Origin of the sequence: Stutzerimonas stutzeri (genome assembly GCF_024448955.1) — a bacterium.
GTDB classification, from domain to species: Bacteria; Pseudomonadota; Gammaproteobacteria; order Pseudomonadales; family Pseudomonadaceae; genus Stutzerimonas; species Stutzerimonas stutzeri_AQ.
This window is the reverse complement of the sequence record NZ_JAMOIH010000003.1, coordinates 223890-280649: the sequence shown is the minus strand read 5'-3', so window position 1 is coordinate 280649 and position 56760 is coordinate 223890. Positions and strand designations below refer to the sequence as shown.

Annotated in this window: 52 protein-coding genes and 2 pseudogenes (1 of these 54 cut by a window edge); 23 read left to right on the top strand and 31 right to left on the bottom strand. The window is 62.0% G+C overall.

What is annotated here, in order from left to right:
- Nucleotides 1-112 precede the first annotated feature (112 nt).
- The gene (gene argS / locus NA645_RS04835) at nucleotides 113-1852 is read left to right on the top strand and encodes an arginine--tRNA ligase (RefSeq protein ID WP_256047784.1); all 1740 of its coding nucleotides are present in this window, start codon (nucleotides 113-115) and stop codon (nucleotides 1850-1852) included.
- Nucleotides 1853-2512: an SPOR domain-containing protein gene (locus tag NA645_RS04830; protein ID WP_256047783.1), complete on the top strand. Its 660-nt coding sequence runs from the start codon at nucleotides 1853-1855 to the stop codon at nucleotides 2510-2512.
- A gap of 45 nt (nucleotides 2513-2557) precedes the next feature.
- On the opposite strand, the gene NA645_RS04825 is transcribed toward NA645_RS04830, so the two are convergent.
- The 4 genes from NA645_RS04825 to trxA all read right to left on the bottom strand — a co-directional run bounded on the left by NA645_RS04825 (nucleotide 2558) and on the right by trxA (nucleotide 6973).
- Nucleotides 2558-3529 carry a CDP-6-deoxy-delta-3,4-glucoseen reductase gene (locus tag NA645_RS04825; protein ID WP_256047782.1) on the bottom strand — a complete coding sequence of 324 codons (972 nt, stop codon included), beginning with the start codon at nucleotides 3527-3529 and terminating at the stop codon, nucleotides 2558-2560.
- A 34-nt stretch (nucleotides 3530-3563) separates the two neighbouring features.
- Nucleotides 3564-5030 carry a 4-hydroxy-3-polyprenylbenzoate decarboxylase gene (ubiD, locus tag NA645_RS04820; protein WP_256047781.1) on the bottom strand — a complete coding sequence of 489 codons (1467 nt, stop codon included), beginning with the start codon at nucleotides 5028-5030 and terminating at the stop codon, nucleotides 3564-3566.
- Nucleotides 5031-5153: 123 nt separating this feature from the next.
- Nucleotides 5154-6413, bottom strand: coding sequence for a transcription termination factor Rho (gene rho, locus NA645_RS04815; protein WP_256047780.1), 1260 nt, complete (start codon nucleotides 6411-6413; stop codon nucleotides 5154-5156).
- A gap of 233 nt (nucleotides 6414-6646) precedes the next feature.
- Nucleotides 6647-6973: a thioredoxin TrxA gene (gene trxA / locus NA645_RS04810; protein WP_021207111.1), complete on the bottom strand. Its 327-nt coding sequence runs from the start codon at nucleotides 6971-6973 to the stop codon at nucleotides 6647-6649.
- A 210-nt stretch (nucleotides 6974-7183) separates the two neighbouring features.
- On the opposite strand from trxA, the gene ppx reads away from it, so the two are divergent.
- The gene (gene ppx / locus NA645_RS04805) at nucleotides 7184-8686 is read left to right on the top strand and encodes an exopolyphosphatase (RefSeq protein ID WP_256047779.1); all 1503 of its coding nucleotides are present in this window, start codon (nucleotides 7184-7186) and stop codon (nucleotides 8684-8686) included.
- Nucleotides 8687-8746: 60 nt separating this feature from the next.
- Here ppx and ppk1 read toward each other — a convergent pair whose 3' ends face one another.
- Nucleotides 8747-10954, bottom strand: a complete 2208-nt coding sequence (gene ppk1 / locus NA645_RS04800) for a polyphosphate kinase 1 (protein ID WP_256047778.1) — start codon at nucleotides 10952-10954, stop codon at nucleotides 8747-8749.
- Between the two features lie 19 nt (nucleotides 10955-10973).
- Nucleotides 10974-11987 (bottom strand): porphobilinogen synthase, encoded by a 1014-nt coding sequence (gene hemB, locus NA645_RS04795; RefSeq protein WP_256047777.1) that lies wholly within the window; start codon nucleotides 11985-11987, stop codon nucleotides 10974-10976.
- A gap of 412 nt (nucleotides 11988-12399) precedes the next feature.
- Between hemB and elbB the strand changes: the two genes are divergently transcribed.
- Both elbB and NA645_RS04785 read left to right on the top strand, forming a co-directional pair.
- Nucleotides 12400-13062: an isoprenoid biosynthesis glyoxalase ElbB gene (elbB, locus tag NA645_RS04790; RefSeq protein ID WP_256047776.1), complete on the top strand. Its 663-nt coding sequence runs from the start codon at nucleotides 12400-12402 to the stop codon at nucleotides 13060-13062.
- 152 nt (nucleotides 13063-13214) lie between these two features.
- The gene (locus NA645_RS04785) at nucleotides 13215-13685 is read left to right on the top strand and encodes a thioesterase family protein (protein WP_256047774.1); all 471 of its coding nucleotides are present in this window, start codon (nucleotides 13215-13217) and stop codon (nucleotides 13683-13685) included.
- Nucleotides 13686-13780: 95 nt separating this feature from the next.
- Here the strand turns inward: NA645_RS04785 and NA645_RS04780 are convergent, their stop codons facing one another.
- The 5 genes from NA645_RS04780 to NA645_RS04760 are packed head-to-tail and all read right to left on the bottom strand — an operon-like array spanning nucleotide 13781 to nucleotide 18190.
- Nucleotides 13781-14236, bottom strand: a complete 456-nt coding sequence (locus tag NA645_RS04780) for a YaiI/YqxD family protein (RefSeq protein WP_256047828.1) — start codon at nucleotides 14234-14236, stop codon at nucleotides 13781-13783.
- A gap of 14 nt (nucleotides 14237-14250) precedes the next feature.
- A complete protein-coding gene (locus NA645_RS04775; protein ID WP_256047773.1) occupies nucleotides 14251-14883 on the bottom strand; it encodes a LysE family transporter in 633 nt (210 codons plus the stop codon).
- A 51-nt stretch (nucleotides 14884-14934) separates the two neighbouring features.
- Complete coding sequence (locus NA645_RS04770) at nucleotides 14935-15696, bottom strand: TerC family protein (protein ID WP_256047772.1); 762 nt, start codon at nucleotides 15694-15696, stop codon at nucleotides 14935-14937.
- Between the two features lie 5 nt (nucleotides 15697-15701).
- Complete coding sequence (locus NA645_RS04765) at nucleotides 15702-16283, bottom strand: mechanosensitive ion channel family protein (RefSeq protein WP_256047771.1); 582 nt, start codon at nucleotides 16281-16283, stop codon at nucleotides 15702-15704.
- Nucleotides 16280-18190 (bottom strand): ATP-binding cassette domain-containing protein, encoded by a 1911-nt coding sequence (locus NA645_RS04760; protein WP_256047770.1) that lies wholly within the window; start codon nucleotides 18188-18190, stop codon nucleotides 16280-16282. The genes NA645_RS04765 and NA645_RS04760 overlap by 4 nt, the downstream gene beginning before the upstream one ends.
- Before the next feature lie 67 nt (nucleotides 18191-18257).
- Here NA645_RS04760 and NA645_RS04755 point away from each other — a divergent pair, with 67 nt between their 5' ends.
- Nucleotides 18258-18737 (top strand): TIGR02444 family protein, encoded by a 480-nt coding sequence (locus NA645_RS04755; protein ID WP_256047769.1) that lies wholly within the window; start codon nucleotides 18258-18260, stop codon nucleotides 18735-18737.
- Here NA645_RS04755 and NA645_RS04750 read toward each other — a convergent pair.
- The 9 genes from NA645_RS04750 to NA645_RS04710 form a co-directional block, all read right to left on the bottom strand.
- Nucleotides 18713-19483 (bottom strand): AlgP family protein, encoded by a 771-nt coding sequence (locus tag NA645_RS04750; RefSeq protein ID WP_256047768.1) that lies wholly within the window; start codon nucleotides 19481-19483, stop codon nucleotides 18713-18715. The genes NA645_RS04755 and NA645_RS04750 overlap by 25 nt on opposite strands.
- A 99-nt stretch (nucleotides 19484-19582) precedes the next feature.
- On the bottom strand, nucleotides 19583-20047 hold the full coding sequence (gene rsd / locus NA645_RS04745; RefSeq protein WP_256047767.1) for a sigma D regulator: 465 nt from the start codon (nucleotides 20045-20047) through the stop codon (nucleotides 19583-19585).
- A gap of 254 nt (nucleotides 20048-20301) precedes the next feature.
- Nucleotides 20302-20793 carry a disulfide bond formation protein B gene (locus NA645_RS04740; protein WP_256047766.1) on the bottom strand — a complete coding sequence of 164 codons (492 nt, stop codon included), beginning with the start codon at nucleotides 20791-20793 and terminating at the stop codon, nucleotides 20302-20304.
- A gap of 82 nt (nucleotides 20794-20875) precedes the next feature.
- Entirely contained in the window at nucleotides 20876-22114 is a 1239-nt protein-coding gene (locus tag NA645_RS04735; RefSeq protein ID WP_256047765.1) for a heme biosynthesis HemY N-terminal domain-containing protein, read from the bottom strand.
- Nucleotides 22111-23316 carry a uroporphyrinogen-III C-methyltransferase gene (locus NA645_RS04730; RefSeq protein WP_256047764.1) on the bottom strand — a complete coding sequence of 402 codons (1206 nt, stop codon included), beginning with the start codon at nucleotides 23314-23316 and terminating at the stop codon, nucleotides 22111-22113. Before NA645_RS04730 ends, NA645_RS04735 begins: the two co-directional genes overlap by 4 nt.
- A gap of 16 nt (nucleotides 23317-23332) precedes the next feature.
- Nucleotides 23333-24103 (bottom strand): uroporphyrinogen-III synthase, encoded by a 771-nt coding sequence (locus NA645_RS04725; RefSeq protein WP_256047763.1) that lies wholly within the window; start codon nucleotides 24101-24103, stop codon nucleotides 23333-23335.
- A complete protein-coding gene (hemC, locus tag NA645_RS04720; RefSeq protein WP_256047762.1) occupies nucleotides 24100-25038 on the bottom strand; it encodes a hydroxymethylbilane synthase in 939 nt (312 codons plus the stop codon). The genes NA645_RS04725 and hemC overlap by 4 nt, the downstream gene beginning before the upstream one ends.
- A gap of 154 nt (nucleotides 25039-25192) precedes the next feature.
- A complete protein-coding gene (locus NA645_RS04715; RefSeq protein ID WP_256047761.1) occupies nucleotides 25193-25939 on the bottom strand; it encodes a LytR/AlgR family response regulator transcription factor in 747 nt (248 codons plus the stop codon).
- Entirely contained in the window at nucleotides 25936-27018 is a 1083-nt protein-coding gene (locus NA645_RS04710) for a sensor histidine kinase (RefSeq protein ID WP_256047760.1), read from the bottom strand. Before NA645_RS04710 ends, NA645_RS04715 begins: the two co-directional genes overlap by 4 nt.
- Nucleotides 27019-27276: 258 nt before the next feature.
- Here NA645_RS04710 and NA645_RS04705 point away from each other — a divergent pair, with 258 nt between their 5' ends.
- The 4 genes from NA645_RS04705 to NA645_RS04690 all read left to right on the top strand — a co-directional run bounded on the left by NA645_RS04705 (nucleotide 27277) and on the right by NA645_RS04690 (nucleotide 31953).
- Nucleotides 27277-29208: a methyl-accepting chemotaxis protein gene (locus NA645_RS04705; protein WP_256047759.1), complete on the top strand. Its 1932-nt coding sequence runs from the start codon at nucleotides 27277-27279 to the stop codon at nucleotides 29206-29208.
- A gap of 150 nt (nucleotides 29209-29358) precedes the next feature.
- Nucleotides 29359-30753, top strand: a complete 1395-nt coding sequence (gene argH, locus NA645_RS04700) for an argininosuccinate lyase (protein WP_256047758.1) — start codon at nucleotides 29359-29361, stop codon at nucleotides 30751-30753.
- Between the two features lie 107 nt (nucleotides 30754-30860).
- A complete protein-coding gene (locus NA645_RS04695) occupies nucleotides 30861-31343 on the top strand; it encodes a GNAT family N-acetyltransferase (protein WP_256047757.1) in 483 nt (160 codons plus the stop codon).
- Nucleotides 31344-31425: 82 nt separating this feature from the next.
- Nucleotides 31426-31953: a hypothetical protein gene (locus NA645_RS04690; RefSeq protein ID WP_256047756.1), complete on the top strand. Its 528-nt coding sequence runs from the start codon at nucleotides 31426-31428 to the stop codon at nucleotides 31951-31953.
- Here the strand turns inward: NA645_RS04690 and NA645_RS04685 are convergent, their stop codons facing one another.
- Nucleotides 31954-32916 (bottom strand): magnesium transporter CorA family protein, encoded by a 963-nt coding sequence (locus tag NA645_RS04685; protein ID WP_256047755.1) that lies wholly within the window; start codon nucleotides 32914-32916, stop codon nucleotides 31954-31956.
- A 150-nt stretch (nucleotides 32917-33066) separates the two neighbouring features.
- On the opposite strand from NA645_RS04685, the pseudogene NA645_RS04680 reads away from it, so the two are divergent.
- The 3 genes and pseudogenes from NA645_RS04680 to NA645_RS04670 form a co-directional block, all read left to right on the top strand.
- Nucleotides 33067-33327, top strand: a pseudogene (locus NA645_RS04680) (hypothetical protein); the annotation flags it as partial.
- Nucleotides 33328-33405: 78 nt separating this feature from the next.
- Nucleotides 33406-33651 carry a TIGR02647 family protein gene (locus NA645_RS04675; protein ID WP_131651749.1) on the top strand — a complete coding sequence of 82 codons (246 nt, stop codon included), beginning with the start codon at nucleotides 33406-33408 and terminating at the stop codon, nucleotides 33649-33651.
- A gap of 179 nt (nucleotides 33652-33830) precedes the next feature.
- The gene (locus NA645_RS04670) at nucleotides 33831-36656 is read left to right on the top strand and encodes a class I adenylate cyclase (RefSeq protein WP_256047753.1); all 2826 of its coding nucleotides are present in this window, start codon (nucleotides 33831-33833) and stop codon (nucleotides 36654-36656) included.
- Nucleotides 36657-36672: 16 nt separating this feature from the next.
- Here NA645_RS04670 and rnk read toward each other — a convergent pair whose 3' ends face one another.
- A complete protein-coding gene (gene rnk / locus NA645_RS04665; protein ID WP_256047752.1) occupies nucleotides 36673-37080 on the bottom strand; it encodes a nucleoside diphosphate kinase regulator in 408 nt (135 codons plus the stop codon).
- Between the two features lie 163 nt (nucleotides 37081-37243).
- A complete protein-coding gene (cyaY, locus tag NA645_RS04660) occupies nucleotides 37244-37576 on the bottom strand; it encodes an iron donor protein CyaY (protein WP_131651746.1) in 333 nt (110 codons plus the stop codon).
- Nucleotides 37577-37766: 190 nt separating this feature from the next.
- On the opposite strand from cyaY, the gene lptM reads away from it, so the two are divergent.
- The 6 genes from lptM (at nucleotide 37767) to NA645_RS04630 (ending at nucleotide 42397) form a co-directional block, all read left to right on the top strand.
- Complete coding sequence (gene lptM, locus NA645_RS04655; protein WP_131651745.1) at nucleotides 37767-37907, top strand: LPS translocon maturation chaperone LptM; 141 nt, start codon at nucleotides 37767-37769, stop codon at nucleotides 37905-37907.
- Between the two features lie 12 nt (nucleotides 37908-37919).
- A complete protein-coding gene (lysA, locus tag NA645_RS04650) occupies nucleotides 37920-39167 on the top strand; it encodes a diaminopimelate decarboxylase (protein WP_256047751.1) in 1248 nt (415 codons plus the stop codon).
- A 10-nt stretch (nucleotides 39168-39177) separates the two neighbouring features.
- Nucleotides 39178-40008 (top strand): diaminopimelate epimerase, encoded by an 831-nt coding sequence (gene dapF, locus NA645_RS04645; protein ID WP_256047750.1) that lies wholly within the window; start codon nucleotides 39178-39180, stop codon nucleotides 40006-40008.
- The gene (locus tag NA645_RS04640; protein WP_256047749.1) at nucleotides 40005-40700 is read left to right on the top strand and encodes a DUF484 family protein; all 696 of its coding nucleotides are present in this window, start codon (nucleotides 40005-40007) and stop codon (nucleotides 40698-40700) included. The genes dapF and NA645_RS04640 overlap by 4 nt, the downstream gene beginning before the upstream one ends.
- Nucleotides 40701-40805: 105 nt before the next feature.
- Nucleotides 40806-41705, top strand: a complete 900-nt coding sequence (xerC, locus tag NA645_RS04635) for a tyrosine recombinase XerC (RefSeq protein WP_256047748.1) — start codon at nucleotides 40806-40808, stop codon at nucleotides 41703-41705.
- Entirely contained in the window at nucleotides 41702-42397 is a 696-nt protein-coding gene (locus NA645_RS04630) for an HAD family hydrolase (RefSeq protein ID WP_256047747.1), read from the top strand. The genes xerC and NA645_RS04630 overlap by 4 nt, the downstream gene beginning before the upstream one ends.
- 145 nt (nucleotides 42398-42542) lie before the next feature.
- On the opposite strand, the gene sutA is transcribed toward NA645_RS04630, so the two are convergent.
- The 5 genes from sutA to glnK form a co-directional block, all read right to left on the bottom strand.
- Nucleotides 42543-42875, bottom strand: coding sequence for a transcriptional regulator SutA (sutA, locus tag NA645_RS04625; protein WP_131651739.1), 333 nt, complete (start codon nucleotides 42873-42875; stop codon nucleotides 42543-42545).
- A gap of 390 nt (nucleotides 42876-43265) precedes the next feature.
- Nucleotides 43266-43691, bottom strand: coding sequence for a secondary thiamine-phosphate synthase enzyme YjbQ (locus tag NA645_RS04620; RefSeq protein ID WP_256047746.1), 426 nt, complete (start codon nucleotides 43689-43691; stop codon nucleotides 43266-43268).
- Nucleotides 43692-43787: 96 nt separating this feature from the next.
- On the bottom strand, nucleotides 43788-45041 hold the full coding sequence (locus tag NA645_RS04615; RefSeq protein WP_256047745.1) for an ammonium transporter: 1254 nt from the start codon (nucleotides 45039-45041) through the stop codon (nucleotides 43788-43790).
- A gap of 117 nt (nucleotides 45042-45158) precedes the next feature.
- Nucleotides 45159-46475, bottom strand: a complete 1317-nt coding sequence (locus NA645_RS04610) for an ammonium transporter (protein WP_256047744.1) — start codon at nucleotides 46473-46475, stop codon at nucleotides 45159-45161.
- Between the two features lie 154 nt (nucleotides 46476-46629).
- Nucleotides 46630-46968 carry a P-II family nitrogen regulator gene (glnK, locus tag NA645_RS04605; protein WP_003096476.1) on the bottom strand — a complete coding sequence of 113 codons (339 nt, stop codon included), beginning with the start codon at nucleotides 46966-46968 and terminating at the stop codon, nucleotides 46630-46632.
- A gap of 393 nt (nucleotides 46969-47361) precedes the next feature.
- Between glnK and NA645_RS04600 the strand changes: the two genes are divergently transcribed.
- The 4 genes and pseudogenes from NA645_RS04600 to rep all read left to right on the top strand — a co-directional run bounded on the left by NA645_RS04600 (nucleotide 47362) and on the right by rep (nucleotide 53525).
- Nucleotides 47362-47625 carry an accessory factor UbiK family protein gene (locus NA645_RS04600; RefSeq protein WP_256047743.1) on the top strand — a complete coding sequence of 88 codons (264 nt, stop codon included), beginning with the start codon at nucleotides 47362-47364 and terminating at the stop codon, nucleotides 47623-47625.
- A 27-nt stretch (nucleotides 47626-47652) separates the two neighbouring features.
- Nucleotides 47653-49158: pseudogene (locus NA645_RS04595) on the top strand (YifB family Mg chelatase-like AAA ATPase); the annotation flags it as partial.
- Nucleotides 49159-49371: 213 nt separating this feature from the next.
- Nucleotides 49372-51345, top strand: coding sequence for a BCCT family transporter (locus NA645_RS04590; RefSeq protein WP_256047741.1), 1974 nt, complete (start codon nucleotides 49372-49374; stop codon nucleotides 51343-51345).
- 170 nt (nucleotides 51346-51515) lie between these two features.
- On the top strand, nucleotides 51516-53525 hold the full coding sequence (gene rep, locus NA645_RS04585; protein ID WP_256047740.1) for a DNA helicase Rep: 2010 nt from the start codon (nucleotides 51516-51518) through the stop codon (nucleotides 53523-53525).
- A gap of 153 nt (nucleotides 53526-53678) precedes the next feature.
- Here rep and NA645_RS04580 read toward each other — a convergent pair whose 3' ends face one another.
- The 3 genes from NA645_RS04580 to NA645_RS04570 form a co-directional block, all read right to left on the bottom strand.
- A complete protein-coding gene (locus NA645_RS04580) occupies nucleotides 53679-54443 on the bottom strand; it encodes an IclR family transcriptional regulator (RefSeq protein ID WP_256047739.1) in 765 nt (254 codons plus the stop codon).
- Nucleotides 54444-54788: 345 nt separating this feature from the next.
- A complete protein-coding gene (locus NA645_RS04575) occupies nucleotides 54789-56291 on the bottom strand; it encodes a CoA-acylating methylmalonate-semialdehyde dehydrogenase (RefSeq protein WP_256047738.1) in 1503 nt (500 codons plus the stop codon).
- Between the two features lie 5 nt (nucleotides 56292-56296).
- On the bottom strand, nucleotides 56297-56760 hold the 3' end of the coding sequence (locus NA645_RS04570; RefSeq protein ID WP_256047737.1) for an iron-containing alcohol dehydrogenase. Its footprint extends 703 nt past the window's final position; the window shows 464 of its 1167 coding nt (coding positions 704-1167); its start codon lies beyond the right edge, outside the window; the stop codon is at nucleotides 56297-56299.

The window sequence follows — 56760 nt, the reverse complement described above, 5'->3', positions numbered from 1 at the left end:
CAAGCGCTTTATCGGCTTTTTGGCTTCCGCTTGCCGCTGGTGGCTTGTCGCTTGCCGCTGCTCTTATAATGCGCAGTTTTCGACCAAAGCCTCCGGGCCGACCGAGCAAACGATGAAAGACAGCATTCGCCACCTGATCCAGCAAGCCCTTGTTCGCCTCACCGCTGAAGGGGTGCTGCCTGAAGGATTGAGTCCGACCATCCAGGTGGAGAACACCCGCGACAAGACTCATGGCGACTTCGCCAGCAACATCGCCATGATGCTGGCGAAACCTGCCGGGATGAAACCCCGCGACCTCGCCCAGAAGCTCATCGAGGCACTGCCAGCGGACCCTAGCGTCAGCAAAATAGAAATCGCCGGCCCGGGCTTTCTCAACTTCTTCCAGAACAGCGCTGCGCTCGCCCAGCGTCTTGACGCGGCGCTTGGCGACCCGCATCTCTGCGTTAGCAAGGCAGGCCCAACGCAGCGAGTCGTCATCGATCTGTCCTCGCCGAACCTGGCCAAGGAAATGCACGTCGGCCACCTGCGCTCGACCATCATCGGCGATGCGGTGGCGCGCGTACTGGAGTTTCTCGGTGACGAGGTGATCCGGCAGAACCACGTCGGTGATTGGGGTACGCAGTTCGGCATGTTGCTCGCTTATCTGGAAGAAAACCCCGCCGCCGCCGAAACAGAGCTGTCCGACCTGGAACAGTTCTATCGCGCCGCGAAACAGCGCTTCGATGATTCGTCCGCGTTCGCCGATCGAGCCCGCGAACTGGTAGTGAAGCTGCAGGCCGGCGACGCCGACTGCCTGCGTCTGTGGAATCGCTTCAACGAGATATCCCTGTCGCACTGCCAGAAGGTCTATGACCGCCTGAACGTCAAGCTCACCCCTGATGACGTCAAAGGCGAAAGCGCCTACAACGCCGAACTGGGCGATATCGTCGAAGCATTGAAAGCCAAGGGGCTATTGAGCGAAAGCAACGGCGCCCAGTGCGTGTTTCTCGAGGAATTCAAGAACGCCGAGGGCAACCCGCTCCCGGTCATCGTGCAGAAGGCCGGCGGCGGCTACCTCTATGCCACCACCGATCTGGCGTCCATGCGCTACCGCAGCCAGCAACTGAAAGCCGATCGCGCCCTGTACTTCGTCGATCAACGCCAGGCCCTGCACTTCCAGATGGCCTTCGAGGTCGCGCGCCGGGCCGGCTTCGTCAGCAGCGACATGCAGCTCGAGCACATGGGTTTCGGCACCATGAACGGCGCCGACGGTCGCCCATTCAAGACCCGCGACGGCGGCACCGTGAAGCTGGTCGACCTGCTCGACGAAGCCGAACAGCGCGCCTACAGCCTGGTGAAGGGCAAGAACCCGGATCTGGACGAAACAGAGCTCCGCCAGATCGCTCGTGCCGTCGGTATCGGCGCGGTGAAATATGCGGACCTGTCCAAGCACCGCACCAGCGATTACAGCTTCAACTTCGAACATATGCTGAGCTTCGAAGGCAACACCGCGCCCTACCTTCTCTATGCCTATACCCGTGTGGCCAGTGTATTCCGCAAGCTTGGTACCGGGATGGACGGGCTGGCCGGCGAGATACAGCTCGAAGCCGAACAGGAACAAGCGCTGGGCGCGAAGCTTGCCCAATTCGCAGAGGTACTTAATGGCGTCGGCGAGAAGGGCGTCCCGCATTTGCTGTGCAGCTACCTGTACGATCTGGCCGGGTTGTTTTCGAGTTTCTACGAACACTGTCCGATACTCACTGCCGAGAGCGAGGCCGTGAAGCAGAGCCGCCTGCGCCTGGCCGCACTGACCGGCAAGACCCTCAAACAAGGCCTGGAATTGCTCGGCCTGGAAACCCTGGAGCGGATGTAAGTGGCAACCAGGAAAAAACCCGCCCCCAAGCGCGGGGCGAGCCGCTATCAGGCGCCCGCCAAAAAGCCCGTACCCGGCTGGGTCTGGCTGGTTTGTGGTTTGATCATCGGCGGTTTCATCATGTTTTTGATGAACCTCGAACCCGGCCGAGACGAGATCAAGCGTGCCACGGATACGCCCAAGCCCAAGGAACAACCGAAGCGCTCCACGCCGGCACAGGAGCAACCGGTAAAGCCCAAGTACGACTTCTATACGTTGCTACCTGAGTCCGAAGTGATTCTGCCACCGGAAGCGCCGAAGCCCGAACCGCCCAAGCCGGTGACGCCCGAAGAAGCCGCCAAGATTGACACGGCGCGGGCGGAAGCTGCGCTGAATGGCCAGGTACCGCCGCCCCCACCGCTGGTGGCCAAGGCGCCCGTTACCCAGTTCTTCCTGCAGGCCGGCTCGTTCCGCAAGCAGCAGGAAGCGGAAAAGGTCAGGGCTCAGATTATCCTGCTGGGTCAGGATGTACGCGTCGAGAACGTCACTGTCCGTGACGAGGACTGGTACCGCGTCCTGGTCGGCCCCTTTGCCAACCGTGAGCAGCTTGGCCTGGCGCAGAAGACGCTGTCTGCAAGCGGCTACAACAATCTGCTGCTTCAGCAACGGCAGGCACGCTGAACCAAGGCGTCGCCCGAAACACACGAGAGCCGCAAAACAGCGGCTCTAGCCTTCCCGCGGCGCGTAGGCGAAGACATCGGCGCGCATCTGCGTCGCGTCCATCCCCGCTTCTACCAGCGCATCCAGCGTGCCGTAGATCATTACCGGCGAGCCGCTGGCATAGACATGAATCGGCTTGAGATCGCCGAAGTCTTCGCATACGGCTTCGTGCAGCATGCCGCAACGCCCCTGCCAGCCACAGACGTCGCTGACGACTTGGTGGAGAAACAGATTGGGCATCTGCCGCCACTCATCCCAGTGGGGTAGCTGATAGAAGTCTTCCGGCCGGCGCACGCCCCAGTACAGATGCACCGGATGGGCGAAGCCCTCGGCCCGGCAATGTTCGATCAGGCTGTGCATCTGCGCCATTCCGGTTCCGGCCGCAATTAGCACAAGCGGCCCATTCGGGAGCTCGGCGAGATGCGTATCGCCGAACGGCATCTGCACGCAGACCATCCCTTGGCGCCTGATGAAATCGAGCAAACCGATCGTCGACGGCTCCCGTGCCAGCACATGCAGTTCCAGTTCACGTCCACGCCCCGGCGTAGACGCCAGGGAAAAGGCACTGAACTCGCCGTCTTCACGCTTGAGCAGCAGGTACTGTCCGGCGTGATAGCGCGGCGGCTTGCCTGCAGGCGCGCGGAGCAGCAGCCGAAACACGTCGCCGCCCACGTCCTGGCAACTGATCAGCTGGCAACTGAACGTCCGTACTGGCAGCTCGCCAGGGGCGAGCACGCCGTCCCATAGCAGGACACAATCCTCTTCAGGCTCGGCCAGACAGGCGAAAACCTCGCCATGATCCTGACTTACACCACGCTGGCGCACCCGACCATTGACCAGTAAGGCCGCGCAGACCAGACAGTTACCGTTGCGACAGGCCTGCGGGCAGTCGTAGCCCAGGCGCCGGGCAGCGTCGAGTATCAGCTCGCCCCGCTGGACTTCAAGCACGGCCCCAGAGGGTTGTAGCGTAACTTTCATCTATGCAAAAACCTGAAATAACGACTACGGGTCATCAGTCGATGCCCAGCTCAGCCCAGAGTTCGTCGACCCGGCGTTTGACCGCCTCATCCTGAACGATGGCGCGGCCCCATTCACGGCTGGTCTCGCCCGGCCATTTGTGCGTGGCGTCGAGCCCCATTTTGCTGCCGAGGCCGGATACCGGAGAGGCAAAATCAAGGTAATCGATGGGCGTGTTCTCGATCATCACCGTATCGCGCTTGGGGTCCATGCGTGTGGTGATCGCCCAGATCACGTCGTTCCAGTCCCGGGCATTGATGTCGTCGTCGGTAACGATGACGAACTTGGTGTACATGAACTGGCGCAGGAAGCTCCACACGCCAAGCATCACTCGCTTGGCATGGCCGGGGTACTGCTTCTTCATGGTCACCACCGCCATGCGGTAGGAACAACCTTCGGGCGGCAGGTAGAAATCGGTGATTTCCGGGAATTGCTTCTGCAGGATCGGCACGAAGACTTCGTTGAGCGCCACGCCGAGAATCGCCGGCTCGTCCGGTGGCCGCCCGGTGTAGGTGCTGTGGTAGATCGCATCGCGACGCTTGGTGATGCGCTCGACGGTGAACACAGGAAAGCGGTCCACTTCGTTGTAATAGCCGGTGTGGTCGCCGTAGGGCCCTTCGTCGGCCATCTCGCCGGGATAGATATGCCCTTCGAGAATGATTTCGGCACCGGCCGGGACCTGGAGATCGCTGCCGCGGCATTTCACCAGCTCGGTGCGGCTGCCGCGCAACAGGCCGGCGAAAGCGTATTCGGAGAGCGAATCGGGGACCGGCGTGACGGCGCCCAGAATGGTGGCCGGGTCTGCGCCAAGAGCCACCGCGACGGGGTAGGGTCGATCGGGATATTTCTCGCACCACTCACGGTAATCCAGCGCACCCCCGCGATGGCTGAGCCAGCGCATGATGACCTTGTTGCGGCCAATCACCTGCTGACGATAGATACCCAGATTCTGCCGATCCTTGTTCGGCCCCTGGGTAATGGTCAGGCCCCAGGTAATGAGCGGCGCGGCATCGCCCGGCCAACAGGTCTGTACCGGCAGCGCGGACAAATCTACGTCCTCGCCTTCTATCACTACCTCTTGGCAGGGCGCATCCTTGAGCACCTTGGGCGCCATGCTGATGACCTTTTTGTAGATCGGCAGCTTGCTCCAGGCATCCTTGAGACCTTTCGGCGGCTCCGGCTCTTTCAGAAAGGCCAGCAGCTTGCCGATCTCGCGCAGTTCCGAGACTTCCTCAGCGCCCATACCCAGCGCGACGCGTTGGGGCGTGCCGAACAGGTTGCCCAGCACCGGCATGTCGAAGCCGGTCGGATTTTCGAAAAGCAACGCCGGGCCCTGCTTACGCAGAGTGCGGTCACATACTTCGGTCATTTCCAGAACGGGAGAGACTGCGGTCGAAACGCGTTTGAGTTCGCCGCGCTGTTCCAAGCCACTGATAAAGTCGCGCAAATCGCGATACTGCATGCTTGAGCCTCGCATGGGCCGGCAAATGTCGAGGCGCAGAGTTTAGCCTTGGCGCGGCCGATTCCAAAACCTGCAGACAGACAAAGGCCGGGTTTCCCCGGCCTCGGTGGCACAACCAGACGCTTACTTGCGCTTCATCGACATGAAGAATTCATCGTTGGTCTTGGTGTCCTTGAGCTTGTCCAGCAGAAACTCGATGGCGGCGCTTTCATCCATCGGGTGTAGCAGCTTGCGCAGAATCCAGATGCGCTGCAGCTCTTCTTCGCTGGTCAACAACTCTTCGCGACGAGTGCCCGAGCGGTTGATGTTGATGGCAGGGAACACACGTTTCTCGGCGATGCGGCGGTCCAGCTGCAGCTCCAGGTTACCGGTGCCCTTGAATTCCTCGTAGATCACCTCGTCCATCTTCGAGCCGGTTTCCACCAGCGCGGTGGCGAGAATGGTCAGGCTGCCGCCTTCCTCGATGTTGCGCGCGGCGCCGAAGAAGCGCTTGGGCTTTTCCAGCGCATGGGCGTCGACACCACCGGTCAATACCTTGCCGGAACTGGGGATCACGGTGTTGTAGGCGCGCGCCAGACGGGTGATGGAGTCGAGCAGGATGACCACGTCCTTCTTGTGCTCGACCAGGCGTTTGGCCTTCTCGATCACCATTTCGGCGACCTGCACGTGGCGGGTCGGCGGCTCGTCGAAGGTCGATGCGACCACTTCGCCACGCACGGTGCGCTGCATCTCGGTCACTTCTTCCGGGCGCTCGTCGATCAACAGGACGATCAGGTGGCACTCAGGATTGTTGCGGGTGATGTTGCTGGCGATGTTCTGCAGCATGATGGTCTTGCCCGCTTTCGGCGGAGCGACGATCAGACCGCGCTGGCCTTTACCGATGGGCGCACAGAGGTCGATCACCCGGCCGGTCAGGTCTTCCGTGGAGCCGTTGCCGGCTTCCATGGTCAGACGCTGGTTGGGGAACAGCGGCGTCAGGTTCTCGAACAGGATCTTGCTCTTGGCGTTTTCCGGCCGGTCGAAATTGATCGTGTCGACCTTGAGCAGGGCGAAATAACGCTCGCCTTCTTTAGGCGGACGAATCTTGCCGACAATGGTGTCGCCGGTGCGTAGGTTGAAACGACGGATCTGGCTCGGCGAGACATAGATGTCGTCGGGGCCGGCGAGGTAAGACGAATCCGCGGAGCGCAGGAAGCCGAAGCCATCCTGGAGAATCTCCAGCACGCCATCACCGGAGATTTCCTCGCCGCTTTTCGCGTGCTTTTTCAGCAGGGAGAAAATCACGTCCTGCTTGCGCGAACGGGCCATATTGTCGATGCCCATCTGTTCGGCCATTTCCAGCAGTTCGGTGATGGGCTTTTGCTTAAGTTCGGTCAGATTCATAGAAAGAGATCAGGAAGGATGAAGAAAGCGATTAGCTTTAGAAGCCGCGCAGCAGGATACGAACAGATTCGTTGTGCTTTATGAGGCTGAAGTGCGTCGGCGACGGCATGCAGAGGGCGACGGAAGAAGCGTCGCGGGGCCGAATTTAGCACCACGCAGGCGAAGCGTCCACCCTGCCGCAAGAAAAAAGCCCCCGCATTTGCGGGGGCTTTGGATAGCAGCGCTTCTCTAACTCAGATGTTGCTGTCGAGAAACGCAGCCAGCTGCGACTTCGACAAAGCGCCAACCTTGGTAGCTTCAACGTTGCCGTTCTTGAACAGCATCAGTGTCGGAATACCGCGAACGCCGTACTTCGGCGGGGTTTCCTGATTCTCGTCGATGTTCAGCTTGCAGACCTTGAGCTTGCCCTCGTAGTCCTTGGCGATCTCATCGAGTACCGGAGCGATCATCTTGCATGGACCACACCACTCGGCCCAGTAATCGACCAGCACAGGGCCGTCTGCCTGGAGCACGTCCTGCTCGAAACTGCTGTCGCTGACATTGTTGATGTATTCGCTCATGGATGTTCTCCAGGGTCAAAACCGAAAGTGACGCCATCATAGCCCGGCTTGATGCGGACCGAAAGTCGCAGCCTGTCACTTGGTCAATCGGGGTATGGCGACGAATTGGGAGCCCTGTGGCCGATAATCGGGCCCTACGTGAAGGCGCTGCGCGTTGGCGGATGCCGATGATCATGTCAGGATGTCGGGGTTTTGCACAGAGACCGCGCCATGCCCCCACCAGCCGCCGAACCCTCTCCACTGATCGCCGCCCTCGATCTCGGATCCAACAGCTTCCACATGGTCCTGGCCCGCACCAGCAACGGCGAAATGCGCATCCTCGAGCGGCTCGGTGAAAAGGTCCAACTGGCCGCCGGCATCGATGAGAACCGAATGCTCGACGATGCCGCCATTCAGCGCGGCCTCGATTGTCTGCGCCGCTTCGCGCAACTGGTCAATCATCTGCCTCAGGGCTCGGTGCGTGTGGTAGGCACCAACGCCCTGCGCGAAGCCCGCAACCGCGCGCTGTTCATCCGCCAGGCCGAGACGATCATCGATCATCAGGTCGAAGTGATCTCCGGCCGGGAAGAAGCGCGACTGATCTATCTCGGGGTGTCGCACACCTTCCCGACGGCGCCCGGCAAGCGGCTGGTCATTGATATTGGCGGCGGCAGTACCGAGTTCATCATCGGCGAGGGCTTCGATTCGCTGTTACGCGAGAGCCTGCAGATGGGTTGCGTGAGTTTCACCCAGCGATTCTTCCGTGACGGCAAGATCACCGCTGCACGCTATGCCCAGGCTTACACGGCGGCACGACTCGAATTGATGAGCATCGAGCATGGTCTGCGCCGGCTCGGCTGGCAGGACACGGTCGGCGCATCCGGCACCATCCGTGCCATCGGCCTGGCGACCAAGGGCGCCGGGTTGAGCAATGGCCAAGTGACCAGCGAAGGACTGGGGTGGCTCAAGCGCAAGCTGTTCAAGCTGGGCGATGTAGACAAGATCGACATGGACGGCATCAAGCCGGATCGTCGCAGCATCTTCCCTGCGGGGCTGGCCATTCTCGAAGCGGCGTTCGATGCGCTGGAGCTCAGCAGCATGGCGCATTCCGAGGGCGCGCTACGCGAAGGCGTGCTCTACGACCTCATCGGCCGCCATCATCAGGAAGACATCCGCAGCCGCACCCTGAGCTTTCTCATGGAGCGCTACCACGTCGACAACGAGCAGGCGGCGCGAGTCGAAAGCAAGGCGCTGGAGGCGTTCGACCAAGTGTCGTCCGATTGGGAGCTGGTCGAGGATTGGCATCGTGAGCTGCTGGCTTGGGCCGCTCGGGTGCACGAAGTGGGCCTTGATATCGCGCACTACCATTACCACAAGCACGGCGCCTACCTGATCGAGCACTCCGACCTTCCGGGTTTCTCACGTCAGGATCAGCAAATGCTTGCGCTATTGGTGCGCGGGCATCGCCGCAATATACCGAGGCAGAAGTTCGAAGAGCTGAGTGAGGACGGTGTGAAGCTGACCCGCCTCTGCGTGCTATTGCGGTTCGCCATCCTCTTCCACCACATCCGCGGGCCACAGCAGGCGCCGGCATTCACACTCAAGGCCGACGACAACAGCCTCGACGTGGCCTTTCCCAGCGGCTGGTTGGAAAACAATCCGCTGACCCAGGCCGATTTCGCCCTGGAAGCGGAATGGCTAAAGCGTATCGATTTCACCCTGACGGTGCGCTGAGTCCGCGTCCGAACATGCGGACGCACGATTCAACCGCCTGCGATGGCGGGCACCAAGCCCTCATCGCGCGCTTGGGCTACCAAGGCGCTCCAGCAAAGTGCTCTGCACATTACGCGCATTCTGATTGCCGCTCGGACTGTTGCGCACGTAGCTTCCATCGGGCTGCAGCACCCAGCTCTGGGTGTTGTCGGTCAGGAATCCTTCCAGTTCTTTTTTCACGCGGGTGATCAGCTTCTTGCCTTCGACGGGGAAACAGGTCTCGACGCGGCGGTCCAGATTGCGCTCCATCCAGTCGGCGCTGGACAGGTAGAGCTTCTCGTCGCCACCGTTGAGAAAGTAGAAGACCCGACTGTGTTCGAGGAAGCGGCCAATGATCGAGCGCACCTGAATGTTGTGCGACACGCCCAGAATCCCCGGGCGCAAGCAGCACATGCCACGCACGATCAGGTCGACACGCACGCCCATCTGACTGGCCTTGTACAGCGCACGGATCATCTTCGGATCGGTCAGCGAGTTGACCTTGAGGATGATGTGCGCCGGCTTGCCTTCGCTGGCGTGCTGGGTTTCCTGGGTGATCATGTCGAGCAGCGATTTCTTCAGCGTGAACGGCGCATGCAGAAGTTTCTTCATGCGCATCGTTTTGCCCATACCGATCAGCTGGCTGAACAGCTTGGAGACGTCTTCGCACAGCGCATCATCGGAGGTCAGCAGGCTGTAATCGGTGTACAACCGCGCATTACCGGCGTGATAGTTACCGGTTCCCAGATGAGCGTAGCGACGCAGTTCGCCATTTTCGCGGCGCAGGATGAGCATCATCTTGGCGTGGGTCTTGTAGCCGACCACGCCGTAGATGACCACGGCACCGGCCTGCTGTAGGCGACTGGCCAGTTGCAGGTTGGACTCTTCATCGAAGCGCGCGCGCAGCTCGATCACCGCGGTGACTTCCTTGCCGTTGCGCGCCGCCTCGACCAATGCATCGACGATCTCCGAATTGGCACCGGATCGGTACAGCGTCTGCTTGACCGCCAGCACGCAAGGGTCCTTGGCCGCCTCGCGCAACAGATCGACCACTGGCGTGAACGACTCGTAAGGGTGCAACAGCAGAATGTCCTGCTTGCCGACGACGTTGAAAATATTCTCGCTGTTCTGCAAAAGCTTCGGAATCGCCGGGGTGAAGGGCGTGTACTGCAGTTCCGGATGACTATCCAGTCCGGTGATGCTGAACAGTCGGGTCAGGTTGACCGGCCCATTCACCCGATACAGCTCGCTCTCGCTGAGGCTGAACTGCTTGAGCAGGAAATTGGCCAGGTGAGGTGGGCAAGTGTCGGCAACCTCCAGGCGCACCGCATCGCCGTAGCGCCGGGAAATCAGCTCGCCGCGCAACGCTCGCGCAAGATCCTCCACGTCCTCGGTGTCCACCGAGAGGTCGGCGTTGCGCGTCAGGCGGAACTGATAGCAGCCCTTGACCTTCATGCCGTGGAACAGATCATCCGCGTGCGCATGAATCATCGACGACAAGAACACATGGTTGGCGCCCGCCCCGCCTACCTCTTCGGGCACGCGAATCACGCGCGGTAACAGTCGCGGCGCCGGAATGATCGCCAGGCCCGAATCCCGACCAAAGGCATCAACGCCTTCAAGCTCGACGATGAAGTTGAGGCTTTTGTTGACCAGCAAGGGAAACGGATGCGTCGGGTCCAGACCAATCGGGGTGATGATCGGCGCGATTTCGTCACGAAAATAACGGCGCACCCAGGTCTTGAGCTTGACCGTCCAGTGACGACGACGAATGAAGCGCACCTGGTGCTTGGCCAGTTCGGGCAACAACACTTCGTTGAGGATCGAATATTGCCGACTGACCTGTTCGTGGACCAGCTCGGAAATCCGCGCCAACGCCTGGTGTGGCTGCAGCCCATCGGCACCGGCCTGTTCGCGCGCGAAGGTCACTTGTTTTTTCAGGCCGGCAACGCGAATCTCGAAGAATTCATCGAGGTTGCTGGAAAAGATCAGCAGGAATTTCAGCCGCTCAAGCAACGGATTGGACTCATCCAGCGCCTGCTCCAGCACGCGGATATTGAACTGCAGCTGCGACAGCTCACGATGGATATAGAGGCTGTTGTCGTCCAGGTTGGGTGCCGGCTGCGGTGCCGGTACTGGCGCCTCCTCCTGCGTGTCCACCTCGGGCACTGGCGCAGCCAGCTCCTCGAGGGGTTGCGCCTCGCTGTCGGCAAGCTGCAATTCGCTTTCGCTGAGTCCCTGGTTGGTCATGGGTCTGCCTCGAAGGGGCTCAGTGCCCCTGTTTCAATTGTTGTGCGGCCTGTTTGGCGAAGTAGGTGAGGATGCCATCGGCGCCGGCACGTTTGAAGGCGGTCAGCGATTCAAGGATCACCGCCTCGCTCAACCAGCCGTTCTGGATGGCGGCCTTATGCATCGCGTATTCACCACTGACCTGATAGACGAACGTCGGCACGCGGAAGGCATCCTTGACCCGCCAGAGAATGTCGAGATAGGGCATGCCTGGCTTGACCATGACCATGTCGGCGCCCTCGGCGAGATCGGCGCCCACCTCGTGTAGTGCCTCGTCACTGTTGGCCGGGTCCATCTGATAGGTGTTCTTGCTTCCCTTGCCGAGATTACCGGCCGACCCCACCGCATCGCGGAACGGGCCATAGTAGGCGCTGGCGTATTTGGCCGAGTAGGCCATGATGCGCACGTTGTGATGCTCCGCCACTTCGAGCGCCTCGCGGATGGCCTGGATGCGGCCGTCCATCATGTCCGACGGCGCCAGGACCTGGGCGCCGGCCTCGGCATGGGAAAGCGCCTGCCGGACCAGCGCATCGACGGTCACATCGTTCTGCACGTAGCCCTGCTCATCCAGAATGCCGTCCTGACCATGGGTGGTGAACGGGTCGAGCGCGACGTCGGTGATGATCCCCAGCTCCGGGAACCGCTCACGCAGTGCGCGCGTGGCACGCTGGGCGATGCCGTCCGGATTCCAGGCTTCGGCGGCGTCTAGGGATTTCTTCTCCAGTGGCGTGACCGGAAACAGCGCCAGCGCCGGAATGCCCAGCGCCACCAATTCCTCCGCCTCTTCGAGCAACAGATCGATAGACAGGCGCTCGACACCGGGCATCGAAGGCACCTGCTCGCGGCGATTTTCGCCATCGAGGACGAACACCGGCAGGATCAGGTCGTCCACGCTCAGCTTATGTTCGCGCACCAGCCGCCGGGAAAAATCGTCACGACGATTACGACGCAGACGAGTAGCGGGAAACAATCGATTGGCAGGAACGAAACTCACAGCGAACTCCTGGCCCGCAGAACGGGCGAATATGACGTTTATAGGCCGACTTTGTGACCGATTGATGACAGCGCCGTTAAACGACGCCGCGCGTTGCACTCATTGTCGCCAGCCGAGGCAGGCACTGCCAGTGCTTTGATCGGGCAAACCGTCTGGCTGAAGCTCGCATGCTAGCCCTGGTTTCGACTGAACACCCGTCTTGGCGAGGAATCCAACAACTGACCACGTTGAAGCTCGTGCAAAAACTGGCCAGCGACCTTTGGTCTGCCAGCAAAATTCGCCGCCAGGACTGAACCGCTAGCTTTTAATTCGGCCACCGGGTATGGGCTTACCTTGAACCCCGCCAGGGATTAGCATCGAAGACTTTCGCCCGGCGCCTTCCGGGCCGCTGAATCTGACCAGGAGTATCCCTATGAACAAAAAAGTCGCCGTGATTCTTTCCGGCTGTGGCGTCTACGACGGCTCGGAAATCTACGAGAGCGTAATTACCTTGCTGCGCCTGGACCAGCGTGGCGCCACGGTTCGCTGCTTCGCGCCGAACATTGCGCAGATGCATGTGATCAACCATCTGACCGGCGACGAGATGCCGGAGAGCCGCAACGTGCTGATCGAATCCGCCCGCCTGGCTCGCGGCGAGATCAGCGACCTGCGCGAGTTGAATGTGGACGAGTTCGATGCGCTGATCATGCCCGGCGGCTTTGGCGCAGCAAAAAACCTCTCCGATTTCGCCACTCAGGGCGCCGCCAGCAAGGTCCTCCCGGATGTGCTGTCAGCCGCTCAGGCCTTTGCCAAAGCCGGAAAGCCGATTGGCATGATGTGCATCGCACCCACCATGGCGGCACAGATCTTCGGCGCTGGCGTGGTCTGCACGCTGGGCAATGACGACGATCCCGCCGCAGGAGCAGCGCGCGAAATGGGCATCGAGCACCAAGCCTGCGAGGTCACCGAACTCGTCGAGGATTCCAGGCACAACCTGGTGACGACCCCTGCCTACATGCTCGCGCGATCGATCAGCGAAGCGGCGTCGGGCATCTACAAACTGGTCGACCGAGTGCTGGAGCTCACCCACAAGTAAGCACCAGCCTCACCTCCCTCATCCCGAGCTCAGGCTCGGGATTTCGTTCGGCCTATGGCTATGTAGCCAATCCTACCGGCGCTCCCGCCGCACCCCTATTCATTCCTGCCTCGCTGCGGCAGCTTTGGCCGATCTGACAAAAGGCCGAACTCATGACCCAGCACAAATCGGACACCATCGAAGAACAACAACAAGCCGTACGTCAGCTCTTCGAGCGCATGCCGTTCAACGAATTTCTGGGCATCGAACTCGGCGAAGTGTCGCACCAGCGCGTCGTGATGCATCTACCGATGAAGCACGAGCTGGTCGGCAATTTTTTTCATGGCATCCTGCATGGTGGCGTGATCGCCTCTCTGCTCGACGCGGTCGGCGGCGCGATGGCCATGATCGGAGCCTTCGAAAAGCACCAGCACCTGACCACCGAAGAACGCGCCCTTCGCCTCTCGCGGCTCGGCACCATTGATCTGCGAATCGACTATCTACGACCAGGGCGAGGACAGCGTTTCAGCGCCAGCGCGACGCTGCTGCGCTCCGGCAACAAGGTAGCCGTGGTTCGCTCCGAATTGCACAATGAGGAAGGCGTATTGGTCGCCGTGGGCACTGGCACTTATCTATGCGGATAGGCGGGTTCGGTTACCGCTAGACCCATCAAGCTTTTTCGTCGAGCTAATAGCTTCAGGCTGCTTCTCCTCGTCCAACCTTCAAGCCTTCGGCATCTTTAACGGCTTTTCATCAACTGTGTGAGCAACCGGTCCAGCGCGTTGGCAAAAGCCTGACGATCCCGCTCGCCATAAGCGGCTTGGCCACCGCCGACCTGCCCCTGCTCACGCAGATCGGTGAACAGGTTGCGCACGGCCAGACGATCACCCATGTTGCGCTCGTCGAACTCGCGACCGCGCGGATCGAGGGCAGCCACGCCTTTCTTGACCAGGCGATCGGCCAGCGGTACATCGCTGCAAATAACCAGCTCGCCCGGCTGCGCATGCTCGACCAGATAATCGTCCGCAGCATCCGGACCGCTCGGCACTACGATCAGGCGAACACAGGCGAAGGCCGGCTTGATCTGGCTCTGCCCCGCTACCAGCAAGACCTCGAACTTGCGCTTGAGCGCGAATTTGATCAGCTGCTCTTTGGCCGCCTTGGGACAGGCATCGGCGTCGACCCACACCCGCAATGGCACGGCGGTAGTCACACCACGGCCCGCCGCACTGTCGCCAGCAATGCCGCCGCGCCGGCGAACATGGCGGCGAAGCTGCGATTGACCAGGCGTTGCTGACGCGGCGTGCGCAACAAGCGCAGCACCTTCGCCGCCAGACCGGTGTAACCCGCCATGACGATCAAGTCGACCACCACCATGGTTGCGCCCATATGCAGGTACTGCATCACCAGATCGCGCTGCGGATCGAGAAACTGTGGCAGCACGGCCAGGATAAACACGATGGCCTTGGGGTTGCTGGCATTGACCAGAAAGCCCCGGAGCATCAGCGTCAGCGGGCGCCCGATGGGCCGTGGCGCCGCGCTGTCATCGATCATTTCCGGCACCGCCTGCCACTGCTTCAGCGCGAGCCAGAGCAGATAGGCGACACCGAACCATTTGATCAAGCTGAAGGCCAGCGATGAGGTCGCCAGCACCGCGCCAACGCCGGCAGCCACCACTGCGATCTGTAGCGCCAGGGCGATCTGCAAACCAATGGCGTTCCAGTAGCCGCGCCAAAAACCGTACTGCAAACCGCAGGACATCGAGGCGATTGCCCCGGCCCCCGGCGACAGGCTGATGACCCAACAGGCTGCGAAGAATGCAAGCCAGGTTTCGAACGTCATGATTTAAGCCTCAGGCAACGGCTGCACCTGGATGCAGCCGGTTGTTCATCCTCAGTCCGGCATGTCCTTGCCAAGCTTGACCGGCTCTTTCAGCTTGCGATTCATTGCCTTGCGCATCCGGATATTGAGCGCTTCGACCGTCAGCGAGAATGCCATGGCGAAGTACACGTAGCCCTTGGGCACGTGAGCGCCGAAGGCTTCGGCGATCAGCAGGGTGCCGACTACGATCAGGAACGACAACGCGAGAATCTTCAGCGTCGGATGCTTTTCGATGAAGTCGCTGATGGTGCTGGCCGACAGCATCATTACACCGACGGCGATGACGATCGCGGCGATCATCACCTGTACGTTGTCCACCAGACCCACCGCCGTAATCACCGAGTCCAGCGAGAAGACGATATCGATTACCGCAATCTGCAGAATGATACCGACGAAGCCGGCCTTGACCGCGCCGCTGGTAGTGCCTTCCTCTCCTTCTTCGCCTTCAACGCTGTGCCAGATTTCCATGGTGCTTTTGAATAGCAGGAACAGACCACCGAAGAACAGAATCAGGTCGCGCCCGGATACACCATGCCCCAGAACCGTGAACAGATCGTTGGTCAGGCGCATTACCCAAGTGATCGACAGCAGCAGCAGGATCCGCGTCCCCATGGCCAGGGCCAACCCGAAGAAGCGAGCCTTGGGTTGCTGCTCCTTCGGTAGGCGGCCGACCAGAATGGAGATGAAGATGATGTTGTCGATGCCGAGGACAATTTCCAGGGCGGTCAGGGTCAGAAACGCGACCCAGATTTCGGGGCTGGTAAGCCATTCCATAGGTGCTACTCGTGAGTGCTGTGATTAGGCGTTTGTATGTCGGTCCCGCGCCAGCGGCGCACGACCTTCTGAAAGAACAAGCTGTTTGGCACCTGGACGATCGCACCAGTTCCGCTCTCGGCCACCTCTTCGAGGGTGGTGTAAAGCAGGTTTATATCGATGACACGGCCTTTGACGATGGGCTTGTCGAAGCTCTCGACCAGTTCGACCAGGTCGCCCAGCCTAAAGGGCCCGACGGTCATAATCAGCACAGCGCAGAGCAGGTTCGACAGAACGCTCCAGATAGCGAAGAAGGCGATAGCCGCCACCGCGACAAAACCGGAGAACGCGGTCCAGAGCACCGTCGCCGAGACGCCGAAGCGTTCCAGCACCATGATCAGCGCGCCACCAATGATGAACCAGCGAATGCCGCCACGCAGCGGCAGCAACAGTTCAGGCGGCAGCGGATAGCGGCTGCCTAGCCGAGTCAGCGCACGCACTACGAAACGCTGCAAGGCGTAGGCGACCAACAGAATGAGCAGAACCTGCAGGCCCAGTAGCAGCTGGTCCCCCCATTCCTGCGAAAGAATCAACAACTGCTCGTTCATACGCCGCCCTCCAGCTGCCCCTGCAAGGTTTCGAGCGCCTCCAGCGCTGTCAGCCAGGCCTCCTCCAGCTCGCCCTCGCGAGCCTTCAGTTCCGCCTGATTGGCTAGCAATTCGCGTAATTCGTCCTTGCGCGCCGCCTCGTAGATGGCGGCGTCACCCAGGCGCTGCTCCAGCGCGGCAAGCTTTTCCTGAACCCCGGACAGGTCCTTTTCGAGCTTGTCCGACTGACGTCTGAGCGGCGCAAGCTGCTGGCGCAACGCGGCGGCAGCCTGACGTAAAGCACGCTTATCGGTCTTGTCTGCGGAGGATTCGGTGGCGCTGGTCGGTTGCTGGCGAACGCGATAATCCACCAACCACCGCGCGTAATCTTCGAGATCACCGTCGAACGCGACGACGCGTCCATCGGCCACCAGCAGAAACTCGTCGGTGGTGCTCTTGAGCAGATGCCGATCGTGCGACACCACCAGCACGGCACCCTCGAAATCCTGCAGCGCCAAAGTCAGCGCCAGTCGCATCTCCAGATCGAGGTGGTTGGTCGGTTCGTCGAGCAGCAGCAGGTTGGGCTTGCCCCAGGCGATCAGCGCCAGCGCCAGACGGGCCTTTTCACCGCCGGAGAAATTAACGACCGGCTCGTCACAGCGATTGCCGCGAAAATCGAAACCGCCGAGAAAATCACGCAACACCTGCTCGCGCTCACCCGGTGCAATGCGTTGCAAGTGCAACAGCGGACTGGCCTTGGGGTCCAGCGCGTCGAGCTGATGCTGGGCGAAATAGCCGATCACCAGGTTCTCGCCGCGCTGCAGGCGACCACCCAATGGTTGCAGTTCGTTGGCCAGCGTCTTGATCAGGGTGGACTTGCCCGCCCCGTTCGGGCCAAGCAGGCCAATCCGCGCGCCGGGCACCAACTGCAGCTTGACCTTGTCCAGCACCCGTTTTTCGCCATAACCGAGGCTGCCTTCGGCCAGATCCAGCAACGGGCTGGAGACCTTGTCGGCCTCACGGAAAACGAAGTCGAACGGCGAATCGATATGCGCCGGCGCCAGTTCCTCGAGTTTTTCCAGCGCTTTGATCCGGCTCTGCGCCTGGCGTGCCTTGCTTGCCTTGGCCTTGAAGCGCCGGATGAAGTCCTCCATGTGCTCGCGCTGCGCCTGCTGCTTCTCGAACGCTTGCTGCTGCTGCGCCAGCCGCTCGGCGCGCGCCCGCTCGAAGGCCGAATAACCACCGCGGTAGAGCGTCAGTTTGCGTTGCTCGACATGCACGACGTTGCCTACGACTTCATCGAGAAAGTCGCGGTCGTGGGAAATCAGCATCAGCGTGCCCGGATAGCTCTTCAGCCAGGATTCGAGCCAGAGAATGGCATCCAGATCGAGGTGGTTGGTGGGTTCGTCGAGCAACAGCAGGTCGGAAGGACACATCAACGCCTGCGCCAGATTCAAACGCATCCGCCAGCCACCGGAGAAACTGCTGACCGCAAGATCCATCTGCTCGTTGGCAAATCCCAGGCCGGCGAGCAGCTTGCGCGCCCGCGCGTCGGCACTGTAACCGTCGGCGTTGTCCAACTCGGTATGCAGGCGCGCAAGCGAGGCACCGTCATGAGCGGCCTCGGCGGCAATCAGTGCGGCCTGCACGCGGCGCAGCTCGGCATCGCCATCGAGGACATAATCCACAGCGAGACGGTCGAGCGTATCGACCTCCTGCCTCATGTGGGCGATACGCCAGTCCGGCGGCAACTGGCAGTCGCCGCCGTCGGGTGCGAATTCGCCGCGTAACAGTGCGAAGAGGCTGGATTTCCCGGCGCCATTGGCACCCACCAGCCCGACCTTCTGGCCAAAATGCAGGGTCAGCTCGGCGCCTTCCAGCAAACGCTGAGGACCGCGCTGTAGAGTCAGGTTCTGAAGTCGGATCATAATGGCGGCGGAGTTTATCAGGTCGCTCGGAAATCCATCCGGCTGCTCACGAAAAAAACCGACACCGATGAAGCATGACGATCTCTGGACCTTCGCCCTCACCTGCTACCAGCAGCCCGGCGTCGAAGCGGCCTGCCTCGAACTGCAGGCCGCGGGGGCGGATGTCTGTCTGTTATTGACCGGCGCCTGGCTGGAATGCCGTGGCGTTGCATGTGATGAAGCGCGGTTTATGCAGCTAAAAAGCCTCAGCGATGACTGGCGAACCATGGTGGTCGCACCGTTGCGCACTCTGCGCCAGAGCTGGCGCCAACAGGCTGCGACGGACTGCGAGCTAGCAGAGCTGCGTGAACGAGTGAAAGCGCTTGAGCTGGACGCCGAACATATCCAGCTTCAGCGTCTGCAGTCAGCGACGCAGCCTTGGCCGAAAGGCAGCGAGCGAACCAACTGGCTGGGCCCGCTCTGTGCCGGCCTCAGCGGCGAGAAACAAGCACTCTGGGAGACCCTTAGGCGTGTGGCTGGCTCTCAGCTCGCGACCGGCGGCGATTGAGTTGAGGCTTCGCGCTTGGCCGCCGCCGGCTTGCGGGCTGGTTTCTTCGCCGCAGCGGGTCTGGAGGTTGCCGAAGCGGGCTTTGCAGCGGATGCCGGTTTGCTGGCGGGACGGCGCGGAGCGCTCGTTGTCTTGGCAGCCGACGCTCTGGTAGCCGGCGCCTTGGCCTCGGCCGGTTTTGCCGTGCTGCCAGCCTTGACGGCGGGTTTGGAGCGACTTGCAGCCGGACGCGACGAAACCGTGCCTGAAACCGCTTTGTCAGCAGCCGGCTTGGCTGGTGCTGCCTCGGCGGCAGGTTTAGTGGTCTTGGTTGGCGCCTTGCTGCGGGTCGCGGCAGCAGGCTTGCTGCGCGTAGCCAGGGCTTGGGCGGCCGCCTTTTCGACGTCGGTGATGCCTTGGGCGAGCTTCAGGCTCTGTTCGGCGTCGCGCTTGAGTTCCGACAGATAGCCCAGCGTTTCACTCTGCCGCGCCTGCAGTACGGCAAGCATGTCATCCAGCTCGGCCAGCCTGGCGCGGGCTTTGCTCTGCGCCTTCGATTTACCCGCACCACCGGCTTCATCGAGCTTGGCGCGCGCCTTGATGACTTTCTCCTGTGTCTTGCCGCGCTGCTTCTCAAGCTTGGCCAGCAGCACTTCGGCGTCCCTCTGCGCCTCGTTGCACGCCTTTTGCAGATGAGCAACCAGGCTATGGGACAGCTGCTGCAGTAGATGCAGCGGCGTCGTGATCGAGTTTTTCTTCGCAGGCATGAACATGCCTCCTGATGAGATGGGCGCTACCATGTCGGACGGTCCGCGCGCTCCGCTACCGACCGTCGTATGCGATATGACCTAACTCGCCGGCCGGTATCAGGCCAGCGCGGCGGTCTGTTTGTGAGCGGTGTGAAGCACCTCGATCAGGCAGTCTTCGAGCTCGAAGCGCTCGTGCAGCAGCTGCCCCAGACGCTTCAACTCATCGGGCAGACCTGGGCTATTCAGACAATCGCCGCTGTCGCAGCGGTCATTGAAGGCCACCGCTACTTCGGTAATGGCTTCGATGCGCGGATAGATCTGGCGAGCAAGCTCGAGGCCGCGCTTGTCACCGAACGCCTCAGCCTCGTTGAGCAGCTGCTCGTAGATCTCGAAATGCCCAGCCGACACATAGTCGAGCAGGATTTCGCAGAATTTTTGCAAGACAGGGCGATTCGCGGCGGCGGGGTCGCCATACAGCCCATCGAATGCGTTGATCAGTGCATGGCGTTCCTGCAGCCAGCGGTCGATCAGCAGGTGTACACCTCCCCAGCGTTCCTGGGCGTTCCGACAGCTCTCGAGCATGATGACCTCACTTCCCTAATCGATGATGCTTATTGCGCCTTCCGAGACGTTTTTTTGTCTTGGGGTATCGGCCTTGGGTGAGTGGCAGCGAAATCGGCGGATAACCGTCGCCGCCAGCGCAGACTAAGCTGCGGCGACCGAAGCATCAAGCCGCCTGGACGAAAATCATCCAGGCGAGGCATGACCGGATCGCTTCGCTCTGGTCCATTGACCACCAAGCGCAGCGATCATTCGCCTGTTTCGACAAAAAGGTCTCAGTCGCGCCGCAGCAGCTGCCAAAGGCAGAACAGGCCCATCGCGATGAATGCCAGCAGCGTCCACTCCGGAATGCTCATGCCCAGCAATGTCCAGCTGACCTCGGCGCACTCGGCGGTACCGTGAAGCACCAGCCGGGCGATGTCCTGGAAGGGCAGCGCATCCATCATGTATTCGAGGCTGGGCAGGCAAGCCGGCAACTGGTCGGCCGGTATGTTCTGCAGCCATATCTGACGCACAGCCGTGGCGCCGCCCGCCATCGCGAACAGCAGTGCCAGGATCGAATAGATGCGGCGACCGGTTTTGCGCGGCCCATGCATCGCAGCGATAAGGCAGACCACGCCAAAGGCGATCACGCAAATGCGCTGAACGATACATAACGGGCATGGCGCCAGCCCGACCACATGCTCGAGATACAGCGCAGCGACCATCATCAGCACACAGCCGATGAAAGCCAGAAGAAACAGCGAACGTGGGCTGGCCAGATTCATGGCGACTCCGCAGACAGGAAAGCTCGCTACGGTATTAGTCCAAGCTGCGGGCTGCAAGCTATGGCAGCGCCAGTATCCGAGGTCAACCGTTGCTGATCGCCGGCAAGCGGACACCGTTCGCACCGTCGATTAACCCAAGCCCCTCTTGGAACAGCCGATTGCTGCGCTCTTTGTCGCCCAGCTGCGCCAGTAGCCGGGCCAGCTCCGCGCAGGTTTCCGCACGATGCCCCAAGCGCAGACTGGCTTCCAGATAGTCGCGCGCCTTGCCCCAGAACTCGTTGCGCAGACTCAGGCGGCCCAGTGCGAGCAGCAACTCGGCATTTTCTGGATGGCTCTTAAGCCAGGCCTCGGCATGGGCCAACTGGCGAGTCGGCTCGCGCCCACGAACGCGACCATAGCGCTCGATCAGGCGATCATCGAAGTGGCGTTTGAGTGCGGCACGAAGCACTTCTTCGGCTTTCTCCTCCGCACCCAGTCGAGTCAGGCCGTCCGCATAGGCACGCACCAGCACCGGCTCGTTACGCAGCTTGCTGGGCACGGCCTGCCAACGTTGATTGAACGTTTGCTGTCCCTCCTCCACTGTTGCGGCCGGTGCCTGCGGCGCCTGTTCCAGGGCGGCGGTCCAGGCCAGCAGCTCTAGCTCGTCCAGCCGTGCCGGGGGCAGCACACGATGCTTGCGCAGTTCCGGTAGCAGACGGCACAAGGCGGGCCAGTCCTGTAACTGGACGTAGAGCTGCTGGAGCAGCGTCAGCACATATGGATGGCGCGGGTTTTCATTGTGCAGCGCGTTCAGGGATTCGCGTGCGTCGCCGTACTGGCCGCGCGCGATCTGCAACTGAGCCTGGGTAAGCCCGATGGCCAGCCCGGCCTCGGGTTCGCGTTCGCGAGCCTTGCGCAGCAACTCGTCACTTTGTTCGTACTCACCCAATTCGCTCGCGGCGCGGGCAGCACCGAGATAATGCACTAGAGGTTGTTGATCATGTTCGGCAGCTATGCGCAGATGGCCGAGCGCAGGGCTCCATTGCCCCTCGGCCAGCTCCCGCAGCCCTGCGCGCGAAGCCTTGGAGACGCGCCGCGCGCGATGGCGACGCGACCAGGGGTTGACCAGCGTGCCGGATGCATGAAGCAACCCGAGCACCCAGTGAACCGCCATTGCCAGCAGCCAGAGACAGGCGATCAGCCCGACGAACACCCAGAAGCTCGACTCATAGCGAAAGCGGTCGTAGCTGATCAGGACATAGCCAGCGTCTTGAAAAATGGCCCAGCCGAGAAAACCGGCAAGGGCAAGCAGGATGAGAACAACAACGGCCAGTCGCTTCATGTGCGCAGATCCCCTTCGACCGCCTGTTCGGCGTCGGCCGGCTGCTCGGCCTCGCTGGCCGGCGCGCCGCGCTCAGCGTTATCGTTCGGCTCGTTGTTATCGGCAGAGTCGCGCGTTTGCACGTAGGACTGCATCGCCTGCAACGCGGGCGTCAGGTCCGGCAGGGTGACCGAGACCTGCCGTTTCGCAAGCTCCCCGATACGATCGCGCAGGCCACGGCTCTGGCCGTTCTCTTCGCTGAAGTGATCTTGGATCAGCCGGGCGGCTTGCTCCAGCGATTGCCGATAAACCTGCTGGTTGCCATTGAGCACCGCCCACTGCGCCTGCTCGATGGCCAGTGAAAGCGCCAGTCGCACCTGCGCCAGGCTCTGGCCGGCCAGCAACGGTTTGACGTCGGTGCCGGCATTGAAGTCGATCCGCACGTAACGCGTCAGCTCGTCCAGCCATTGCCGCCAGCGGCTTTCACCCTGCGTCTGCGGTTGACTTGGGCCGTTTTCGAACTCTGGAGCCAGGCCGCTAAGCTGATTGGCCTGGCCACGCAGCGCGCCCAGCTGTAAAAACAGACCGGTCCGATCCAGATCGGGCAAGCTGCGCAACGCCTCGAGGCCTTCCAGCAGTTTCTGCCGCGTGCCGTACGCGCCTGGATCGTCCTGCTTGCGCAGGATCAGATCGGCTTCGGCGATCAGCGACTCGGCGCTCTGCACGTCCTGCATGGCCGACAGACGCAGCATCGCCATGCGCAGCAGATGCTCGGCCTCGGCCAATCGCCACTGCTCACGGCTCGCGCCCAGTACCTGCTCTACTCGTCCCGAGAGTCGTTGCTGATCGCTTTGCAGCTCCGAAAGCAGACGGCGTCGCTCTTCCAGCTGCTCAGCAGAAGGCAATTGCTCCAGTCGCCCGAGACGGCTGGCCAGCTGTTGACTGCGCGTATCCAACTGACGCGCCTGCTCCCGCGTCGCCTGCGCCGCATCGAGCTGCTGGCGTTCCTGTTCAGCGAGCTGCTGGGTCTGCCAGACGCTGTAGCCACCCGCCGCCAGACCGGCCAGGCCGATTACCAATGCCAGACCCGCCAGGCCACGACCAGGACCGTCGGCTTTCGACGGGCCATCGACCGGCTTCTTCGCCGGAATGTCTTTGGTTGGGATGACGGGATCGTTGCCCTTGGGTTGCTGCGCTGCCTTGTCGGAGTCTACTTCGCTCACGTTTCCATCCTTTGCATCAGGAGGCGGGCTGGGGAGTTTCCCGTAGCGCCGCCAGCAAAGCCGCGGTTCCGGCACCGCGACAGTCCACTATTATTCTGGCGCCCAAGGTCGCAGCCATTTCGGCCACCCGAGGGCTCGGTACGAACAAGGGTAGTTCACGCAGCGCAGGCCAGTCGGCGCCCGCCAGCTCGTGCAGTGACAGCAAACCCTGCCCACTGCTGACCACCACGGCATTCAGCCGTTCCGAACGAAGGGTTTCGAGCAGCGTTCCGGGCGGGTAGTCGGGCAGATAGCGCCGATACAACTCCAGGCGATCGACCTGCACGCCTCGGCGGCGAAGCGTTTCGGCAATATGCTCACGACCGCCTTCGCCGCGCAGAATCAGCACCCTGGGGTCTGCCACATTGAGCGCCTCGTTCAGGCGTGGCAGCGCCAACAGTGCCTCGCTGTCGTCACCTGTGCTGGGCCAGCTGACATCCAGGCCGAAGCCTTCCAGGATGGCCCCTGTGGCGGCGCCAACGCTGAACCAGACCTGACCGAGCGGCGGTTGTGGCCAGTAACGCTCGAGCAGTTCCAGACTCAGCCGCGCGGCCGGTTTGCTCACCACCACCACAGCGCAATAACGGTCCAGTTCGAGCATCGTCGCGCGCTGCTCGGCTGTTTCTGCCAGCGGTTCGATGGCGAGCAGCGGCACGCTAGCGCTGTGAACATCCAACTCGGACAGCGCAGCCGCGAGGGCTATGCACTCTTCAGCAGGGCGGGTCAGCAGCAGGCGCCAACCGGTCACGCCTTGCCGGCCTCACCATAAACGTCTTGCAGGATCTTCTCCGCGCCCTGCGCCAGTAGCGCCTCGGCGACCCGTACGCCCAGGGCTTCCGCATCCGCAGCAGGCGCGCGGTCTTCAGCGCGCAACAGCAGCGTACCGTCCGGCTGCCCGACCAGGCCACGCAACCACAGCTGATCGCCTTCGAGTACCGCATAGCAGGCGATCGGCACCTGGCAACCGCCGTTCAGATGACGATTCAAGGCGCGTTCGGCGCTGACCCTGACCGCCGTCTGCGGGTCGTTCATGCATTGCAGCAGTTGGTGCAGCTCGGTGTCGCCGGTCCGGCACTCGATGCCGACCGCACCCTGGCCGCCCGCCGGCAGGCTGTCTTCGACACTGATGCTGGAACGGATACGCTCACCGAAGCCGAGGCGAATGAGCCCAGCTGCGGCAAGGATGATGGCGTCGTACTCGCCGGCATCGAGCTTGGCCAGACGGGTATTGACGTTACCGCGCAGGAACTGGATTTTCAGATCCGGGCGCCGCGCCAGCAGCTGCGCCTGCCGACGCAGGCTGGAGGTACCGACAACCGCGCCGGACGGCAGCGCATCGAAATCTTCATAGTGGTTGGAGACAAAGGCGTCACGCGGATCTTCACGCTCGCAGATGCAGTACAGACCGAGCCCCTCAGGAAATTCCATCGGCACGTCCTTCATGGAGTGCACGGCGATATCCGCTTCGTGCTCCATCAGCGCCGTTTCAAGCTCCTTGACGAACAAGCCCTTGCCGCCGATTTTTGCCAACGGCGCGTCGAGCAGTTTGTCACCGCGGCTGACCATCGGAACGAGGCTGACGGTTACGTCAGGATGAGCGGCTTCGAGGCGCGCCTTGACGTATTCGGCCTGCCACAGGGCCAGGGCACTCTTGCGGGTGGCGATGCGAATTTCGCGAGACATGGGCTAATCCAGAACCAGTGAATTGCCGCGGATGATAACAGGGCCAGCGCCGTCGCTGGGTTGGCTGGGGTCAAGAAGCGGCAAGACTTGGAGCTGCAAGCCTCAACTAGAGGCAAGTACGTGGAACCCGCCAGGCATGCTTGCAACTCGCGGTTTACAGCGTGCTCATCAACTTGCGAACCCCGGCAACATGCCGTCGGCTGACCGTCAGTGGTTCGCCTTCGAGGCCCTTGAGGAACAACTGGAAATGGCCAAGCGGAGTACGCTGCAGACGCTCGATGCGGTCGCGATATACCAGCGCGTTGCGGTGGATACGCACGAAGCGGTCGCCGAATTCGTCCTCGAGCGCCTTGAGCGGCTCATCTAGCAGCACTTCGCCGCCTTCATGGCGCAGGGTGACGTATTTGTGATCGGCAATGAAGTAGATCACCTGGGGCAGCGGAATCAGTTCGATACCCTTGCGGGTGCGGGCGCTGATGTGGCTGCGTGGCCCGCCGCCAGACACCGCGGCGGGTCGGGTCAGTGCAGCGAGCTGAACCCGGTTGGGCCGCTCGGCCTTTTTCAGCGCTTCGGCAAGATGCTCAGGGCGAACTGGCTTGACCAAATAACCAACCGCGCTGACCTGGAACGCATCCAGCGCAAATTCATCATGGGCCGTGCAGAAAATCACGGCAGGGGGCGCATCGCGCTCGCATAGTTTGGCCGCGACCTGAAGACCGTCGATGCCTGGCATACGGATATCCAGCAACACGACATCAGGACGCAGCTCCTCAATCAGGGACAACGCTTCCTCGCCATTGGCGGCGGAAGGTTCCAGTACACGATAACCGTCAAGATCACCTACCAGTCGGCTGAGGCGCTCGCGGGCTAGAGGTTCGTCATCGACAATCAGAACATTCATATGGATCTGGCTTCCTGCTTTTGTGTCGCACATGGATAGCGTAGACAGGTGTAGTAACGGGCGTTATACCGCTTCACGCTGAGACTCGCTGCGGGGCCGAAAAGTGCCGTTAGTCGTGCGTCTATATTGTGCAGAGCCTGTTGCGTGCCCCGTGATGGCTGCGTTTGAGCGCTGTCATCGAACGGGTTACTGACTTCCAAATGAAACATGCCGTCAACATAATTTGCCGTCACGCTGACCATACCGCCGTCGATGCGGGGCTGGATGCCATGGATCAGCGCATTTTCCAGCAGCGGCTGCAGCGTTAGCTGCGGGATGAGCACGTCATCCGGGACACCGTCCACCTGCCACTCGACCTGCAGCCTATCGCCAAGCCTGTAGTGCTCGATCGACAGGTAGCGGCGCGACAACTCCAGTTCGTCGCGCCATGACACCAGCGTGCCAGGACGCGCCAGACTGGCGCGGAACAGGTCGGACAAATCCAGCACCGCCTGCTCGGCCTTGCCCGGATCGGTCGCCACCAGGCTGGCAATGCTGTTCAGGCTGTTGAACAGGAAATGCGGACGGATGCGCGCCTGCAGCGACTCGATACGCGCCTTGAGCTCGGCCTGCTCCTGCCGCCGCCATTGGCTTTGCAGATAGAAATAGCGCAGCAGCAGCCCCGACATGATCAGACTGATCAGGGCATGCCGCAGGTACAGATTGACCTCGCCGGTGCGCGTCAGCGGCCCGCCTAGCTGATAGATATCCGCCACCGCGGTGCAGGCCAGCGTCAGCCCGACCACCATCACGCAACAGGCGAGCCCTGCAGCCCAAGGCGACAGTCGCGCCAGCAATGGCCGGAGCTGGCAGGTCAAGCCGGCCGAAAGCAGCATTACCCATTGCACGAACAACGAGGTCAGCGCCAGACGCATCCAGTTGAAGCCAGGCTGCATCGGCTCGGCGAGGACGAACACCAGCACCAGCAGTTCAGCGAGCAGAACCAGACCGAGCAGCGCTTCCGGCTGGCACAGTTCTGGCACGAAGAAATCGTCGACCGGGTCGGCGGAGCGTGGCCGGTCAGGCCTTTTTATCTGCATGGATCGATTTTCCGCGCGGTCGGGATGCAATGAGCAGAGCGGGAACGCAGCCGGCGCCACCGCACCTACGGCGGCATAGTTTATGCGACGCACCACGAACAGGTGCGTGACATGCCTTCGTAACGTGCGTGACATCGAGAAAACGGTCGTCGGCAAAAATTAAAAAGTTGGGCTAAGGTGCCGATAACGGAATCGTGGCACAACAATATCAAAACGCTTAATCACACTGACTGCCCGATGCGGCAGGAGGCCTGAGCCATGTTGCTGTTCTCCTCGTTGCGTAGCCGCTTGCTGCGGCCGGTTTTCCTTACGCTGTTTGCCGCCGTCGTGGTTCAGGTCGTGGTCGCCCTTGCCTTGACACACGGCACCATCGGGGTGCTTGAACAGGAGATACGCAAGAACCTGAGCGAGGACGCAGCGCAGCTCCTGGGCGAACTTCAGTCCGCAGACGTTGAAGTGCGCAGCGGATTGCTCAGCCTGTCCGAGCGAATGAAAGACGATCTGGCGCAGGGGCTGACGCAACGGCTTACCGATGAACAGATGCAGCTGCAGAACGTCCTGGAGCGCCACCTCAAGCAATCGGGTGACGATTTGGCCATCCTGCTGGCCGGCGTTGCGCCCTCGGCCATCTGGGACAACGACACACCCGCTCTGACTGAATTCGTCAGGATGGCCCACCAAAACCCAGCCGTCGTTTTCGTCGTCTATTTCGACGCGGCTGGCGAACAGCTCACCCGTCATCTGAATCGCAGCGACCCGAGGGTCAAGACGCTGCTGGACAAGGGCACTGGCCGAACCGCCTTCGAAAAGATTCTCTCCGCAGCCGAGAACGATCCGTCGCTGTATCTCGCCAAGACGTCCATCAACCCCAAGGGCGCTGAAATCGGCCAGGTCATGCTTGGATTGTCCACTTCGGCCGTCAACACCGAGCTCGCCGCTTTCAACAATCGCTTCCAGACGCTGATTGCGGAAAGCTCGAGCATGGTCGAAACAGGCCTCGCCGCCACCGCAACCGAGAGCACCAAGGTGCTGGCGGCGCGCCTGGCTGCCGCCGCCAACGTGGCAGAAACCATTGACGTGAACAGCCAGAAGACCGTGGAACGCTCGGCGACCACGCTGCTGTGGAAAATCAGCCTCGGCCTGGCGGTGACCGGCGCGCTGCTGCTGATCGCCATCACGCTGGTGCTGGGCCGTCAGGTATTGCGTCGCCTCAGCTTACTGGTGGCAGCGCTACGAGGGCTGTCGGACGGCCACGGCGATCTCACCCAGCGCGTGGAGATTCACAGCGCGGACGAAGTGGGTGATATGGCCGACGCGGTCAACCTGTTCCTGGCCAAACTTCAGCCTATCGTCAAGGAAGCCCGCGCTATCGCCGTTCAGACCGGCACTGAAATCGACGCATTGGGAAGCCGTAGCGATGCTGCGGCGGCCGCCGCCGGACGTCAGCGCGACGAGGTCGCCGGCAGCCTGCAAGCGCTTGCGGAAATGACCAGCCGCGCCCAGCAAGAAAGCCAGGCGATGCAGGAAGCCATGGAGCAGGTCGCCTCGATCCGCAAGGCGGCGCTCGACAACGAGGCGATTTCGGATCAAGTCGGCAAAACCATCGAAGCGCTCGGTGAAGGCGTACGGGGCAGCACCGATGTGATCGAGAAACTGGCCAAACAGAGCGAGCAGATCGAAATGGTGCTGACCGTTATCCAGGGCATTGCCGAGCAGACCAACCTGCTCGCGCTGAACGCCGCCATCGAAGCGGCCCGCGCTGGCGAGAGCGGGCGTGGCTTTGCCGTCGTCGCCGACGAAGTACGCGCGCTCGCCAGCAAGACCCAGCAATCCACCGGAGATATCCGCGCGCATATCGAAAGCTTGCAACGAGGCGCCCACGACGCCGTCTCGGCAATCAGCAAGACTGGCAAGCAGGCCGACAGCGGCCTGGCCTCGCTTACCACCAGCCGTCAATTGCAACAGGCATTGCAGCGCGCCGTGGCACAGGTGCATGACGCCATGGAGAAGGCGACCCAGGGTGCCGAACGACAAGCCGACACCGCGGCGGATGTGCGCGAGCGCGTGCAGGTGATCATGACCGAAGCCGAGCGATCCGCCGAAGCCGTTACTGCCACTGCGGCCAGTGGCCGAACGTTGGGTAATCTGGCGCAGCGGCTCGAAGCCAGCCTGGGTCAATTCAGAGCCTGATTCGCACCAGACGGGCAATCACCTGAAGGAGCTTCGGGTGCCCCTTCCCGCAGCGGTTGTCGTGGCGTGAGCGGCGCACGCGATGAGGCGCCGGCCAACCCTGTTATCATCCGCGTTTTTTCCAGCATCCGATTTCAGCGAGCGCATTTCATGAGCACCGACAAGACCAACCAGTCCTGGGGCGGCCGCTTCAGCGAGCCCGTCGACGCCTTCGTCGCCCGATTCACCGCCTCCGTCGAGTTCGACAAGCGCCTCTATCGCCACGACATCATGGGCTCCATTGCCCACGCGACCATGCTGGAAAAAGCCGGCGTGCTGACCGACAAAGAGCGCGACAGCATCATCGCCAACCTCAACGACATCCAGGCCGAGATCGAAGCCGGCACTTTCGACTGGCGCGTCGACCTGGAAGACGTGCATATGAACATCGAGGCGCGCCTGACCGACCGCATCGGCGTCACCGGCAAGAAGCTGCACACCGGCCGCTCGCGCAACGACCAGGTGGCCACCGACATCCGCCTCTGGCTGCGCGACGAAATCGACACCATCCTCGCCGAGATCACCCGCCTGCAGCAGGGCCTGCTGGGATTGGCCGAGGCCGAAGCGGACACCATCATGCCCGGCTTCACCCACCTGCAAACCGCACAACCGGTGACGTTCGGCCATCACCTGCTGGCCTGGTTCGAAATGCTCTCGCGCGACCACGAGCGTCTGCTCGACTGCCGCAAGCGCACCAACCGCATGCCGCTGGGCTCGGCCGCGCTGGCTGGCACCACCTACCCGATCCAGCGCGAGATCACCTGCGAACTGCTGGGTTTCGAAGCGATTTCCGGCAACTCGCTCGATGGCGTTTCGGACCGTGACTTCGCCATTGAATTCTGCGCCGCCGCCTCCGTGGCGATGATGCATCTGTCGCGCTTTTCCGAAGAGCTGGTGCTGTGGACCAGCGCGCAATTCCAGTTCATCGACCTGCCAGACCGCTTCTGCACCGGCTCCTCGATCATGCCGCAGAAGAAGAACCCGGACGTGCCGGAACTGGTGCGCGGCAAGACCGGCCGCGTATTCGGCGCCCTTGCCGGCCTTTTGGTGCTGATGAAGGGTCAGCCGCTGGCCTACAACAAGGACAATCAGGAAGACAAGGAACCGCTGTTCGACGCCGCAGACACTCTGCGCGACAGCCTGCGCGCCTTTGCCGACATGGTCCCAGCGATCAAGCCCAAGCGCGAAATCATGCGCGAAGCGGCGCTGCGCGGCTTCTCCACCGCTACGGATCTTGCCGACTACCTGGTACGCCGCGGCCTGCCGTTCCGCGACTGCCACGAGATCGTCGGCCATGCGGTGAAATACGGCGTCGACACCAGCAAGGACCTGGCCGAGATGAGCCTGGACGAGCTCCGCCGCTTCAGCGACCAGATCGACGACGACGTCTTCGCCGTGCTGACCCTGGAAGGCTCGGTCAACGCCCGCGACCATATCGGCGGCACCGCACCGAATCAGGTGAGAGCAGCGGTGCAGCGCGGGCGGGACCTGCTCGCCTCGCGCTAAGCACATGCTGTTTTCGTAGGAGCGAGCGTGCTCGCGAACGGGCTGTCCGCTGGGCCTTTTCGCGAGCAAGCTCGCTCCTACTCAGATCAGGAAGACAGGAATTCCACATGCCTCTGAACATCCGCCCCGCCACTCGCGATGATGCCACGCTGATCCTGCGCTTCATCACCGAGCTTGCGATTTACGAGAAAGCCGAACACGAGGTGAAGACCGATGCGGCAGGCATCGAGTCCAGCCTGTTCTCCGCAAACTCCACGGCCCAAGCGCTGATCTGCGAGCGCGCCGGCGAGCCGATCGGCTATGCGGTGTACTTTTTCAACTACTCCACCTGGCTTGGCCGTAACGGGCTGTATCTCGAAGACCTTTATGTCAGTCCCGCAGCACGCGGTACCGGCGCTGGCAAGGCGCTGCTGCGGCATCTAGCGAAACTCGCTGTAGGCAAGGGGTGCGGCCGTTTCGAATGGGCTGTGCTGGACTGGAACGAACCGGCGATCCGCTTTTACGAGTCACTGGGCGCCCGGCCGCAGGAAGAATGGACAACCTATCGCCTGAGCGGTGATGCGCTGTTGGCACTCGCAAATACCGACTGACGGAACCTGCGCGCGCCGTATTGGCCTACCGGTAACCTCTCACCCGACAGGTTTATTTCCTGTCGCCAGAACCGGTAAGCCTATGACCGACCTCCGAACACTGCTGCTAAATCAGGACACGCAAGGCGCAGAAGTCTTCGATACGCCCAAAGAGCGCCTGCAGTTCTACCGCTCTGAAATCCACTTCGAGTCGACGTTACTGGCCGAGCGAACCAGCTCCTATCTGTCAGCGCAGTCTTTCTTGATGATCGCTTTTGCCTCGTCAATGGCCAATACCAATCCTGAATGGGGCAGTCTGTTCCGCCTGGTCGTGCCCGCAATCCTGGCGGGACTGGGCCTGCTGACATCTTTCCACGCGATGCCTGGGATCAAATCCAGCTTCGATGTCATAGAACGCTGGCACCAGAAACAGGCCGAACTGCTTCAGCTAGAGGGCCATGCGGGCCTGCTGCCGAACCAGGAGTCGGCATTGTTCGGTGAAGGCAACAGCCCCGTTGGGGGTCATCGCTACAAGCGAACGCTGTTGTTTTCCCTCCGCACGCCGCTGATCTTTGCCTCGGTCTGGGCACTTTTCGGTGCTTTTTGCGTGGTGCTGTATTTCTTCGGCTGATCAGAGCCAATCGCGGAATTTGAACCAGGCGTAGGGAATGATCGCCGATACCACCATCATCACCAGGGCCATCGGGTAGCCAAGCAGCCAGCCGAGCTCAGGCATATGTTCGAAGTTCATGCCATAGACCGTGCCGACCAGCGTCGGTGGCAGGAATAGCACGGCGGCGATGGAGAACACCTTGATGATGCTGCTCTGCTCGATATTGATCAGGCCGAGCGTGGCATCGAGCAAAAAAGCGATGTCGCCCAATAGTCGCGCCTGATGCTCACCCAGCGAGCGCACGTCCCGCTCCAGCGCCTTCAAAACTCCTTTGGCTCCCTGCTTGGTCTCGCCGGCGTGCAGGCGGTAGAAAGCGATCAGGCGAGTCGAGCTGAACAGGCTCTCGCCCAGCCGCGACAGCAGCGAGCGGTGCTGACCAAGCTGCTGAATGACCTGCTGCAGGTCCGTGCGCTGCTCCTTGCGTTTATCGAAGACGCAACGCGACAGGGCCTGGAGCGCAACCTGAACGTTTTCCAGCACGTCGGCGATACGGTCGACGATGGCATCGGCCAAGCCAAGAAAAATTTGGTGACTGGTGCCATACACCGATGGCTGCCGTGCACTTTTGGTTTCGAACTGGCGAAACGCACTGAGTTCGGCATAACGCACGGTTACCAGGCAACGCTGGGTCAGGACGAAGGTGACTTCGGCGTTCTCCGGACGGCGGTCGGCAATCCCCATTACCACTGTGGTCGTCATGAAGATGGCGCCTTCCTCATCGTAAAAACGCGAAGAATCCTCAATTTCCGCCAGCTCTTCGCGGGTTGGAATATCCAGGCCCAGCGCCGACTCGACGAAGCGTTCCTCCTGCTGGTCAGGGGAAAGCAGGTCGATCCATAGCACATTGCCAGGGAGCGCCTGCAGATGCTGGGCAGCACGCCGCACCAGCGCGCCGTTTTCAAGACAGTGGAAAATGATCATGACTTGGTCGCGTTCCTCAAAAGTCCATAGTAGGAATAGAGACCGACCCAGGCGAAGCGTTCAGGCGGCATCTGCTGCAGACGCGCAGCTTGCCGGGACACGCCGAAACACGCTATCAAGATGTTCCCTAACGAGAGTTGCTCCATGACCGACACTGCCGACGACGACGAAACATTCGCCGAGGAAACACTGATCCAGGCGATCGAAAATCAGCTGGAAGCCGGCGATCCACCTGCCACTCAGGCCACGCTGAACAAGCTGACCCTAGTCGGCTACGAACGCGAGGAGATACTGAAGATGATGGCACTGGTGCTTGCCGACGAGATTCGGCAAATGCTCGAGCAAGACCGCCCGTTCGACGCCGTCAGGTACGAAACGCAGCTGCGTAATCTGCCCGATCTACCGGATTAACAGCCGAGGGCGGCAAGCTTGCGCACAGCATCTACACTTCGCAGAACGAGGCCGATGTTCACTACTCAAGGAGCAAACATGTCCTTCACGTCCGATGTGATAGCCGAGCTGGAAATCCTTCGCCTGTTTAATCTCGACAACACGCTCGAAGGCCTGAAAGTGCACCACGACGCCGGGAATGCGGCCGTCACCGCCGCCGAACGCCTGCATGCCAAAGGCCTGACGACCCAGCCTGACGGTGGCTACCTGACCAGCCTCGGCCGCGATGCGGCCGAGCATGCGCAAGGGCTGCTGACTATCCTTTCGCAAACCGCCCCGGCGTAGCGATGACCTTTTTGGCGTGGCGCAACCGCCACGCCTTAAGGTTCGCGGCAAGCGGTCGCTCTACCTTCAGATAACGGTCGCTGTGGTTCTTGCTCCGACCAAGCCCGTGTTACCTTCCCGCGCCTAGCGCCTCGATAATCAGGTCCAACAATCTTCGACCTCCCGCACGAATTGCTTGAATGACCCGCCACCTGGAAATCCGCCCCGTTCTCGAAGAGGGCATCGACCGCAAGGTACTCAGTACGCTGCGCGCGCGTTTCCTAACGGTGAATGCCGGTCGCCTGGAGCGCACCCGTCTGGGCATGTCGCCGCGCCAGCAGGCGGTCATCAAGCTGTTGCCGCTGCTGTTTCACGTTAACCATCCCATCCTGCCGGGCTACGTATCGGCGCTCACGCCGGCTGGGCTGGCCGGGTTCGAGCCGGATGCCGAGACGCTGGCGGAAGCGCAGCGCCTGAGCCGCTCGTTTTCCTACAAGCCGTTGCGCGGCCAGCCGCCGCAGCCGATCCTGGGCCTGTTTCTCATGGGCAGCCTGGGCACGGTCGCGCAGGACGAACAGAGCGATCTGGATGTCTGGGTCTGCCACGACCCGAATCTTTCGGAGCACCAGCGCGACGAGCTACAGCGAAAGTGCGATCAGCTGCGGGGCTGGGCGGCGACCCAGGGCAGCGAGGCGCATTTCTTTCTGGTCGACCCGGTGCGCTTCACGCAGGGTGCGCGCGAGGCGAAGCTGACCTCCGATGATTGCGGCACTACCCAGCACTATCTGCTGCTGGACGAGTTCTACCGCACCGCGATCTGGCTCGGCGGTCGCACACCGCTCTGGTGGCTGGTGCCGGCTTACGAAGAACATCGGTACGCCGAGTATGTACGCACCCTTCTGGAAAAACGTTTCGTACGCAGCGACGAGGTGCTGGACCTTGGCAGTCTCGCCAGCATTCCGCCGGGCGAGTACCTGGGCGCCGGCTTGTGGCAGCTGTACAAGGCCATCGAGTCGCCCTACAAGTCGCTGTTCAAGTTGCTGCTGGTGGAGGCCTATGCCAGCGACTATCCGCAGGTGCGCTGCCTGAGCCTGGACTTCAAACAGGCGGTCTATGCCAACCGCCTGGAGTTGGACGATCTGGACCCTTATATCGTCGCCTATCGCCGGGTCGAGGCGTATCTCGCTGGCCGCGGCGACCTCGAGCGTCTGGCCCTGTTGCGGCGTTGTTTGTATCTGAAGATCAATCAGCCATTGAGCCGCCCGCCGATCAACCGCACCCGAAGCTGGAAGCGCCGCCTGCTCGAACGCCTCGCGCATGACTGGGGTTGGGACGAGCGTCAGTTCGCTCTGCTCGATCGCCGCAGCCAGTGGAAGACCCGGCAGGTCGACCAAGAGCGGCGGGCACTGTTCAACGAGCTGACCTACGGCTATCGCTTTCTGAGTGAATTCGCCAAGCGCCTGCAGATCACCAGCAGCATCAACGGGCGTGATTTTGCCGTACTGGGCCGGCGGCTGCACGCCGCCATCGAACGTAAGGCGGGAAAGATCGAGGCGATCAACATGGGCATCTCGCCGGACATGGCCGAGCACAGCCTGACGCTGGCGCAAGGCTATGACGCTGCCGGCGATATTTCCTGGGCGCTCTATGAAGGCTGCCTGAGCGTTCGGGAAGTAGAGAATTTCTCGCCCCTGAAGCGTTCGCGAGATCTGATACCGCTGCTCGGCTGGTGTCATCGCAACGGCATCGTCGACACCGCTACCCACGTCGCGCTGCACCCGGGCGACAGCGGGTTGATCGAGGCGGAGCTATTCTCGCTGCTGACCGACCTGCGCCAGGCGTTTCCCATGCCGCTGCCCGCGGTGGCCGAGCAGGCCTTGCTGACGACGGCCGTGCCGACCCAGGTCCTGCTGCTGGTGAATATCGGACTCGACCCGTTCCGCAGCGAACATTCTCCCGACGAGCGCAACGATCCGCTCGGCTATGGTGGGGCGCGCGAGGATCTGGTCCTGAGCATCGACCAACTCAGCCTGAACAGCTGGAACGAGCTGATCGCCAATCGCTACGAGGGCGCTTCGGCTCTACCCGATTGCTTGCGCGATTATCTCGACGCCCTGCCCACGAACGGTGCTCGCCCCGGCTTGCAGGTGCGCTGCGTTGGTAATCATTCCGGGCTGGCCATCGCGCGGCGGATGGAGGCGCTGTTCCGCGACGCCCAGGCCGCCCTCGACGAAGCGAGCGACACTCGCTACCTGCTGCAGATTCGTCAGCATTTCCACATGCTCGACCTGACCGCCGGCAACATCCGCCATACCAAGCTGAACGACCTACGCGCCCTGATCGAGCACCTCGGCGAAGCGCACCATCGAGACCGCCCGGTGCGCGTGGATCGGCATGCGCTGGAGGGTCAAGATCTGCCCCTTATCCTGACCCAGGCCAGATCGCAGTGCCTGCAGGTGTTCTATCGCGTCCAGGGCGCGATGGCGGAGCTGACGGTACTGGACGAGTTCAACGCTTTGTGGCGTCAACAGGTCGCGTACCGTGACGAACAGAGCCTGCTGACTCCGCTGCTGCGCTTCCTGAAATCGATAAGCTACCGCCGCACGACGCAGCTACCGTTCGAGGAGAGCCATCTAGCGGCCATGGATATTCTCATCTACCGGCTTCAGCAGCCCTCGCCGGACACTCCGTTTGCCATCGAACGCAGGGCCCCTCCGCGCGAGGAAGCCAGCGATCCGCTCCACGACATCCAGGCAATCATCGAGCCCAACGAGCGGGGCCGCTCGCAGGTCACGCTGTATTGCAATCATCAGGAGTTTTCCAGCCTGGAATACGGTGCCGAACTGTTCGCCGCGGTGGCCCGCTACATTCTCGGGCAGCGTAGCGCCGCTGAGCGCTATCCCTGCTACATCACCGATCTGGATCTGTCCGGCCTGCACGGCGAAGGGCGAACCCAGACCGTGCAGCACCTGCGCTACAAGGCGCAGCTTGAAGCGGCAATCAATCAGGCATTGAAATTGGTCTGACCCGCCACGAAGCGCACTACAGATTCACGTCACCGGCGGCTTCCGGCTGGTACTCGACCGCCAGCAGAGTGAGTTTGAGAAGCTTGCCGCTGGGCGTCGGCCAATCGATATGCTGCCCGACGCTCAAGCCCAACAAGGCGGTGCCTACTGGTGCCAACACCGAAACGGTGCCTTCCTTGCCAGCGTCCTGCGGGAAAACCAACGTCAGGTGGTAATCCTTGCCACTGCCCTCTTCGCGGCAATGAACACGAGAATTCATCGACACTACGCCAGCGGGCAACTCGCTACGCTCGACCACCTGCGCGCGCGACAACTCCTCATCGAGCGCTTCGGCGGCCGGACCGTAGTCAGACAGGCTGTTGAGCAGCCGCTCGAGCCGCTGCAGATCGGTTTGGGTGATGATGATAGGCGGTGCGCTGGACATGGTGCCGGGTAAACTCCTGTAAAAAGTAAAGAGGTAGAAAAGCAAAACCCCGCCCGAAGGCGGGGTTTTTTTAACCGGAAGTCGACCCTAACACAGCCGATTAAATAAGCAAGAGCCCAGATCGAGGCTCATCGCGGCGACCCGATTCGTTCAGCGTGGTGCCTCAAAGCTCTTCGAATTCGAGTGCCTCGCCGCCCTGCTCCTGAGTGACCCGCGTCAACAGCTCGCCGAGGCGTTCGTCGTTGGCATCACAGATCCACAACGAGGCGGCCTCGTCATAGTCGAAGTGAAAACCACCCGAGCGCGCGGCCACCCATAGCTGACGCAACGGCGGCTGACGGCTGAAAATGAGTTGCGTGCCGTTCTCGAAACGTACGGTGAGAACGCCACCGGAATTTTCCAGATCGACATCCATGCCGCTGTGATCGAAAACATCCTCGATTTCTTCCTGCGCGGCGTCGACGAGATCGTGAAAGCGGGCTTCGCTCAAACTCATGGATCGTTTTCCTCGGTACGGGTTGTACGGCGGCATGGCGGCCACCGACGCTGCCGGCGAGCTTAGCAGGCGACCACCGCGTCTAGCGAGCGGCTAGCAGCGACGCTTACCGCCGAGCGCGGCCCACATAGGCAATCCGGTGGGTGCTGGGTATACTCCGGCCCATCGATTTTTCTAGGATTGCACCCCCATGAAGCGTCTGTTGCTTCCATTCATCGCACTCGCGGTTCTCGCTTCCGCGCTTGGCGGCTGCGGCCAGAAAGGCCCGCTGTATCTGCCGGACGACGAGGCTGCTGTCAAAGAACGTTCCAAAGACCGATTCGAACTGTAAGGAGGCATTTCCATGGAGGCCTTCTCGTACCGCGACGGTCAACTCTTCGCGGAGGGCGTGGCGCTGCCCGCTCTCGCGCAACGCTTCGGCACCCCCACCTATGTCTACTCGCGCGCCCATATCGAGGCTCAGTACCACGCCTATGCCGATGCGCTGAGCGGCATGCCGCATCTGGTCTGCTTCGCGGTCAAGGCGAACTCGAACCTTGGCGTGCTGAACGTATTGGCCCGGCTCGGCGCTGGCTTCGATATCGTTTCGCGCGGTGAACTGGAGCGCGTGCTGGCCGCTGGCGGGCAGCCTGAGCGCATCGTCTTCTCCGGCGTCGGCAAGACCCGCGACGACATGCGCCGCGCGCTGGAAGTCGGCGTGCGCTGCTTCAACGTCGAGTCCACCGAAGAGCTCGAACGCTTGCAACTGGTCGCAGCCGAACTCGGTGTGACGGCACCGGTATCGCTGCGGGTCAATCCCGATGTGGACGCCGGCACCCACCCGTACATTTCCACCGGTCTCAAGGAAAACAAATTCGGCATTGCCATCGCCGATGCCGAAGCGGTCTATGCGCGGGCTCACGAGCTCAGCAACCTGGACGTCGTCGGTGTCGATTGCCACATCGGCTCCCAGCTCACCAGCCTGCCGCCCTTCCTTGACGCACTCGACCGCCTGCTGGCGCTGATCGATCGCCTCGCGGTAGCCGGCATCCGTATTCGCCACCTGGATCTGGGTGGCGGCCTCGGTGTTCGCTACCGTGACGAGCAACCGCCGCTGGCTGGTGATTACATTAAGGCTGTGCGCCAGCGTATCGAGGGGCGCGACCTGGCACTGGTGTTCGAGCCGGGCCGCTCCATCGTCGCCAACGCCGGCCTGCTGCTGACCCGCGTGGAATACCTCAAGCACACCGAGCACAAGGATTTCGCCATCGTCGACGCGGCGATGAACGACCTGATCCGCCCGGCGTTGTATCAGGCCTGGATGGACGTGGTGCCGGTGCAGCCGCGCGAAGGTCAGCCCCGCCACTACGATATTGTCGGCCCGATCTGCGAAACCGGCGATTTTCTCGCCAAGGAACGCCCGCTGACCTTGGCCGAGGGTGATCTGTTGGCTGTTCGTTCGGCCGGCGCCTACGGTTTCGTCATGAGTTCCAACTACAACACCCGTGGCCGCGCCGCCGAGGTGCTGGTGGACGGCGACCAAGCCTACGAAGTGCGCCGCCGCGAAAGCGTGCAGGAGCTCTACGCCGGCGAAAGCCTGCTGCCTGCCTGAGGCCACGACGATGCTTTTGCGTTTTACCAAGATGCACGGCCTGGGCAACGACTTCATGGTCATCGACCTGATCAGTCAGCACGCGCATATCCAGCCCAAGCACGCCAAGCAATGGGGCGATCGGCATACCGGCATCGGTTTCGATCAGCTGCTGCTAGTCGAGCCGCCGCACAATCCCGATGTGGATTTCCGCTATCGCATCTTCAATTCAGACGGTTCCGAAGTGGAGCAGTGCGGCAACGGTGCGCGCTGCTTCGCCCGTTTCGTGCTGGACAAGCGCTTGACCACGAAGCGCCGGATTCGCGTCGAGACCAAGGGCGGGATTATCGAACTGGATATCCGTCCCGACGGGCAGATTAGCGTCGACATGGGCCCGCCACGGCTGGTCCCGGCCGACATTCCGTTCCAGGCCGACGGTGAAGCGCTGAGCTATCCGCTGGACGTCGACGGACAGCAGCTGCAAATCGCCGCGGTGTCCATGGGCAACCCGCATTCGGTGCTGCGTGTGGACGACATCGACAGCGCGCCGGTGCATGAGCTCGGGCCAAAAATCGAGCATCACCCGCGCTTTCCACAACGGGTCAACGCCGGCTTTGTGCAAGTCATCGATCGCCAGCACGCCAAACTGCGCGTATGGGAACGTGGGGCGGGTGAGACCCAGGCGTGCGGCACCGGCGCCTGTGCCGCCGCAGTCGCTGCGATTTGCCAGGGCTGGATGGACTCGCCGGTGCAGATCGACCTGCCGGGTGGCCGTCTGTCCATCGAATGGGCAGGCCCAGGTCAGCCCGTTATGATGACCGGCCCCGCCGTTCGCGTTTTCGAAGGACAGGTTCGCCTATGACCGAGCAAAACCAGGATAAGCCGCAACTGCCGGACGCCGAAGCCGTCGCGGCTTATCTGAGTGCTCATCCAGAATTTTTCGTCGACCATGATGAATTGATCCCGGAGCTGCGCATTCCGCACCTGCCGGGGGGCGCGGTGTCGCTGGTCGAGCGGCAGGTGAAGCTGCTGCGCGAACGCAACATCGAGATGCGTCACCGCCTGTCGCAGCTGATGGACGTGGCCCGCGACAACGATAGATTGTTCGACAAGACTCGCCGGCTGGTCCTCGACCTGCTGGATGCCAAGTCCTTGGAAGAAGTCATCGGGGCCGTGGATGAAAGCCTGCGGCACGAATTCCAGGTGCCCTATGTCAGCCTGATCCTGTTCAGCGAAGCGCCCTTGCCGGTGGGTCGCAGCGTCACCAGCGCCGAAGCACAGCAAGCCATTGGCGGTTTGCTCGGCGGCGGCAAGACCATCTGCGGCGTGCTCCGCCCGCATGAGCTGGTCTTTCTGTTCGGCGAAGAGGAAAGCAGCGAGATCGGCTCGGCAGCGGTGGTCGCGCTCAACCAGCAGCAAGGCATCCTGGCGATCGGCAGCAAAGACCCGCAGCACTACAAGAGCTCGCTGGGCACCCTGTTCCTCAGCTATATCGCCGAGGTGCTGACTCGGGTGCTGCCGCATTACTCTGCGCCGCTGCGGTCGGTACGCTAAAAAGCTGGAAGCTGGAAGCTGGAAGCCCAATGCGGGGGCCACGAGCGATTCGCGTCTAGCTTTCAGCTTCAAGCTTATGGCTGCCTCATATCGAAGTGAGCTCTGATGCAAACCGATCTCGACGCTTATTTCCAACATCTGCGCAGCGAGCGGCACGTGTCGCCGCATACGCTGGATGCCTACCGGCGCGACCTGATCAAGGTGATGGGCTACTGCCAGAAGCAGCAGCTTGGGCAGTGGTCCGAACTGAAAAGCGCGCACGTTCGCCAATTGATTGCCGAACAGCACCGCCAGGGTCAATCCAGCCGCAGCCTGGCACGTCTGCTTTCATCGCTGCGCGGCCTGTATCGCTACCTCAATCAGGAAGGGCGCTGCGCTCACGATCCGGCCGCCGGCATCTCCGCGCCCAAAGGTGAGAAACGTCTGCCACGGCTGCTCGACACCGACCGGGCGATGCAGCTGCTCGACGGCGGCATCGAGGATGATTTCATCGGCCACCGCGATCAGGCCATGCTTGAGTTGTTCTATTCATCCGGACTGCGCCTGGCCGAGCTGGTCGGTCTGAATCTCGATCAGCTCGACGTCCCGGCCGGCCTGGTTCACGTCCATGGCAAAGGCAACAAAGATCGCGTGCTCCCTATCGGACGCAAGGCCCGCGAAGCGCTGCAAGCCTGGCTGCCGCTGCGGGCGCTGAGCAATCCGCTCGATGGTGCGGTCTTCGTCAGTCAGCAGGGCTGCCGCCTCGGTTCGCGCGCGGTGCAATTGCGGGTACGCCAGGCCGGTGTGCGTGAGCTCGGCCAGCATCTGCACCCGCACATGCTCAGGCACAGTTTTGCCAGCCATGTACTCGAATCGTCGCAAGATCTGCGCTCCGTACAGGAAATGCTCGGCCATGCCGACATCGGCACCACGCAGATCTATACCCACCTGGATTTTCAACATTTGGCCAAGGTCTATGACCAGGCGCACCCGCGTGCCAAACGTAAGCAGGACAGTGACCCATGAGCATTCAGCTGATCACCTTCGACCTCGATGACACGCTGTGGGATGTCGGCCCGGTCATTCAGAGCGCCGAAATCCGCTTGCGAGATTGGCTCGGCCAATACGCGCCGCGCCTGGGCGACTTTCCTGTCGAGTCGCTGGCCGCTCTCCGTCGCATGCTGGTCGAGTCCGAGCCAGGCCTGAAGCACCGTATCAGCGAACTGCGCCGGCGCATCCTCTTCCATGCGCTGCATGACGCCGGCTATCCGAGTGGCGAAGCGCAAGACATCGCCGACCAGGCATTCGAGGTTTTTCTCGAAGCCCGCCATGCGATCGATCTCTTTCCCGACGTGCACCCGACGCTGGAGTGCCTGGCCAACCAGTACACACTCGGTGTGCTGACCAATGGCAACGCCGATGTCCGTCGCCTGGGCCTCGCCGATTATTTCCAGTTCACCCTTTGCGCCGAAGAACTGGGCATCGGCAAGCCGGACCCGCGGCCTTTCCAGGAAGCGCTCGGCCGCGCGGGGGTGAGCGCCGAGCACGCGGTGCATATCGGTGATCATCCTGATGACGACATCGGTGGCGCGCAGCGGGCCGGCGTTCGCGCCATTTGGTTCAATCCTGCCGGAACGCCGTGGCAGCATGACGGCCAGCCAGACGCGGTGATCCGCAGCCTCGCAGAGCTCCCGGCTTTACTGGCCAGCTGGCGATAAGGGTTTAGCGAGTCGCAAATACAACGAAGCCCAACACCAGACGGTGTTGGGCTTCGTTCGTGCTCAAGCGCTGATACAGCTCAAGGCGATGGATGGCTCCTGCGAGCTCATCCAGCCTTCCGCCTCCAGCGCTTTTCGCTTTGATTCAGATAGGACGACTGCCGTACTTGCTGTCAGGCTTTTTCGGCGGATCGGCGACTACGTTCGGTTCAACTTCCTGTACGCGCCCGCCACGGGCGAGGAACTCTTCCATCGCACGTGCCAGCTCGTCACGTTCGCGCTGCTTGGCTTCCAGGCTTGGCATTTCCTCGACGACCACCGTCTTGGCCTTGGCCTTCTTGGTCGTCGGGGTGGCGCGCTCACTGTCGGTCCCCTCGTCGTCAGCGTTGTCGTCGCCGTCATCGGCGGCGGCCAGCTCCTCGCCTTCCTCCTCGTCGTTAACGTCCAGATCGTCTTGTTCTAATTCTTCGTCGCTCATGTTCAACCTCGTACCTTGCCAAAGCGGAAGTTTAAGGGTCTGTTCCCGTTTCGCTGCGAGCCGCGTTGCTGCGCCAAATCTCGCCAGGCAGGCAGCGCCCGCTCCCGGCGGGCTTGCTGCATTCACCACATCCATGTGGATCGCGCGGGACGCAGGTAATGGTCGTTCCCTTGCCAAGTCCCGCAACGCCGCATGGCGAGATTTGCCGCGCAACCCGAAGGGACGGGCCGGTTTTTGCGCGAGACGGCGTTTCTCGTCGCTTATTTGGAACGACCAAACTGCGCGACTCGTGCCTTGTCTCGCGCAAAAACCGGCTCCGTCGCAGCCGCGACGAAACGGCAACAGACCCTAGCCCAGCGATGTGCTTTGTTCGCCACCGCCAAAAAAAATTCAACTTGCCATCCCGTGCAGCGTTGCGACGACCTGTCTGGCACCCCCTCGATCGCGGTGTTCCCCCAGATAGATACCTTGCCAAGTCCCTAATGCCAGCTGCCCTTCGCCGACCGGCAAGCTCACCTGACAACCGAGCAGGCTCGCCTTGAAATGCGCCGGCAGATCGTCCGGCCCTTCGTAATCATGTTCGTAACCACCCTGATCCTGCGGCACCAGGCGGTTGAAAAACCTCTCGAAGTCGCGCCGCACCGCCCCATCGGCGTTCTCGTTGATGGTCAGCGAGGCCGAGGTATGGCGCAGCCACAGGTGTAACAGACCGACCCGGCATTGTTGCAGTTCCGGTAGTTGTGCAAGCAGCTCATCGGTAATCAGATGGAAGCCACGCGGTCTAGGACGCAGTGTGATCACGGTCTGTTGCCACATGCTGGAATGCCCCTCGACACCTGAACGGGCGCATTCTAGCGCGGCGGTAGAAAAAACAAAGGGCGCCCGCAGGCGCCCTTGTCGTCACGTTGACGATTATCGCTTGCTGGTGAACTCCGGATAGGCTTCGAGGCCACACTCAGCCACGTCGACGCCCTCGTATTCTTCCTCTTCGCTCACTCGCAGGCCCATCACGGCCTTGATGATGCCCCAGACGATCAGGCTGGAGATGAAGACCCAGGCGAAGATGCAAGCCAGCCCCAGCAGCTGCGCGCCGAAGGATGCATCGGCATTGGTCAGCGGCACCGCCAGCAGACCCCACATGCCGACCACGCCGTGCACCGAAATGGCACCAACCGGGTCATCGATCCGTAGCTTGTCCAGGCCGAGGATGCTGAACACCACTAGCACGCCGCCGACACCGCCGATCAGCACGGCCTGCAGAGCGCTCGGAGTCAGCGGCTCGGCGGTTATCGCCACCAGACCGGCCAGTGCACCGTTGAGAATCATGGTCAGGTCGGACTTGCCGAACAGCAGACGTGCGGTAATCAGCGCCGCGACCAGCCCGCCAGCGGCGGCCATGTTGGTATTAGTGAACACCTGGGCGACGGCGTTGGCGTCCTCGATGGTGCTCATGCGCAGCTGCGAGCCACCGTTGAAGCCGAACCAGCCCATCCACAGGATGAAGGTGCCCAGAGTCGCCAGCGGCAGGTTGGCGCCGGGAATCGCGTTGATCTGGCCGTTCGGGCCGTACTTGCCCTTGCGCGCGCCCAGCAGCAGCACGCCAGCCAGCGCAGCCGAGGCACCGGCCATGTGCACCAAACCCGAGCCGGCGAAATCGAGGAAGCCTGCCGCGTCGAGGAAACCGCCGCCCCACTTCCAGAAGCCCTGAATCGGGTAGATAAACCCAGTCATCACCACGGCGAAGGCGATGAAGGCCCAGAGTTTCATGCGCTCGGCCACCGCGCCGGACACCACCGACATACAGGTTGCGGCGAACACGATCTGGAAGAAGAAATCGGCCCGCGCCGAATAGTACGGCGCATCCTCGCCACCCGCCGCGACCACGTCGACCGCGTTCTCATCGCCAATCAGAAAACCCAGGCTCGGCAGGATGCCGCCTTCGGGACTCGAATACATGATGTAGTAGCCGATCAGCAGATACATGATCGAAGCCACCGAATACAACACGATGTTCTTGGTAAGAATTTCCGCCGTGTTCTTGGCCCGCACCAGACCGGATTCGAGCATGGCGAAACCGGCCGCCATCCACATCACCAGCGCACCGCAGATGACGAAGTAGAAGGTATCGAGTCCGTACTGGACGGGTATCAAAGCTGTGCTGTCCATGTGTCACCTCTTGCTGTCGCGCGTTTTGCGCCGTTCGGTCGCCGGCAGACCTTTCTCGCGGCAAGCCGGCCCCAAACCCGGGGTTGGCTCCCGGGGGTTCGTACTCTTGATCGGGATTTACAGGTTGTAGCCGCGCTCGTTGTGCAGGCTGAGGTCGAGGCCGACGGTTTCTTCGTCCTCGCTGACCCGCAGGCCCATCAGCCAATCGATCACCTTGAGAATCACGAATGTGACGATCGCCGTGTAGACGACGGTGAACAGCACGCCCTTGAGCTGGATCCACAGCTGCAGCGCGATGTTGTCCACCTCACCGAAGCCGCCCAGTGCAGGCGCTGCGAATGCGCCGGTGAGCAACGCACCGACGATGCCGCCGATGCCATGCACGCCAAAGGCATCCAGCGAGTCGTCGTAACCGAGCTTGCGTTTCAGGCTGGTGGCGCAGAAGAAGCAGATGACGCCCGAAGCCAGACCGATGATCAGTGCGCCCATCGGGCCGACCGTGCCAGCAGCGGGCGTGATGGCAACCAGGCCGGCGACCACGCCGGAGGCGATGCCCAGAGCACTGGGTTTGCCATGCGTCAGCCACTCGGCAAACATCCAGCCTAGAGCCGCGGCAGCGGTGGCGATCTGCGTCACGAGCATGGCCATGCCCGCGGTGCCGTTGGCGCCCAGCGAGGACCCGGCATTGAAGCCGAACCAGCCGATCCAGAGCATTGCGGCGCCCACCAATGTCAGCCCCAGGTTGTGTGGCGCCATCGGCGTGGTCGGGAAGCCCTTGCGCTTGCCGAGCACGAGGCAAGCCACAAGGCCAGCGATACCGGCGTTGATGTGCACCACGGTGCCGCCGGCGAAATCGAGCACGCCCCAATCCCACATCAGGCCGCCGTCACCGCCCCAGACCATATGGGCGATCGGCGCATAGACCAGAGTGAACCAGACGCCCATGAACACCAGCATCGCGGAAAACTTCATCCGCTCGGCGAAGGCACCGACGATCAGCGCCGGGGTGATGATGGCGAAGGTCATCTGGAAGGTGATGAACACGCTTTCCGGAACCGTGCCGGTGAGGCTGTCTGGGGTCAGGCCGCTGAGAAAAGCACGGTCGAGCCCGCCGATAAAGGAGCTGAAATTGGTGACGCCTGCTTCCATGCCGGTGGTGTCGAACGCCAGGCTGTAGCCGTAGGCCATCCAGAGGATGCTCATCAGGCCTGCGATGGCGAAGCACTGCAGCATGACGGACAGGATGTTCTTGGAGCGGACCATGCCGCCGTAGAACAAGGCCAGGCCAGGGATGGTCATGAACAGCACCAGGGCGGTGGCTGTGAGCATCCAGGCCGTGTCGCCTGAATCGAGCGTCACGTCCTGCGCCAAGGCGATGCCTGGGCTTATCAGAGACAAAAGGGCTCCTAGCCCTGCGAATCTTCGCAGAGTCATGGTTTTACTCCTGGGGCGTGGGGGGTTCGTAGGCCTGCCGAAGCAGGCAATCGCAAAGCGTCGGATCGTGCGTAGCGTCTTGAAATCAGGTTTGGCTGATTTCGCCTGAGCTCGGGCGTTGCCCGGTCAGTGGTTCGCTACGCAACGACGCCGATCAGATCGCGTCGGTATCGGTTTCGCCTGTGCGGATGCGGATGGCCTGTTCCAGATTGACGACGAAAATCTTGCCGTCGCCGATCTTGCCAGTGTTGGCGGCCTTGGTGATGGCCTCGATCACGCGGTCCAGCTGGTCGTCGGCAATCGCCACGTCGATCTTTACCTTCGGCAGAAAATCGACCACGTATTCAGCGCCGCGATACAGTTCGGTGTGGCCTTTCTGGCGCCCGAAACCCTTGACCTCGGTGACCGTGATGCCCTGGACGCCGATTTCGGACAGCGACTCGCGTACGTCGTCCAGCTTGAACGGCTTGATGATGGCAGTAACTAATTTCATGAAAACTTCTCCCGTTTAGGTGGACTTGCCCCAGAAGTACGAACCCAGGACAAGTCTAAGCTCTGTGTCTGGCTCTTGTAACGCGTCGACATAGCCGAGCGACCTCCAACACCATCAGCCGATCCGACGAAACGTCCTGAATCGTCTGCGCACCGCAACGCACCGGCGCGTCTTCATGACGAGCAAAGCAGAATCAATGCCAGGTCCGTGAGAAGTGCGTGATAGTGCGCCTCACCGCAGCCGCGCAGGCGCATCGCTGACAGAGCCACGAAGCCCATGCACCAATACCGGGCAATGCGATGTGACCACCTGCCCATAAACGTGCACTGCGACGAAAATCGGCCTCAAACGGGCCGTGCTACACTGCCGGCCGCTCAGAAACAGGTGATGTCCATGCTCCCACCCAAAGCTTTTCTCGACGCCATCGGCTCTCAGGCTTCACGCCTGTTCAACGGCGAGACGCCGCTACCCCGCCCCGAAATCGAAGCCCAGTTCAAAAGCATCGTGCAAAGTGCGCTGAGCAAACTGGACGTTGTCAGCCGCGACGAATTCGACAACCAGATGGTGGTGCTCGCGCGCACCCGAGCGCGGCTCGAAGCACTCGAGGCCAAGGTCGCCGAGCTGGAAGAAAGATTGCAGCCACCCGCCGCCGACTAAGCTCGGTGGCGACACGATCAAAGGAGTGATCGAATGTCCCTCGCCATAGTTCATAGCCGCGCCCAGGTGGGCGTCGAGGCGCCTGCCGTCACGGTCGAAGCCCATCTGGCCAACGGCCTGCCTTCGCTGGCATTGGTCGGTTTACCGGAAACCGCCGTCAAGGAAAGCAAGGATCGCGTGCGCAGCGCGATCCTGACCTCCGACTTCGATTTCCCGGCCCGCCGCATCACGCTCAATCTCGCCCCCGCCGATCTGCCGAAAGACGGTGGCCGCTTCGACCTGGCCATCGCCTTGGGTATTCTCGCCGCCAGTGGACAGATTCCCGCAGACCGCCTCGATACCCTGGAATGTCTGGGCGAGTTGGCGCTATCCGGCGCGCTACGACCGGTGCAGGGTGTGTTGCCTGCGGCCTTGGCGGCACGTCAGGCCGGGCGCGCGCTGCTGGTGCCGCGAGCCAATGCCGAGGAGGCCAGTCTGGCTTCAGGGTTGGTGGTTTACGCCGCTGATCATTTGCTGGAAGTCGCGGCGCACTTCAACGGCGTCACGCCTATCGCTCCCTTCGAGGCCCAGGGCCTGCTGCGTCAGGTGCTGCCCTACCCCGACCTCGCCGATGTGCAGGGCCAGGCTGCCGCCAAACGCGGCTTATTGGTCGCGGCGGCTGGCGCACACAACCTGCTTTTTTCAGGCCCTCCGGGCACCGGCAAGACGCTGCTGGCCAGCCGTCTTCCTGGTTTGCTCCCACCACTGGAAGAGCAGGAAGCGCTGGAGGTCGCGGCGATTCATTCGGTCGCCAGCCAGTCGCCGCTGGAGCATTGGCCGCAACGACCGTTTCGCCAGCCCCATCACAGTGCATCCGGCCCGGCGCTCGTTGGTGGTGGCAGCCGACCGCGGCCCGGCGAGATTACGCTGGCGCACCAGGGCGTGCTATTTCTCGACGAGCTGCCGGAGTTCGATCGCAAGGTACTGGAAGTGCTAAGAGAGCCCCTGGAATCAGGTTGTATCGTGATCGCGCGAGCACGGGACAAGGTACGTTTCCCAGCCCGTTTTCAGCTGGTCGCGGCAATGAATCCCTGCCCGTGCGGCTACCTGGGCGATCCGAGTGGCCGCTGTCGCTGTTCGCCAGATCAGATCCAGCGCTACCGCGGCAAGCTGTCCGGGCCACTGCTTGATCGTATCGACCTGCACCTCACGGTGGCACGCGAAGCCACCGCGCTGAACGCGCCACCCGCAACCAGCGACAATACCGCCGTGGTCGCCGAACAGGTTGCTCAGGCACGACGCATTCAACTGGCCCGCCAAGGCTGCGCGAACGCCTTTCTCGATCTCACCGGACTGCGAACTCATTGCCAACTGCAGGCAGACGACCAGCAGTGGCTGGAGCGCGCCTGTGAGCGTTTGGGGCTTTCACTGCGGGCGGCGCACCGGATTTTGAAGGTCGCGCGGACCTTGGCGGACCTGCAACAGGACGCGTTGATCGGCCGCCGACATCTGGCCGAAGCGCTGCAATACCGACCGGGTAGCCAGGCATCCTGAGGCGCGATGCGGCCGCTGGATGGGGTTCACCGTGCGGTTCCGACAGCAAATCACGGTTTGCAGAAGCGTGCCGCAATACGCCGAATTGTGCGGTCACATCCTGTAAGCCCTCGTGGCAAGGCCCTTCGCCCGGTCGGCCGACGGTCGCTATGTTAGAGTGCATCCCCTTTCGCCACAGGCGGCCCACTCCCTTTCGGTATCAAGGAGCGCAGCATGGAGGCCAAAAAGTCTTCCTCTTCCACCATCAACCCTCCCGTCTTTTTCGGCTCTGCCGTACTGATTCTCGCGCTGGTGATCTACAGCGTTGCCTTTTCCGAACATGCGCAAACGCTGTTCGGCGACGTCCAGGCCTGGATCATCGCCAATCTCAGTTGGCTTTATATCCTTGCCGTCGCCATCATCCTGCTGATGGTGGTGGTGCTCGCGCTCAGCCGCTACGGCGATATCAAGCTCGGCCCCGATCACAGTGAACCTGATTACTCAATGCTGACCTGGTTCGCCATGCTGTTTTCCGCTGGCATGGGGATCGGCCTGATGTTCTTCGGCGTTGCCGAGCCGGTGATGCACTTCCTCTCGCCGCCCGTCGGTGAGGGTGGCACCGTTGCTGCGGCGCGCGAGGCGATGAAGATCACCTTCTTCCACTGGGGTCTGCATGCCTGGGCGGTCTACGCCATCGTGGCGATGATCCTGGCTTACTTCGCCTACCGCCATGGCCTGCCGCTGACCCTCCGCTCGGCGCTCTATCCACTGATCGGTGAGCGGATATACGGCCCGATCGGTCACGCCGTGGATATCTTCGCCATCATCGGCACCGTGCTGGGCGTCGCCACATCGTTGGGGCTGGGCGTCACACAAATTAATACCGGCCTCAACCATTTGTATGGTCTGCCCATTTCGGTACCGGTGCAGATCGGCCTGATCGCCGCTACCACTTTGTTAGCGACCATTTCCGTGGTCACTGGGTTGGACAAAGGCGTGCGGCGCCTCTCAGAGCTGAACCTCAGCCTCGCTGCGCTGTTGATGCTGCTGGTTCTGATAGCAGGCCCTACCGTGTTCATCCTGCAGACCTTCGTGCAGAACACCGGCAATTACTTCTCGCAGATCGTCACTGCCACCTTCAATCTCTACGCCTACGAGCCGAACGACTGGATCGGTGGCTGGACCCTGTTCTACTGGGGCTGGTGGCTTGCCTGGTCGCCCTTTGTCGGGCTGTTCATCGCGCGTATTTCCCGTGGCCGGACGATCCGAGAGTTCGTTACCGGCGTGCTGCTGGTACCGACCGCCTTCACCCTGTTGTGGATGACCGTGTTCGGCGACACCGCCATCCACATGATCCTCTGGGAGCACGTGACCAGCCTGGGCGAGGCCGTCGACCGAGACAGCTCGCTGGCCTTGTTCGCCTTCCTCGAACACTTCCCATTTTCCGGACTGCTTTCGCTGGTCGCGATCATCATGGTGGTGGTGTTCTTCGTCACCTCGGCGGATTCCGGCGCGCTGGTGGTGGATATGCTTGCCTCTGGCGGCCAGGAAAGTACACCAGTCTGGCAGCGTGTCTTCTGGGCCGGCTCGATGGGCGCCGTCGCCATCGCCCTGCTGCTGGCCGACGGCCTGACGGCGCTACAGACCGCCACCATCGCCAGCGCCCTGCCCTTCACCCTTGCGCTGCTGTGCTCGATGTGGGGCCTACTGAAGGCGTTGCGCCTGGATGCCACCAAGCAGGGGTTGCGCTACCAGGCGATCACCACCTCACCGACCACGCCGCGCGCCTACAGCGACTGGCAGCGACGCCTGAGCAATCTGACGAAGTTCCCGCGACGCCCCGACGTAGTGCGCTTCATCGCCGGCGTGGCTCGTCCCGCCTGTGAAGCAGTCGCCGAGGAGATTCGCAAACAGGGCTACGGTGCAACCGTCGAAGAAGGCGAGGACCGCCGCGTCCGCATCGAAATCACCCACGAAGGCGAGCCCGACTTCATCTATGAAATACGCCCCCGCGCCTATGCGATGCCGAGCTTCGTGCCCAGCAACGAAGACGACGAGCCCGGCGAACGCAAATATTTCCGTGCCGAAGTCCACCTCAAGGAAGGCGGCCAAGACTACGACGTCATGGGCTGGAGCCGCGAAGGCGTGATCGGCGACATCCTCGATCAATACGAGAAGCACATGCACTTCTTGCATATGGTCAGGTAGCAGCGGGCTGGAGGCTGAACGACAAGCGACGCGAATGGCCGAGCTTTTTCGTCTAGCCTCCAGCGACTGTGCCGCACCTGACGGCCGGTTGCCGCAGCTGAATCCTCGCGCGGTATTGACCGCGCAGCCCTGCTAAACTCCCGCCCCGCCCTCAGACACCCCGAACGACCATGTCCCGACTCAATCCCCGGCAGCAGGAAGCCGTGAACTACGTCGGCGGCCCCATGCTGGTGCTCGCCGGCGCCGGCTCCGGCAAGACAAGTGTGATCACCCGCAAGATCGCCTACCTCATCCAGCAGTGCGGCATCCGCGCGCAATACATCGTGGCGGTGACCTTCACCAACAAGGCTGCGCGCGAGATGAAGGAGCGGGTCAGCGGCCTGCTGCGTGGTGGCGAAGGGCGCGGGCTGACCGTGTCGACCTTCCACAACCTGGGCCTGAACATCATCCGCAAGGAATACGCGAAGCTGGGCTACAAGCCCGGCTTCTCGATCTTCGACGAAGGCGACATCAAGGCGCTGCTGACCGACATCATGCAGAAGGAATACGCCGGCGATGACGGCGTCGACGAGATCAAGAATTACATCGGCAGCTGGAAAAACGACCTGGTCACGCCCGAGGAAGCGCTGGCCAACGCGCGCAACCCCAAGGAGCAGACCGCCGCCATCGTCTACACCCACTACCAGCGCACGCTCAAGGCGTACAACGCGGTGGATTTCGACGACCTGATCATGCAACCGGTGAAGCTGTTCCAGGACAACCCCGAAGTACTGGAGAAGTGGCGCAACAAGGTGCGCTACATGCTGGTGGACGAATATCAGGACACCAACGCCAGCCAATATTTGCTGGTGAAATTGCTGGTGCAGGAACGCGCGCACTTCACCGTGGTGGGCGACGACGACCAGTCGATCTACGCCTGGCGCGGCGCGCGACCGGAAAACCTGATGCAACTCAAAGAGGACTTCCCCTCGCTGAAAGTGGTGATGCTGGAGCAGAACTACCGCTCCACCAGCCGCATCCTCAAATGCGCCAACGTGCTGATCGCCAACAACCCCCACGCCTTCGAGAAGCAGCTGTGGTCGGAGATGGGCCATGGCGACCCAATCCGCGTGATCCGCTGCCGCAACGAGGAAGCCGAGGCCGAGCGCGTGGCGATGGAAATCCTCACCCTGCACTTGAAGACCGAGCGGCCCTACAGCGATTTCGCCATCCTCTACCGCGGCAACTACCAGGCCAAGCTGATCGAGCTGAAGCTGCAGCATCACCAGATCCCCTATCGCCTATCCGGCGGCACCAGCTTCTTCGGTCGCCAGGAAGTGAAGGACCTGATGAGCTACTTCCGCCTGCTGGTGAACCCCGATGACGACAACGCCTTCCTGCGGGTGATCAACGTGCCGCGCCGGGAAATCGGCTCCACCACCCTGGAAAAGCTCGGTAACTACGCCACCGCACGCAAGATATCCATGTACGCCGCCTGCGACGAGATTGGCCTGGGCGAGCTGATGGACAGCCGCTTCACCGACCGCCTGTCGCGCTTCAAACACTACATGGACAACCTGCGCCAGCAGTGCGCGCAGAACGACCCCATCGCTGCCCTGCGCAGCATGGTCATGGACATCGACTACGAGACCTGGGTGCGCTCGCAGACTTCCAGCGACAAGGCCGCGGACTTTCGCATGGGCAACGTCTGGTTCCTCATCGACGCGCTGAAGAACACCCTGGAGCGCGACGAAGAAGGCGAGATGACCATCGAGGAAGCCATCGCCAAGCTGGTGCTGCGCGACATGCTCGAACGCCAGCAGGAAGAGGAAGAAGGCGCCGAAGGCGTGCAGATGATGACCCTGCATGCGTCCAAGGGACTGGAATTTCCCTACGTGTTCATCCTCGGCATGGAAGAAGAAATCCTCCCGCACCGCTCCAGCATCGAAGCCGACACCATCGAGGAAGAGCGCCGCCTGGCCTACGTCGGCATCACCCGTGCCCGGCAGAACCTGGCTATGACCTTCGCCGCTAAGCGCAAGCAGTACGGCGAAATCATCGAATGCATGCCCAGCCGCTTCCTCGATGAACTGCCCCAGGAAGACTTGGAATGGGAAGGTCAGGAAGACGCACCGGTCGAGGTCAAGGCCGCGCGCGGCAATGACGCGCTGGCGGCGATGCGGGCGATGTTGAAGCGCTGAAACAGGCGTAGGACAAACCGTAGGGTGGGCCGGGCGGCGTTCCGCTTCAGCCCACCAACGCAATTGCACCGCCCACTGGTGGGCTGAAGCCCACCCTACAGATGAAGCGGAGCGCCGCCCGACGGAACGCCGCCCGCCCCACTCTACGACGCGTCAACCGCTGACGATCGCCTCCAGCTCCTTCGCCGCCGCGCGCAAACGCGGGACGAAGGCCAGCAGCGGCTCCATCGAGCAGCGGATCACGGGCGCGTGGGTGAATAGGCAGGCGCTCAGCTCACCACGGCCATCGCGCACCGGGACCGCGCAAGCGACCATGCCGTCGATGAATTCCTCCGAATCGGTGGCCAGGTCTTCTTCACGAATCCGCGCGAGATCGTCGCGCAGGGCGCTGAGGTCAGTGATGGTATTTCGCGCCATTTGCTGGATCGGCAGGCGCGGCAGGATCCGCTCCAGTTGCTCGTTAGGCAGCGACGCCAGATAGAGCTTGCCGCTGGCGGTGCACCAGAGCGGCGTATGACTGCCGATGGGCAGGTTGATCTGCAGCGGCCAGTTGGTCTGGACCCGGTCGAAATAGAGCATGTCCAACCCGTCCGGCACCGACAGTCCGCAGGTTTCACCGATCTCCCCCGACAGCTGGCGCAGGATCACCTGGCGCAACGCCTTGTGCCGGCCGCTGCCAAGGATATTCACCGCAGTGGCATGCAGACGGTCGCCGGGCAGCAAGCCGCCGCGCAGGCCGAATTGCAGGAAGCCCTCTTTCTCCAGCGTTTGCACCAGCCGATGAGCGCTGGCCTTGGGGATGTCCAGTTTCTCCGCCAAGGCGCTGGGCGTTAGTGGTTCTGCCGCGCCGGCAACAGCTTCGATGATTTCCAGCACGCGGGTGATGGATGAGCCTTTTTCGCGGGGAGTACTGCGCATCGCCTACCCTGTCGTCCGAATGAAAGAGCGCGCGCCCTATGAGGCGGCACGAGTGTAACGGCCGGCACAAGCAGCGCAACCGTCGGGGTTGCGGAATGCCGAAGCGACGCCTTCGCACGGTCCAGAAATCCGCAACGGGCCGTTCGTAGGGTGCGCTCCGCGCACCAACGGGCATGGTACATACGTGCGCGCAGCGCACCCTACGTCGGACGGGCCGTCCTTTACTTCATCATTGACATCGAACACCCGTGGGGTGGGCTTTAGCCCACCGATAACGGCGCTAATTTACCGCGGCGCGTATAGCTGAACGCCAAGCGCGCCCGTCATACCTCGGATGAGGTCGACTCACTTCATCGTCGGCATCGAGAAATCAGCCCCGGCGCGAATACCCGTCGGCCAGCGCCGAGTCACCGTCTTCATCCGGGTGAAGAATCGCACGCCGTCCGGGCCGTGCATGTTCAGCGGGCCGAACACCGAGCGCTTCCAGCCGCCGAAGCAATGGAAGGCCATGGGTACCGGGATCGGCACGTTGACGCCGACCATGCCGACCTTCACGTTCTCCTCGAATTGCCGCGCGGTGTCGCCGTCGCGGGTGAAGATCGAAGTGCCGTTGCCGTATTCGTGGTCGTTGACCAGTTTCAGCGCCTCATCGAACGAATCGACGCGCACCACCGCCAGCACCGGGCCGAAGATTTCTTCCTGGTAGATGCGCATCTGTGGGGTCACGTGATCGAACAGCGTCGGGCCGACATAGAAGCCATTCTCGTAGCCCTCGACCTTAATGCCACGCCCATCGCACACCAGCGTCGCGCCCTCTTCCACGCCCAGGTCGATATAGCCGCTGACCTTTTGTTGATGTTCGCGAGTGACCAGCGGGCCCATCTGCGGCTCGGGTTCGACGCCCGTGCCCGGGCCGGTGCGCAGCTGCGCGATTTCGCCCTTGAGCATCTCGACCAGGTTGTCCGCCACCTCGTCGCCGACGCACACCGCCACCGAAATCGCCATGCAGCGCTCGCCAGCCGAGCCGTAGGCCGCGCCCATCAGCGAGCTGACCACCTGCTGCGGATCAGCGTCGGGCATGATCACCATGTGGTTCTTCGCACCGCCCAGGGCCTGGCAGCGCTTGCCATGGGCCGAGGCGGTCTTGTAGATGTATTCGGCGATGGGCGTCGAGCCGACGAAGCTCACCGACTGCACGCGCTCGTCGGTCAGCAGCACGTCCACCGCCTCCTTGTCGCCATTGACGATGTTCAGCACGCCGGCCGGCAGCCCCGCATCGGCCAGCAATTCGCCGAGCAGCATGGTCGCGCTCGGATCCTTCTCCGAGGGCTTTAGGACGAAGGTATTACCGCAGGCGATGGCCACCGGCAGCATCCACAGAGGGACCATGGCCGGGAAGTTGAACGGGGTGATGCCGACGCACACGCCCAGCGGCTGCATCAGCGAGTTGGAGTCGATGTCGCGACCAACATTGGAGGAGAACTCGCCTTTGAGCAGGTGCGGAATGCCGCAGGCGAACTCCACCACTTCCAACCCGCGAGTGACTTCGCCCTGGGCGTCGGAGAACACCTTGCCATGCTCCAGCGAGATCAGCCGCGCGACCTCGTCGCGACGCGCTTCGAGCAGCGCTTTGAAGCGGAACATCACCCGTGCACGTACCAGCGGTGGCGTCTTCGACCAGCCTTCGAAAGCGGCCTGGGCCGAGGCAATGGCGTCGCGGGTTTCGTCTGCCGAGGACAACGATACGTAAAGACGCGGCTCGCCAGTGGCCGGGTTGTAGACGGTCGCGTGGCGTTCGAAGCGGCCAGCAACGGCCTCGTTGTTGATCAGGTTGCCGAGGGTCTGCATGGGGCTCACTCCTGGTTCCAGACGGTTTCGTAAAGGTCGATGATTTCCGCTTCGGTTGGCACGCGCGGGTTGTTGCCCGGCGAACCCGAGGCTAACGCCTGCTTCGCCATGGCTTCGCGCAGCTCGAAGAAGCGTTCTCGGGTAATGCCGAACTGCTCAGGGCTTGGTACCTGCAGCTCTTTGTTGATTGCACGGAGCTCGTTCAACAGCTTGTTATTGGCCGTCTCGACGCTGTCGCCTTCACCTGCCACGCCCATGGCGCGGGCGCAATCGGCGTAGCGCTCCGGCGCCGCCGGAATCGAAAACGCGGTGATCGCCGGCAGCAGCATGGCGTTGGACAGCCCGTGCGGCACATGGAAGAAGGCGCCGATGGGCCGGCTCATGCCATGCACCAGCGCCACCGAGGCGTTGGAGAAGGCGATGCCGGCCAGGGTCGCGCCAAGCATCATCGCCTCCCGCGCCGCGCGGT

Coding starts and splice junctions, on each gene's coding strand:
- NA645_RS04610 (WP_256047744.1), bottom strand. CDS start 46,475: ATGACTCTGCGAAGATTCGCAGGGCTAGGAGCCCTTTTGTCTCTGATA.
- dapF (WP_256047750.1), top strand. CDS start 39,178: ATGCTTTTGCGTTTTACCAAGATGCACGGCCTGGGCAACGACTTCATG.
- NA645_RS04760 (WP_256047770.1), bottom strand. CDS start 18,190: ATGATCCGACTTCAGAACCTGACTCTACAGCGCGGTCCTCAGCGTTTG.
- argS (WP_256047784.1), top strand. CDS start 113: ATGAAAGACAGCATTCGCCACCTGATCCAGCAAGCCCTTGTTCGCCTC.
- NA645_RS04575 (WP_256047738.1), bottom strand. CDS start 56,291: ATGCAGACCCTCGGCAACCTGATCAACAACGAGGCCGTTGCTGGCCGC.
- rsd (WP_256047767.1), bottom strand. CDS start 20,047: ATGCTCGAGAGCTGTCGGAACGCCCAGGAACGCTGGGGAGGTGTACAC.
- rho (WP_256047780.1), bottom strand. CDS start 6,413: ATGAATCTGACCGAACTTAAGCAAAAGCCCATCACCGAACTGCTGGAA.
- rep (WP_256047740.1), top strand. CDS start 51,516: ATGTCCCGACTCAATCCCCGGCAGCAGGAAGCCGTGAACTACGTCGGC.
- NA645_RS04705 (WP_256047759.1), top strand. CDS start 27,277: ATGTTGCTGTTCTCCTCGTTGCGTAGCCGCTTGCTGCGGCCGGTTTTC.
- NA645_RS04715 (WP_256047761.1), bottom strand. CDS start 25,939: ATGAATGTTCTGATTGTCGATGACGAACCTCTAGCCCGCGAGCGCCTC.
- NA645_RS04630 (WP_256047747.1), top strand. CDS start 41,702: ATGAGCATTCAGCTGATCACCTTCGACCTCGATGACACGCTGTGGGAT.
- NA645_RS04765 (WP_256047771.1), bottom strand. CDS start 16,283: ATGAACGAGCAGTTGTTGATTCTTTCGCAGGAATGGGGGGACCAGCTG.
- NA645_RS04590 (WP_256047741.1), top strand. CDS start 49,372: ATGGAGGCCAAAAAGTCTTCCTCTTCCACCATCAACCCTCCCGTCTTT.
- lptM (WP_131651745.1), top strand. CDS start 37,767: ATGAAGCGTCTGTTGCTTCCATTCATCGCACTCGCGGTTCTCGCTTCC.
- NA645_RS04695 (WP_256047757.1), top strand. CDS start 30,861: ATGCCTCTGAACATCCGCCCCGCCACTCGCGATGATGCCACGCTGATC.
- cyaY (WP_131651746.1), bottom strand. CDS start 37,576: ATGAGTTTGAGCGAAGCCCGCTTTCACGATCTCGTCGACGCCGCGCAG.
- glnK (WP_003096476.1), bottom strand. CDS start 46,968: ATGAAATTAGTTACTGCCATCATCAAGCCGTTCAAGCTGGACGACGTA.
- NA645_RS04710 (WP_256047760.1), bottom strand. CDS start 27,018: ATGCAGATAAAAAGGCCTGACCGGCCACGCTCCGCCGACCCGGTCGAC.
- NA645_RS04750 (WP_256047768.1), bottom strand. CDS start 19,483: ATGCCTGCGAAGAAAAACTCGATCACGACGCCGCTGCATCTACTGCAG.
- rnk (WP_256047752.1), bottom strand. CDS start 37,080: ATGTCCAGCGCACCGCCTATCATCATCACCCAAACCGATCTGCAGCGG.
- elbB (WP_256047776.1), top strand. CDS start 12,400: ATGAACAAAAAAGTCGCCGTGATTCTTTCCGGCTGTGGCGTCTACGAC.
- NA645_RS04600 (WP_256047743.1), top strand. CDS start 47,362: ATGCTCCCACCCAAAGCTTTTCTCGACGCCATCGGCTCTCAGGCTTCA.
- NA645_RS04675 (WP_131651749.1), top strand. CDS start 33,406: ATGTCCTTCACGTCCGATGTGATAGCCGAGCTGGAAATCCTTCGCCTG.
- ppx (WP_256047779.1), top strand. CDS start 7,184: ATGCCCCCACCAGCCGCCGAACCCTCTCCACTGATCGCCGCCCTCGAT.
- ppk1 (WP_256047778.1), bottom strand. CDS start 10,954: ATGACCAACCAGGGACTCAGCGAAAGCGAATTGCAGCTTGCCGACAGC.
- NA645_RS04640 (WP_256047749.1), top strand. CDS start 40,005: ATGACCGAGCAAAACCAGGATAAGCCGCAACTGCCGGACGCCGAAGCC.
- hemC (WP_256047762.1), bottom strand. CDS start 25,038: ATGTCTCGCGAAATTCGCATCGCCACCCGCAAGAGTGCCCTGGCCCTG.
- NA645_RS04620 (WP_256047746.1), bottom strand. CDS start 43,691: ATGTGGCAACAGACCGTGATCACACTGCGTCCTAGACCGCGTGGCTTC.
- ubiD (WP_256047781.1), bottom strand. CDS start 5,030: ATGCAGTATCGCGATTTGCGCGACTTTATCAGTGGCTTGGAACAGCGC.
- NA645_RS04785 (WP_256047774.1), top strand. CDS start 13,215: ATGACCCAGCACAAATCGGACACCATCGAAGAACAACAACAAGCCGTA.
- NA645_RS04825 (WP_256047782.1), bottom strand. CDS start 3,529: ATGAAAGTTACGCTACAACCCTCTGGGGCCGTGCTTGAAGTCCAGCGG.
- NA645_RS04690 (WP_256047756.1), top strand. CDS start 31,426: ATGACCGACCTCCGAACACTGCTGCTAAATCAGGACACGCAAGGCGCA.
- NA645_RS04670 (WP_256047753.1), top strand. CDS start 33,831: ATGACCCGCCACCTGGAAATCCGCCCCGTTCTCGAAGAGGGCATCGAC.
- NA645_RS04685 (WP_256047755.1), bottom strand. CDS start 32,916: ATGATCATTTTCCACTGTCTTGAAAACGGCGCGCTGGTGCGGCGTGCT.
- xerC (WP_256047748.1), top strand. CDS start 40,806: ATGCAAACCGATCTCGACGCTTATTTCCAACATCTGCGCAGCGAGCGG.
- NA645_RS04775 (WP_256047773.1), bottom strand. CDS start 14,883: ATGACGTTCGAAACCTGGCTTGCATTCTTCGCAGCCTGTTGGGTCATC.
- NA645_RS04740 (WP_256047766.1), bottom strand. CDS start 20,793: ATGAATCTGGCCAGCCCACGTTCGCTGTTTCTTCTGGCTTTCATCGGC.
- NA645_RS04580 (WP_256047739.1), bottom strand. CDS start 54,443: ATGCGCAGTACTCCCCGCGAAAAAGGCTCATCCATCACCCGCGTGCTG.
- NA645_RS04755 (WP_256047769.1), top strand. CDS start 18,258: ATGAAGCATGACGATCTCTGGACCTTCGCCCTCACCTGCTACCAGCAG.
- sutA (WP_131651739.1), bottom strand. CDS start 42,875: ATGAGCGACGAAGAATTAGAACAAGACGATCTGGACGTTAACGACGAG.
- argH (WP_256047758.1), top strand. CDS start 29,359: ATGAGCACCGACAAGACCAACCAGTCCTGGGGCGGCCGCTTCAGCGAG.
- trxA (WP_021207111.1), bottom strand. CDS start 6,973: ATGAGCGAATACATCAACAATGTCAGCGACAGCAGTTTCGAGCAGGAC.
- NA645_RS04615 (WP_256047745.1), bottom strand. CDS start 45,041: ATGGACAGCACAGCTTTGATACCCGTCCAGTACGGACTCGATACCTTC.
- NA645_RS04735 (WP_256047765.1), bottom strand. CDS start 22,114: ATGAAGCGACTGGCCGTTGTTGTTCTCATCCTGCTTGCCCTTGCCGGT.
- NA645_RS04770 (WP_256047772.1), bottom strand. CDS start 15,696: ATGGAATGGCTTACCAGCCCCGAAATCTGGGTCGCGTTTCTGACCCTG.
- lysA (WP_256047751.1), top strand. CDS start 37,920: ATGGAGGCCTTCTCGTACCGCGACGGTCAACTCTTCGCGGAGGGCGTG.